Annotated in this window: 55 protein-coding genes, 1 other RNA gene and 1 pseudogene (1 of these 57 only partly in view); 23 read left to right on the forward strand and 34 right to left on the reverse strand. The window is 49.4% G+C overall.

From position 1 onward, the window contains the following. The 3 genes and pseudogenes from AC4PME_RS03925 to gcvT form a co-directional block, all read right to left on the reverse strand. Positions 1-746 (reverse strand): annotated as a pseudogene (locus AC4PME_RS03925) (glycine dehydrogenase (aminomethyl-transferring)); the annotation flags it as partial. Positions 747-836: 90 nt separating this feature from the next. Next, positions 837-1,226 carry a glycine cleavage system protein GcvH gene (gene gcvH, locus AC4PME_RS03930; protein WP_119502131.1) on the reverse strand — a complete coding sequence of 130 codons (390 nt, stop codon included), beginning with the start codon at positions 1,224-1,226 and terminating at the stop codon, positions 837-839. Positions 1,227-1,258: 32 nt separating this feature from the next. Then, positions 1,259-2,338, reverse strand: a complete 1,080-nt coding sequence (gcvT, locus tag AC4PME_RS03935) for a glycine cleavage system aminomethyltransferase GcvT (RefSeq protein WP_491044988.1) — start codon at positions 2,336-2,338, stop codon at positions 1,259-1,261. Positions 2,339-2,477: 139 nt separating this feature from the next. Here gcvT and AC4PME_RS03940 point away from each other — a divergent pair, with 139 nt between their 5' ends. The 4 genes from AC4PME_RS03940 (at position 2,478) to AC4PME_RS03955 (ending at position 5,347) form a co-directional block, all read left to right on the forward strand. After that, on the forward strand, positions 2,478-3,326 hold the full coding sequence (locus tag AC4PME_RS03940; RefSeq protein ID WP_303572928.1) for a LysR family transcriptional regulator: 849 nt from the start codon (positions 2,478-2,480) through the stop codon (positions 3,324-3,326). A 108-nt stretch (positions 3,327-3,434) separates the two neighbouring features. After that, positions 3,435-3,563 carry a hypothetical protein gene (locus tag AC4PME_RS03945; RefSeq protein ID WP_269748645.1) on the forward strand — a complete coding sequence of 43 codons (129 nt, stop codon included), beginning with the start codon at positions 3,435-3,437 and terminating at the stop codon, positions 3,561-3,563. Between the two features lie 86 nt (positions 3,564-3,649). Next, positions 3,650-4,843 (forward strand): porin, encoded by a 1,194-nt coding sequence (locus AC4PME_RS03950; RefSeq protein WP_491044989.1) that lies wholly within the window; start codon positions 3,650-3,652, stop codon positions 4,841-4,843. 207 nt (positions 4,844-5,050) lie between these two features. Beyond that, on the forward strand, positions 5,051-5,347 hold the full coding sequence (locus AC4PME_RS03955) for a hypothetical protein (protein WP_491044990.1): 297 nt from the start codon (positions 5,051-5,053) through the stop codon (positions 5,345-5,347). Here AC4PME_RS03955 and AC4PME_RS03960 read toward each other — a convergent pair. The 4 genes from AC4PME_RS03960 to AC4PME_RS03975 are packed head-to-tail and all read right to left on the reverse strand — an operon-like array spanning position 5,310 to position 9,576. Then, positions 5,310-6,482, reverse strand: coding sequence for an FAD-dependent monooxygenase (locus tag AC4PME_RS03960; RefSeq protein ID WP_491044991.1), 1,173 nt, complete (start codon positions 6,480-6,482; stop codon positions 5,310-5,312). The two genes, AC4PME_RS03955 and AC4PME_RS03960, sit on opposite strands and share 38 nt — an antisense overlap. 17 nt (positions 6,483-6,499) lie before the next feature. Further along, on the reverse strand, positions 6,500-7,696 hold the full coding sequence (gene ubiH, locus AC4PME_RS03965) for a 2-octaprenyl-6-methoxyphenyl hydroxylase (RefSeq protein ID WP_491044992.1): 1,197 nt from the start codon (positions 7,694-7,696) through the stop codon (positions 6,500-6,502). A 3-nt stretch (positions 7,697-7,699) separates the two neighbouring features. Next, positions 7,700-9,007, reverse strand: coding sequence for a Xaa-Pro aminopeptidase (pepP, locus tag AC4PME_RS03970; protein WP_491044993.1), 1,308 nt, complete (start codon positions 9,005-9,007; stop codon positions 7,700-7,702). Between the two features lie 2 nt (positions 9,008-9,009). After that, positions 9,010-9,576: a UPF0149 family protein gene (locus AC4PME_RS03975; protein WP_491044994.1), complete on the reverse strand. Its 567-nt coding sequence runs from the start codon at positions 9,574-9,576 to the stop codon at positions 9,010-9,012. Positions 9,577-9,905: 329 nt separating this feature from the next. Between AC4PME_RS03975 and ssrS the strand changes: the two genes are divergently transcribed. The 9 genes from ssrS to AC4PME_RS04020 all read left to right on the forward strand — a co-directional run bounded on the left by ssrS (position 9,906) and on the right by AC4PME_RS04020 (position 17,080). After that, positions 9,906-10,088, forward strand: a non-coding RNA gene (gene ssrS, locus AC4PME_RS03980) — 6S RNA. Positions 10,089-10,110: 22 nt separating this feature from the next. After that, on the forward strand, positions 10,111-11,007 hold the full coding sequence (locus AC4PME_RS03985) for a ribokinase (protein ID WP_491044995.1): 897 nt from the start codon (positions 10,111-10,113) through the stop codon (positions 11,005-11,007). An 18-nt stretch (positions 11,008-11,025) separates the two neighbouring features. Further along, complete coding sequence (locus tag AC4PME_RS03990) at positions 11,026-11,967, forward strand: nucleoside hydrolase (RefSeq protein ID WP_303572919.1); 942 nt, start codon at positions 11,026-11,028, stop codon at positions 11,965-11,967. Between the two features lie 76 nt (positions 11,968-12,043). Then, positions 12,044-12,259, forward strand: coding sequence for a hypothetical protein (locus AC4PME_RS03995; RefSeq protein ID WP_119502141.1), 216 nt, complete (start codon positions 12,044-12,046; stop codon positions 12,257-12,259). Beyond that, positions 12,243-12,863, forward strand: coding sequence for a 5-formyltetrahydrofolate cyclo-ligase (locus AC4PME_RS04000; protein WP_491044996.1), 621 nt, complete (start codon positions 12,243-12,245; stop codon positions 12,861-12,863). The genes AC4PME_RS03995 and AC4PME_RS04000 overlap by 17 nt, the downstream gene beginning before the upstream one ends. A gap of 59 nt (positions 12,864-12,922) precedes the next feature. After that, positions 12,923-13,582 (forward strand): ribose-5-phosphate isomerase RpiA, encoded by a 660-nt coding sequence (gene rpiA, locus AC4PME_RS04005; RefSeq protein WP_119502143.1) that lies wholly within the window; start codon positions 12,923-12,925, stop codon positions 13,580-13,582. A gap of 138 nt (positions 13,583-13,720) precedes the next feature. Further along, complete coding sequence (serA, locus tag AC4PME_RS04010) at positions 13,721-14,950, forward strand: phosphoglycerate dehydrogenase (protein WP_119502144.1); 1,230 nt, start codon at positions 13,721-13,723, stop codon at positions 14,948-14,950. A gap of 209 nt (positions 14,951-15,159) precedes the next feature. Continuing rightward, positions 15,160-16,275 (forward strand): hypothetical protein, encoded by a 1,116-nt coding sequence (locus tag AC4PME_RS04015; protein WP_491044997.1) that lies wholly within the window; start codon positions 15,160-15,162, stop codon positions 16,273-16,275. A 1-nt stretch (position 16,276) separates the two neighbouring features. Further along, positions 16,277-17,080, forward strand: coding sequence for a substrate-binding periplasmic protein (locus tag AC4PME_RS04020; RefSeq protein WP_491044998.1), 804 nt, complete (start codon positions 16,277-16,279; stop codon positions 17,078-17,080). A gap of 77 nt (positions 17,081-17,157) precedes the next feature. Here the strand turns inward: AC4PME_RS04020 and AC4PME_RS04025 are convergent, their stop codons facing one another. The 7 genes from AC4PME_RS04025 to AC4PME_RS04055 all read right to left on the reverse strand — a co-directional run bounded on the left by AC4PME_RS04025 (position 17,158) and on the right by AC4PME_RS04055 (position 25,553). After that, complete coding sequence (locus AC4PME_RS04025) at positions 17,158-17,907, reverse strand: DUF481 domain-containing protein (RefSeq protein ID WP_119503446.1); 750 nt, start codon at positions 17,905-17,907, stop codon at positions 17,158-17,160. A 172-nt stretch (positions 17,908-18,079) separates the two neighbouring features. Further along, positions 18,080-18,901: a DUF481 domain-containing protein gene (locus AC4PME_RS04030; RefSeq protein ID WP_490708614.1), complete on the reverse strand. Its 822-nt coding sequence runs from the start codon at positions 18,899-18,901 to the stop codon at positions 18,080-18,082. 59 nt (positions 18,902-18,960) lie between these two features. Next, positions 18,961-19,785, reverse strand: coding sequence for an HDOD domain-containing protein (locus AC4PME_RS04035; protein WP_119502148.1), 825 nt, complete (start codon positions 19,783-19,785; stop codon positions 18,961-18,963). Positions 19,786-19,883: 98 nt separating this feature from the next. Then, positions 19,884-20,174 carry a DUF1289 domain-containing protein gene (locus AC4PME_RS04040; RefSeq protein ID WP_119503447.1) on the reverse strand — a complete coding sequence of 97 codons (291 nt, stop codon included), beginning with the start codon at positions 20,172-20,174 and terminating at the stop codon, positions 19,884-19,886. A 106-nt stretch (positions 20,175-20,280) separates the two neighbouring features. Beyond that, the gene (locus AC4PME_RS04045) at positions 20,281-20,991 is read right to left on the reverse strand and encodes an SIMPL domain-containing protein (protein WP_119502149.1); all 711 of its coding nucleotides are present in this window, start codon (positions 20,989-20,991) and stop codon (positions 20,281-20,283) included. A 150-nt stretch (positions 20,992-21,141) separates the two neighbouring features. After that, the gene (locus AC4PME_RS04050; RefSeq protein WP_490708612.1) at positions 21,142-24,309 is read right to left on the reverse strand and encodes an efflux RND transporter permease subunit; all 3,168 of its coding nucleotides are present in this window, start codon (positions 24,307-24,309) and stop codon (positions 21,142-21,144) included. After that, positions 24,309-25,553 (reverse strand): efflux RND transporter periplasmic adaptor subunit, encoded by a 1,245-nt coding sequence (locus tag AC4PME_RS04055; protein ID WP_119502151.1) that lies wholly within the window; start codon positions 25,551-25,553, stop codon positions 24,309-24,311. The genes AC4PME_RS04050 and AC4PME_RS04055 overlap by 1 nt, the downstream gene beginning before the upstream one ends. Positions 25,554-25,683: 130 nt before the next feature. On the opposite strand from AC4PME_RS04055, the gene AC4PME_RS04060 reads away from it, so the two are divergent. Continuing rightward, positions 25,684-26,751, forward strand: coding sequence for a LysR family transcriptional regulator (locus tag AC4PME_RS04060; protein WP_119502152.1), 1,068 nt, complete (start codon positions 25,684-25,686; stop codon positions 26,749-26,751). Between the two features lie 76 nt (positions 26,752-26,827). Here the strand turns inward: AC4PME_RS04060 and lpdA are convergent, their stop codons facing one another. The 6 genes from lpdA to ampD all read right to left on the reverse strand — a co-directional run bounded on the left by lpdA (position 26,828) and on the right by ampD (position 35,884). Next, positions 26,828-28,246: a dihydrolipoyl dehydrogenase gene (gene lpdA / locus AC4PME_RS04065; RefSeq protein WP_119502153.1), complete on the reverse strand. Its 1,419-nt coding sequence runs from the start codon at positions 28,244-28,246 to the stop codon at positions 26,828-26,830. A gap of 143 nt (positions 28,247-28,389) precedes the next feature. Beyond that, positions 28,390-30,390 (reverse strand): dihydrolipoyllysine-residue acetyltransferase, encoded by a 2,001-nt coding sequence (aceF, locus tag AC4PME_RS04070; RefSeq protein WP_491044999.1) that lies wholly within the window; start codon positions 30,388-30,390, stop codon positions 28,390-28,392. A 20-nt stretch (positions 30,391-30,410) separates the two neighbouring features. Beyond that, complete coding sequence (gene aceE, locus AC4PME_RS04075; protein WP_491045000.1) at positions 30,411-33,077, reverse strand: pyruvate dehydrogenase (acetyl-transferring), homodimeric type; 2,667 nt, start codon at positions 33,075-33,077, stop codon at positions 30,411-30,413. Positions 33,078-33,237: 160 nt separating this feature from the next. Then, positions 33,238-33,996, reverse strand: coding sequence for a GntR family transcriptional regulator (locus AC4PME_RS04080; RefSeq protein WP_119502156.1), 759 nt, complete (start codon positions 33,994-33,996; stop codon positions 33,238-33,240). A 407-nt stretch (positions 33,997-34,403) separates the two neighbouring features. Beyond that, positions 34,404-35,270: a regulatory signaling modulator protein AmpE gene (gene ampE, locus AC4PME_RS04085; RefSeq protein WP_491045001.1), complete on the reverse strand. Its 867-nt coding sequence runs from the start codon at positions 35,268-35,270 to the stop codon at positions 34,404-34,406. A 62-nt stretch (positions 35,271-35,332) separates the two neighbouring features. After that, entirely contained in the window at positions 35,333-35,884 is a 552-nt protein-coding gene (gene ampD, locus AC4PME_RS04090; RefSeq protein WP_119502158.1) for a 1,6-anhydro-N-acetylmuramyl-L-alanine amidase AmpD, read from the reverse strand. Between the two features lie 145 nt (positions 35,885-36,029). Here ampD and AC4PME_RS04095 point away from each other — a divergent pair, with 145 nt between their 5' ends. The 9 genes from AC4PME_RS04095 to AC4PME_RS04135 all read left to right on the forward strand — a co-directional run bounded on the left by AC4PME_RS04095 (position 36,030) and on the right by AC4PME_RS04135 (position 42,990). After that, positions 36,030-36,506 carry a retropepsin-like aspartic protease family protein gene (locus AC4PME_RS04095; RefSeq protein ID WP_491045019.1) on the forward strand — a complete coding sequence of 159 codons (477 nt, stop codon included), beginning with the start codon at positions 36,030-36,032 and terminating at the stop codon, positions 36,504-36,506. A gap of 18 nt (positions 36,507-36,524) precedes the next feature. After that, positions 36,525-37,382, forward strand: coding sequence for a carboxylating nicotinate-nucleotide diphosphorylase (nadC, locus tag AC4PME_RS04100; RefSeq protein WP_491045002.1), 858 nt, complete (start codon positions 36,525-36,527; stop codon positions 37,380-37,382). Between the two features lie 242 nt (positions 37,383-37,624). Beyond that, positions 37,625-38,059, forward strand: coding sequence for a pilin (locus tag AC4PME_RS04105; protein ID WP_119502161.1), 435 nt, complete (start codon positions 37,625-37,627; stop codon positions 38,057-38,059). Positions 38,060-38,129: 70 nt separating this feature from the next. After that, positions 38,130-39,338, forward strand: a complete 1,209-nt coding sequence (locus AC4PME_RS04110) for a type II secretion system F family protein (protein ID WP_119502162.1) — start codon at positions 38,130-38,132, stop codon at positions 39,336-39,338. Between the two features lie 113 nt (positions 39,339-39,451). Then, positions 39,452-40,330 (forward strand): prepilin peptidase, encoded by an 879-nt coding sequence (locus AC4PME_RS04115; RefSeq protein ID WP_119502163.1) that lies wholly within the window; start codon positions 39,452-39,454, stop codon positions 40,328-40,330. After that, complete coding sequence (coaE, locus tag AC4PME_RS04120; RefSeq protein ID WP_119502164.1) at positions 40,327-40,944, forward strand: dephospho-CoA kinase; 618 nt, start codon at positions 40,327-40,329, stop codon at positions 40,942-40,944. Before AC4PME_RS04115 ends, coaE begins: the two co-directional genes overlap by 4 nt. 77 nt (positions 40,945-41,021) lie before the next feature. Continuing rightward, the gene (gene zapD / locus AC4PME_RS04125) at positions 41,022-41,774 is read left to right on the forward strand and encodes a cell division protein ZapD (RefSeq protein WP_491045003.1); all 753 of its coding nucleotides are present in this window, start codon (positions 41,022-41,024) and stop codon (positions 41,772-41,774) included. A gap of 39 nt (positions 41,775-41,813) precedes the next feature. Continuing rightward, a complete protein-coding gene (yacG, locus tag AC4PME_RS04130; RefSeq protein WP_491045020.1) occupies positions 41,814-42,044 on the forward strand; it encodes a DNA gyrase inhibitor YacG in 231 nt (76 codons plus the stop codon). Positions 42,045-42,117: 73 nt separating this feature from the next. Further along, the gene (locus AC4PME_RS04135) at positions 42,118-42,990 is read left to right on the forward strand and encodes an aspartoacylase (protein ID WP_303572895.1); all 873 of its coding nucleotides are present in this window, start codon (positions 42,118-42,120) and stop codon (positions 42,988-42,990) included. A 105-nt stretch (positions 42,991-43,095) separates the two neighbouring features. On the opposite strand, the gene AC4PME_RS04140 is transcribed toward AC4PME_RS04135, so the two are convergent. The 14 genes from AC4PME_RS04140 to secA form a co-directional block, all read right to left on the reverse strand. Next, positions 43,096-44,382, reverse strand: coding sequence for a methyl-accepting chemotaxis protein (locus AC4PME_RS04140; RefSeq protein WP_491529505.1), 1,287 nt, complete (start codon positions 44,380-44,382; stop codon positions 43,096-43,098). 8 nt (positions 44,383-44,390) lie between these two features. Further along, positions 44,391-44,753 carry a response regulator gene (locus tag AC4PME_RS04145; RefSeq protein WP_119502168.1) on the reverse strand — a complete coding sequence of 121 codons (363 nt, stop codon included), beginning with the start codon at positions 44,751-44,753 and terminating at the stop codon, positions 44,391-44,393. A 14-nt stretch (positions 44,754-44,767) separates the two neighbouring features. Further along, positions 44,768-45,511 (reverse strand): ParA family protein, encoded by a 744-nt coding sequence (locus tag AC4PME_RS04150; RefSeq protein WP_303572892.1) that lies wholly within the window; start codon positions 45,509-45,511, stop codon positions 44,768-44,770. Next, positions 45,508-45,768, reverse strand: coding sequence for a hypothetical protein (locus AC4PME_RS04155; protein WP_491045005.1), 261 nt, complete (start codon positions 45,766-45,768; stop codon positions 45,508-45,510). The genes AC4PME_RS04150 and AC4PME_RS04155 overlap by 4 nt, the downstream gene beginning before the upstream one ends. Beyond that, positions 45,759-48,461, reverse strand: coding sequence for a chemotaxis protein CheA (locus AC4PME_RS04160; RefSeq protein WP_491045006.1), 2,703 nt, complete (start codon positions 48,459-48,461; stop codon positions 45,759-45,761). The genes AC4PME_RS04155 and AC4PME_RS04160 overlap by 10 nt, the downstream gene beginning before the upstream one ends. Before the next feature lie 5 nt (positions 48,462-48,466). Continuing rightward, positions 48,467-48,832 carry a response regulator gene (locus AC4PME_RS04165; protein WP_119502172.1) on the reverse strand — a complete coding sequence of 122 codons (366 nt, stop codon included), beginning with the start codon at positions 48,830-48,832 and terminating at the stop codon, positions 48,467-48,469. Further along, complete coding sequence (locus tag AC4PME_RS04170; protein WP_491045007.1) at positions 48,829-49,701, reverse strand: CheR family methyltransferase; 873 nt, start codon at positions 49,699-49,701, stop codon at positions 48,829-48,831. Before AC4PME_RS04170 ends, AC4PME_RS04165 begins: the two co-directional genes overlap by 4 nt. Continuing rightward, a complete protein-coding gene (locus AC4PME_RS04175) occupies positions 49,698-50,327 on the reverse strand; it encodes a HEAT repeat domain-containing protein (protein WP_474842918.1) in 630 nt (209 codons plus the stop codon). The genes AC4PME_RS04170 and AC4PME_RS04175 overlap by 4 nt, the downstream gene beginning before the upstream one ends. A 9-nt stretch (positions 50,328-50,336) precedes the next feature. Next, on the reverse strand, positions 50,337-51,392 hold the full coding sequence (cheB, locus tag AC4PME_RS04180; RefSeq protein WP_491045008.1) for a chemotaxis-specific protein-glutamate methyltransferase CheB: 1,056 nt from the start codon (positions 51,390-51,392) through the stop codon (positions 50,337-50,339). 7 nt (positions 51,393-51,399) lie between these two features. Then, positions 51,400-52,929, reverse strand: coding sequence for a chemotaxis protein CheW (locus tag AC4PME_RS04185; protein ID WP_491045009.1), 1,530 nt, complete (start codon positions 52,927-52,929; stop codon positions 51,400-51,402). Positions 52,930-52,965: 36 nt separating this feature from the next. Beyond that, on the reverse strand, positions 52,966-54,507 hold the full coding sequence (locus AC4PME_RS04190) for a methyl-accepting chemotaxis protein (protein WP_491045010.1): 1,542 nt from the start codon (positions 54,505-54,507) through the stop codon (positions 52,966-52,968). A gap of 246 nt (positions 54,508-54,753) precedes the next feature. Further along, positions 54,754-54,876 carry a hypothetical protein gene (locus AC4PME_RS04195; RefSeq protein WP_491045011.1) on the reverse strand — a complete coding sequence of 41 codons (123 nt, stop codon included), beginning with the start codon at positions 54,874-54,876 and terminating at the stop codon, positions 54,754-54,756. A 409-nt stretch (positions 54,877-55,285) separates the two neighbouring features. Further along, positions 55,286-55,669: an 8-oxo-dGTP diphosphatase MutT gene (gene mutT, locus AC4PME_RS04200; RefSeq protein WP_491045012.1), complete on the reverse strand. Its 384-nt coding sequence runs from the start codon at positions 55,667-55,669 to the stop codon at positions 55,286-55,288. Beyond that, on the reverse strand, positions 55,669-57,671 hold the 3' portion of the coding sequence (secA, locus tag AC4PME_RS04205; protein ID WP_491045013.1) for a preprotein translocase subunit SecA. 712 nt of this gene lie beyond the right edge of the window; 2,003 of the gene's 2,715 nt are visible here — the last part of the coding sequence; its start codon lies off the right edge, out of view — the gene reads right to left on this strand; it ends in the stop codon at positions 55,669-55,671. Before secA ends, mutT begins: the two co-directional genes overlap by 1 nt.

The raw sequence follows: 57,671 nt of genomic DNA on the forward strand, positions 1-57,671 counted from the left end.
GCCGCTACGGCAACAATACCTTTTTTAGCTTGTACCGCTGCAATGATGTCGCTGATATCTATTACTTCACCGGTGGTAGTCGGATATTGCAACAGCGCACCGAACACATCGTGCTCTGCGGCTTCTTCTGCAGGACCGGTAACAATACCGAAACCAAACATTTCTGCGCGGGTTTCTACCACGTCTTTGGTTTGCGGGTGCACATCATCAGCGATGAAGAACAGGTTCGCTTTTTTGTTTTTCGAAACACGCTTGGCCAGAGCCATGGCTTCTGCGGCCGCTGTGCCTTCGTCCAACAATGAGGCTGAGGCCAGTTCCAGACCGGTCAAATCAATAGTAACCTGCTGGAAGTTCAGAATGGCTTCAAGACGGCCCTGGGCAATTTCAGGTTGATACGGCGTATATGCCGTGTACCAGCCCGGATTTTCCAGCACATTACGCAGAATAACGTTCGGTACGTGGGTGTCGTAATAACCCATACCGATAAAAGAGCGGTTGATTTTGTTTTTAGAAGCCACGGCTTTCAGTGCAGCCAGTGCATCAACTTCTGTCTCGCCACCACCTACTTCAATGGGTTTATCCAGTTGAATAGCTGCCGGTACAGTTTGAGCCATCAGATCATCCAGTGAGTCAGCGCCCACAGATGCCAGCATGGCTTGAATTTCTTCTTCACCCGGGCCGACGTGGCGGCGGATAAAGGCATTTTTTTGCTCTAACTGAGCCAAAGTAAGGGATGAATTCGACATAGTTTTGTTAAGCACTTGCAATGGGTTATAAAAACAAAAGGGGCTTAAATTGCCCCTTTAAGCCTTTTTGGATGTTGGCTCTGTAACGAATTAGTCTTCGTCGATGCTGTTTTCGTAGCCTTCTGCGTCCAGCAGACCTTCAGCTTCAGCAGGATCATCCGCTTTAATCTTGAATAACCAGCCGTCTCCGTACGGGTCGCTGTTTACCAGCTCAGGAGAGTCTTCCAGCGCATCGTTGATCGCAACGATTTCGCCGCTGATTGGCGCGTATACATCAGATGCAGCTTTAACAGACTCAGCGACACACACGTCGTCACCGGTACTTACCGCGTCGCCCACATCAGGCAAATCAACAAATACCATGTCACCCAGTAAGTCCTGAGCGTGCTCAGAAATACCTACAGTGAAAACACCATCGCCTTCAGGACGAACCCACTCGTGAGTTGATGCATAACGTAAATCGGTTGGGATATTGCTCATAATAAGTTCCTGATTATTCCTTGATGTTGGGATTACAATACACTTTTACCATTGCGTACAAAGCTGGGCTTAACCACATTTACTGTAACCCACTTTTTACGCATTTCCACCTCTACAGTATCACCTGTATTGGCAGGTACCCGGGCCAGTGCAACGGAATGCCCTAATGTTGGTGAGAAGGTGCCTGAAGTGATCACACCCTCTCCTGATTCTGAACGCACTTTTAAACCGTGACGTAACACGCCTTTCTCGGTCATTACCAGGCCGACAAGTTTGTCAGTACCGGCTTCTTTTTGTGCTTCTAATGCTTTGCGACCGACGAAATCACGGTCTGCCGGTTCCCATGTAATGGTCCAGCCCATGTTGGCAGCCAGCGGAGAGACGGTTTCGTCCATATCCTGACCGTACAGGTTCATACCGGCTTCTAAACGCAGCGTGTCACGTGCACCTAAGCCACACGGCTTAACACCTGCATCCAGCAGATCCTGCCAGAACTGCCCTGCCTGCGCGGCGGGAACCATAATTTCGTAGCCTGCTTCACCGGTGTAACCGGTAGTAGCAATGAATAAATCTTCCGCCTGTACGCCGAAGAACGGCTTCATGCCGGCAACCGCTTCTTTCTGAGCAGCGCTGAACAGCGTAGCGGCTTTTTCTTTCGCATTCGGGCCCTGAACGGCAATCATCGCGAAGTCCGGCTTTTCAGTGATGGTGACATCAAAACCGCTGGCTTTGTCTTTCAGCCAGTTCATGTCTTTTTCGCGGGTGGCGGAGTTCACTACAAGGCGATAGTTAGTTTCATCGAAGAAATACACGATAAGATCATCAACCACACCGCCTTCTTCGTTCAGCATGCCGCTGTAAAGCGCCTTACCTTTAACCTGTAACTTGGCTACGTCGTTAGCCAGCAGGTAGCGCAGATAATCTTTTGCCTGCGCGCCTGTGACATCAACAATGGTCATGTGAGACACATCGAACATACCGGCGTCTTTACGCACCGCGTGATGCTCTTCGATTTGTGAACCGTAATTGATTGGCATATCCCAGCCGAAGAAATCGACCATTTTTGCGCCAGCTTCAAGGTGCTTAGCGTGTAATGCGGTGGTATTCGTCATGCGACTTTGTCCGTTTCGATGTGATAAAAACAGCACAAAGTATAGGGTTACGGCAAAAGACCAATCAAATTGGAATTTCTTATCCTTACATTTGCAAATATAATATAAGAAACTCATATCATCAGCATTTCAAATCATTATGAAGCAGTTGTCGTTAGATAACTTACGTACTTTCGTGAGTGTTATTGAGCAAGGTGGATATGCTAAAGCAGGCGAATGGCTGGGCCGTTCCCAGCCTGCCATCAGCTTACAAATCAAAAAACTGGAAGAGCAGTTAGACCGGAAATTGTTTACCAAAGTGGGTCAGCGGCACCTGCCCAGTAACGATGGCAACTGGCTTTACCCCAAAGCAAAAGAATTGCTTGAGATGAACGATGCCATTTTCCGGTCGTTAACTCCGGCTCCGTTAAGTGGCCGCCTGCGTCTTGGTATTCCGAATGAATTCGCATCAACACTGTTACCGGGTTTAATTGGTGAGTTTTCCAAGCGCTACCCGGATGTTTCACTGGAAGTGACCTCATCGCTAAGCCGCGATCTGCTCCATGCTTCAAGGCGCAGTCAGTTCGATTTAATTCTGGCCCTGGTGAATCCTGATACGGAAGCCGGTGGTGAACTGGTGCTGGAAGACGATATGGTGTGGGTAGGTGATGCCGCCAGACCGCTGGTAAGCGACCATATTTCTTTAGTGCTCGCTCCGGACGGTTGTATGTACCGCAGCCGGGTGATTGATGAATTAAAGCAGCAAACACGGGTATGGAAAATTACCTATACCAATGCTGATTTAGGCGGTCTGGTTGCGGCTATTCAGCAGGGTTTGGGGATCACCGCCCTCGCCCGTTCCAGTATGCCGGAGAATTTAACTATCTTAAAAGACAGCCGCCTGCCCCGCCTGGGTAAAGTCAATATTTGCCTGTTCAATCAGGATACCCAGCATCCGGTGGTCAGCCGCACGCTGGCGGAGTTTATAAAAAGCAGGCTACAGCGTTAATCTGTTTCAGATCCGTTCATGAGTTCAGTGGTTCCGGGCTGGCAGTATGCTTAGTATGAAGTGGTTAAAACTTAACATTATTAATCAACCATAGATAAGGATGCCACTGTGAACCACGAACATACGCCGCCAGTATCAACTACAAGGTTTCCGGCAGAAAATCTGCTTGCCGGTGTACTGCTTTTTACTCTGGGCATGGGAGCGGGTGCGGCTATTGGTATGTCATGGGTCGTTTAATATGTCAGTTTTGTGACAATCACCTTTGAATATACGACTAAAGACTATACACTCCGCTGCCATTCTTACCGGCTGCAAGGTGAAATGTGTCTTTTACTTGTTCTTCTCTACGCTTTCTTTTCATTACATTCAGCGTTCTTTCTGCATTTAACAGCAATGCCACGTCTTTATTCTCAGACTACGAGGGTAACGGCCTGACTTATTCTACAGCGGATAATCAGTATTCCGTGCAAATCCGTGGCAGAGCACAGTTTCGCTTTGCCAGCCCTGGCGCCGGGCAACCCAACGACATTGGCGATTTCATTGCTAAAAGTGGCAATCAGTTCGATATTAACCGTGCCCGGCTAAAGGTTGGCGGACACGCTGTTCGTGAATGGATAAAATACTACTGGGAGTACGACGCCGCAGATTCCCGCACATTAAACGCCACCATTGCGCTGGAAAAATATGACGGACTAAAGGTGAAGTTCGGTCAGTGGAAAGTGGAATACTCACGCGAACGTAGCGTGAGCAGCGGTGGACAGCAAATGATGGACCGCTCAATCATCAACCGTGTTTTTACTCTGGATCGCCAGCAGGGTATGTCGGTTTATGGGCATATTGATGAAGGCGGCGCGGCAAACTTTAATTACTGGACAGCTCTGTTAACCGGTTCCGGTCGCGGTGAATATCACAATCACGATGGCAACCCCATGTATGCCGGACGCTTCCAGTGGAACTTTCTGGGTAAGGAAACCGGATTTAAAAACAGTGATATCAAACGCACGCCAGAACCTGCAGCCGCTGTTGCTGTAGCCGGCGCCAAATATCGCAGTATCTACACCCGCTTTTCCTCGTCGGGCCCGGGCGCACTGGATAATATCGATATTGGTGAAACCCCTGACCAATACGACGTAAAACAATATCTCGTCGACGGCGCATTCTTCTATCAGGGTTTTAACGCTCAGGGCGAATATCACGAAAAAGAGGTCACCGACAGAATTAACGGGAACCGGCAAACAACCCTGCGTGGCTATTACGTGCAGGCCGGATACTTCTTAAATGAACAGTTTGCCTGGTGGCCTGCGCCGCTTGAAGTGGCAGCCAGATATGCCACGTACGATCCGAAAACCGGTGATGATGGTGACAGATTTTACGAGCGCACACTGGCATTTAACTGGTTTATCAACGGTCATAACAATAAAGTGACCGCTGAAGTCAGTCAAATCAGCATGGAACAACAGAGTGAAGAGGTGAGAGACAGGATAACCTGGCGCTTACAATGGGATGTCAGTTTTTAACCGCTGCCGAATTCAGCATTATTGCTTACCCATCTTACCAACAAAAATTACTACTTTTGTCTAAATTACCTGACTATACTGAAGAGTATACTAACAAAAACTATGATTCTAAAAATAGTTGCCGGATGGTCGCCATCCGGTATGTGTAAAAGCTTTCATGTGGCAACTTTTCTTCCTGCCCCTTTACACAGTTAACCGGAAAATATTATGAAAAACGACATCGGGGTTGATTTACGTCAAGTAAATTCTCTTTTGCTGACAGCGTTGTCAAGCTATTGTCAACGCTGTCACTACAGAGTCAGAAGTATAGAAAATGCAAACGATTTGAAAATCGTTGCAGAGCTTTATAACGAAGATGTGCTGACGATGAAACTGCTGGCTGAAGGGGAAGTAGAGATTGAGACTCAGAGCTTCGAAAGTGGTGAATCCCGCTTTACGCGGGAATCATTGAATGCGCTGCTGCGTGCTACCAACCCATCGCCTGAGCCAGCCACTGACGCTTGATAGCGGGAATGGCGTCTGTCATTACCAGCCCGGCCCCGCGCACAAATTTCTTCAGGGGATGATTTCCGGCAAACAACGTTTTAAACCCGTCCATTGCCGCTACCACCGCCATTGCATCAGCCTTTCTGGCCCGCTCGAACGCCCGTAACTTTTCAAGAGATGCAAAATCTTTATCATCCTGAACACAGGTTTTAAGGGTTTCTGCAAGCGCAAAAGCGTCACGCATCCCTAAGTTCGCTCCCTGCCCCGCCAGCGGATGAATGGTATGTGCCGCATCACCGATAATAACCATGCCATTCTTTGCCCACTGTCTGGCATAACGCATGGTAAGCGGGAAGCTGTGTCTTTCACTTTCTACCGTTAACACGCCCAGAACACCGTCACTGGTTGCACTGAGGGCATGATTAAAGGCTTCATCACTCAACCCTGTTAAAGACGATGCCACTTCATTTGTCTGAGACCAAACTATAGAAACCAGATCCGGCTCAGATAAAGGTAACAGCGCTAACGGTCCGTCCGGGGTAAACACTTGTCTCGCGCACTGTTCGTGAGGTTCGGAGGTTCTCACTGTGGCGACGATTGCCGTATGACCGTAATCTTTGAAGGTAAGAGGAAATTGAGCTTGCCGGCGCACAAAAGAATTCGCTCCGTCGGCACCGACCAGTAACCGGCAGGCCAGTACCTGGTCGTTCTCCAGCATCAGCATGGTTTCGCGCTGCCCGCTGAGTACCTTCTGAATACGGGTTTCGATTAATTTTACGTGAGACTGCTGCGCTACCGTGTCAGCCAGCGCATTGGTCAGCAACTGGTTTTCAATGATATGTCCGAGCTGCGGCGCGGGTAAATCTTCCTTCGAAAAGTGAATTTTTCCGAAACTGTCTTTATCCCAGACGGACATCGTGTGATAGGCACTTACCCGCTCTTGCGGCATGCGCTGCCATACGCCAAGGTCTGACAGCGTTGAATAATTAGCCCCGTTAATTGCACTGACCCGTAACGCAGGTTCTGACGGCATCTCACGGTAAAATGGCTGGTCGCTGATCACGGCCACAGATATGCCGCTGTCATGCAAGGCTGCTGCAAGGCTTAATCCCACCATGCCGCCACCCGCAATAGCAATATCCACTGTATCCATGCTCTTTCTCCTGAATATTATGCGCCCGGGGCAAATCCGGTGGTTTGTCTGACAAAAAACGATTTCAGCGACGGACAGTTATCCATCGCCATCAAACCGGCATTTCTGGCTGCCAGCAAACCCCGGTTATCATTGGAAAACAACCTGACCAGGCCATCGGTCAGCGTGATGGTTGACCTCTTGTCCTGCTCACGGTTCAGCGCATATTGGCGCAACACATGAAAAGCACCGGGATCATCAGCATCAGCCAGTTGTGCCACCAGCGCACAGGCATCACGTAAGCCAAGGTTAAAACCCTGCCCGGCAATGGGATGAAGTGTTTGCGAGGCATTGCCACACACGACTGCGCGATGCGTGGTGGTATTCACCGTACGCTGCAGTGTCAGGGGATACGCAGTACGCTCACCGGCTTGCAGAATTGCGCCCTGCCGCCAGCCGAAATCATTCTGCAGCGCCTGGATAAAAGCTCTATCACCGGACTGCATCAGGGTTTCCGCCCGGTCAGGCGACACCGTCCATACAACGGAAAAGCCGCAGGCATTACGGTGTCCGGTGGCAAAGCCCGGATCGTAAGGCAAAAATGCCACCGGGCCTTCCGGGGTAAATCGCTCGTAAGCAAGATGTTCGTGAGGTTTTTGCGTGATGACATTCACCACAATGGCAGTTTGCCGGTAATCCTCTGTGGTACGCTCAAACCCGAGTTCTTCATGCAGTGGCGAACGGCCACCATCTGCCAGAACAACCAGCCGGGCGCGCAGGGTTTCACCGTTGCTGAGGGTAAGTTCCGTGGCATCCTGAGTGCGGCTCACTGAACTCACATGCAATGGACAAAACAAACTTAATCCCGGGGTCTCCGGCGGAATTTGCAGGGCTTCACCCAGGTGCTTCAATGAAATTACCTGCCCGAAATGGCTGACGTGAAAGTCATCGGCATTGAGCTGGCAAAGCCCGGCAGCTCCTTTGTCTGAAACCTGAATATGCTTGATGGGCACGGCACCGGCAGAACCTGCGTCGATATCCAGCGCGGCCAGTTCATCCGCGGTGCGTTTTGCCAGTGCAATCACTCTGGCATCGAAGCCCGGATGGGAACCGTCTGAGGTATAAGCGTTGGCTTCTACCAGCGCGACAGAAAAGCCGGTGTGTTTCAGCAATCCGCGGGCAATAACGTTACCTGTTGCTCCGCCTCCGATAATCACGACATCAAATTCAGACACCGGTTATGACTTCCTCATTAACGCTTCAATTTCACTGATTTCTTTCGGTACATCTGCAGTTATTACGTCAGCACCGGTTGCCGTGATCACCAGGTTATCTTCAATACGCACACCAATACCGCGATAGGCTTTGGGCACATCTGCGTCCGGCGCAATATAAAGTCCGGGTTCGATAGTGATCACCATACCCGGTTGCAGCGGGCGATCTTCACCGTCCTGACGGTAGTCACCCACATCATGTACGTCCAGTCCTAAATAATGCCCTATGCCGTGCATAAAGAACTGCCGGTAATGCAAACCTTCAAGGTTTTCTGCCACAGTGCCTTTCAGCAGGCCCAGTTCAACCAGACCGGCGGTGAGTACTTCAGCGACAATTAAACCGGCTTGGTTCAGCGTCATACCGGGCCCAATCCTGTCGAGTACGGCAAGCTGAGCATCCAGTACTAACTGATAGATACTGCGCTGTGGCGCACTGAATTTTCCATTTACCGGAAAGGTCCGCGTGATGTCACCAGCATAACCCGCATATTCTGCTCCGGCATCGATCAGGATCAAATCACCGTCACAAATCTGCGCGTTGTTTTCGGTGTAATGCAAAATACAGGCATTATCGCCGCTGCCCACAATGGTGCCGTAGGCAGGATGTCTGGCACCGGACATAGCAAATTCGTGATGCAGCTCTGCTTCAAGCTGATATTCGTAACAACCGGGATGAGCAAACTTCATGGCACGGATATGTCCCTGCGCAGAGATTTTTCCGGCAGCCTGCATCAGCGCAATTTCACAGGAAGATTTGAATAACCGCATTTCATGAATTAACGGTGTAACATCACAGAGTGCCGCCGGAGAAATATTTTCCTTCGGTGCTGCCGCCAGCTTATTGTGCAAAGCAAACAGGGTTTCCCGCAACGGACTTTGAAACGGAAAATACACATGGTCGTGTCCGCCAAGCCATTCTGACAGCACATCCTCCAGTTCGCTCAGCTCAAACGCTTCATCCAGAGCAAACTCTGACAAACCGGCATCAGCGCCTAAACGCCTGCCCTGCCAGATTTCGGCTGTTTTGTCCTTCGGACGAAACGCCATTGCACGGTAAGGGTCGGAAAACTGGCTGTGGTTCGACAGCAACAACATGGTATCTGGCTCGTCAAAACCGGTGAGATACCAGAAGTCGCTGTTCTGGCGGAAAGGATATTCTGTATCGCGGCTGCGTGTTATCAGCGAAGCAGCGGGGATCACTACCACGCTTTCCGGTTCACACAAGGCCAGCAAGCGGTGCTGGCGCGCAATAAATTCCTGTTTGCTTATCATGATCAATGTACGGAAGGTTTATCTTTTTGATCGTCGAGCAGCGACTCGCCCAGTTCGTTGAAGCAAAGCAGTGCAGAAATTTTGACGTACTCCACCACTTCAAACAGCGCCCGCTCAGATTCTTCATCTTCGGTCATAGGCTCTTCCATGCGGGAGATATCGGCGAAATCCTGCAACGCTTCTTTGACGTCTTCAGAACATTGCATCAGGTTTTGCTGATACAACCCAAAACCAAGCATAAAGCCCTGCACCCAGTTAATCAGACCCAGACCACGGTCATTGATCGGTGCTTTGTCATCCGGCAACATCAGATTGAGGGAAAATTCTGCTTCAATCAGTTGCTGACATAATTCATTGAATACATCGGTAAGCACCACGGTCAGTTCCGGGGCAAACGCAGCGCCCTCATTCATGGTGTCTTTCAGTACATCCAGCCACTTCCGTTCTGATACCGCCATACCGCCACATAACATACCGCACAATGTGCCCTGAATTTCAGCACCGTCTGCGATGACATCGTATTGTGACAACACATTAGTGACACGGTCGTAATCGAGTTGTTTATCCACGTATTCTTTCCATCAGTTAATTGCGGTCATGCTACCAAAAAGGCTGCTTAAAACCCAGTTTAAACCAATTTCATGGACAGTGTTTGAGCAGTCAGTCTTTCTCCCCTTTTCACGTTCCTCATAATGCTTTAGGATCAACACTGTTATCGATAAAACCTGCTCAATAAAGCAACAAGCTTAACCAAATGGTCAGGCATGCAATACGTTGCTACAGCAGGCTTAGAGCCAATAAAACAGCCTTTTTTGAAAAGTTCTCAAAACTTTAAGTGTGATCTGCTTCACGAACCGTGTCGTTTGATATACTCTGTTGCGCTGTTTTTTAATTACACTGTCTTCTGGAATGTTTGCCAGTTCATTCATGTCCCTGGCCGATGCTTTAAACCAAGGAAGATGACCGCGTAGCTATTGTGCAAGCCCGGCGCGTACCGGGAAGCCTACGGCTATGAAGATTCTTCCGCCCTGAACATTTCGGTTCACGGGCGAACGATGAACAGCGGCATTTCGGAAGGCGCCCTCTTTCGACGGAAAGTAGAAATGGCAGTCATTAATTTTGGTTCGATAAATATCGATCACGTCTATCACGTAGATCATTTCGTAAAGCCGGGTGAAACACTGGCATCAACAAAATACACTCAGTTGCTTGGTGGCAAAGGCGCAAACCAGTCTATTGCACTGGCACAGGCCGGTGCTGATGTTAAGCACGTGGGCGCAATTCATCAGTCTGATGCGGCATTCAAACAAACATTAATTCGCCATGGCGTTGATTGTCAGTATGTTGCCTGTACCGAAACGGCCTCCGGCCATGCCATTATTCAGGTAACCCCTGACGGTGAGAACGCCATAGTGTTGTTCGGCGGTGCTAATCAGACAATCAATGAAGCGACAGTCAGAAAAGCCCTCAGTGACACCAGTTCAGCTGACTGGGTACTTACCCAGAATGAGACCAGCAGCATTGCTGATATGTTGAAGCAGGCAAAAGAGAAGCAACTGAAAGTTGCCTTTAACCCTGCGCCGATGAGCGAATCAGTTAAGTCTTTACCGCTGGAATGTGTTGACCTGCTCATCGTAAATGAAACCGAAGCTGCGGCGATTACCGGGCAGGACAATGTTGAAGATATCGTCACCTGGTTTAAAGCTAACTGGCAACATGGCGAAGTGATTCTTACACTGGGTAAAGACGGCGTGATAATGCTGCGTAAAAGTGGCGATGTGATCAAAGTAGACGCATTTACGGTGGATGCTGTTGATACCACCGCCGCCGGTGACTGTTTTATCGGTTATTTTTTATCGGCCTACAGCAATCACACAGACGCCAGACAAGCACTTATCCGTGGCTGTGCCGCCTCTGCCATCGCCGTTACCCGTGAAGGTGCCGCACAATCTATACCGCAGCAGAAGGAAGTAGACCGCTTCCTCGCGAAACATGTCTGATAGTTCAAAAGGACAACTATGACACACAAAATTATTCTTGATACTGATCCGGGCATCGATGATGCAATGGCGATCTTTTTTGCTTTTCAACATCCTGAAATTGAAGTGCTGGGCCTGACTACCGTTTTCGGTAATGTTCCGGTAACCATGTCTGCCAGAAATGCGCTGACCCTGTGTGAATACGCCGGTCAGGACATTCCTGTCACGCAAGGTGTGGGCATGCCATGGGTTGGCCCTGAGTCAGGTTATGCCCATTTCGTGCATGGTGATGACGGCTTCGGTAATACGTTTCCGGAAGCCTCTGAGCGGGAGCTCGATCCCCGCAGTTCAGCACAGTACATCGTAGATATGGCCCGCAAACATCCCGGTGAAATCACCCTGGTTGCGATTGGCCCGCTGGGTAACCTGGCGCTGGCATTGCGCCTTGAGCCGGAATTACCCAAGCTGATTAAAGGTGTCGCGATTATGGGCGGCGCGGCATTTGTACCCGGTAACGTAACGCCGGTGGCTGAAGCCAATATCTGGAACGACGCCCACGCCGCAGCCATTGTATTCGCTGCCGACTGGCCTGTTACCATGTTTGGCCTTGATGTTACGCTGAAAGCGCCTTTCGCACCGTCTTTCCTGGATACTCTGGAAACGGGTAATGAAAAACTGGGTGGCTTCGTTAAGCGTGCATCACAGTTTTATATCGACTTTTACTCGCAAAACCGTGAAGAACGTGTGTGTTTCTTCCACGACGCGTATCCGCTGGCCTGGCTGGTCAACCCTGAACTGTTTACCATTACCCGTGGCCACGCCCGTGTAGGTACCGGTGAACTGGACAGAGGACAAACAGTCGTCGCTCCGGCAGGTTCAACACCAAGCCCGCTATGGACTGAAGCGCAAATGATTGATGTCGCAACCGATGTTAATCACGAAAAACTGGAACAATTGTTCATCGACACCTACGCTTTATAAAGTCCGGAGGAGTATTTCCCTGCTAAAAGCGCCTCCGGGCGCTTTTTTTATGACTTAAGGACAGCCCGGGGAAATCATGATTCAACCGCCATTACCGGAAAATGAAGAAATCACTCAGTTCAGACAACAGGACCCCTGTTTAGCTATAGTGGCTTTAACAGAAGACTTATTCACTGAAGACAAACAATTGCGGCAAACCGGCATTGATGCCGCCCTCACACTGCCTGTGAATAATGATACACTTTGCGACACCTTAAGTTTCTTCTTATTACCCGATGGAAAAAATCAGTAGCGCAGGATTAACACGTCAGGAATTACGTAAAGTACTGCGGTTACGCCGCAACAACCTGTCTGAAGAGACGCAGGCTCAGGCTGCCGTAAGCCTGAGCCGTGAGCTGACGGCACTGCCGGAATGGCAACAAGCCACGCATGTAGCGGCATACCTGGCAAACGACGGAGAAGTCAGCCTTTCGGACACCATTACCACCGCGGCAGCCCAGAATAAAATCGTCAGCCTGCCGGTACTGCATCCGTTTAACCGTCAGCATCTGCTATTTTTGCACTATCATGACAACACCATACTGGTGAATAACCGCTTCAATATTGCTGAGCCTCAGTTACGCTGCCCTGATGTGATACCTTTTTCCCGTCATGATTTAATTCTGATGCCGCTCACCGGTTTCGACGAAAAAGGAAACCGGCTGGGCATGGGTGGCGGATTTTACGATCGTACGCTGGCGCCCTATCGCAACGCAGCTTCCCGCCCCCTGCTTGCCGGTATCGCACATGATTGCCAGCAGGTTGACGCGCTGCCGGTTGAACCCTGGGATTTCCCCCTGGATCTCATCATCACGCCTTCCGGCGTAATACGGCCGGATAAGACTAATTGCCCTTAATTTCGTCTCCCATTCCTGCAGTTTTCAGTTAAACTTCTGCAAAACTTTGGAGAACCCCTATGGATCAGAACGCGAAGAAGAAAGCTGTAGCTGAAGCAGCCATAAAATATGTAGAGCCGGACACCATTGTTGGTGTGGGCACAGGCTCAACGGTCAATTTTTTTATTGATGCGCTGGCAGACATTAAACACAAGATTATTGGCGCAGTATCCAGCTCAGACGCATCAACAGAAAAACTTAAAGCCCACGGCATTGAAGTGTTTTCGCTGAATGAAGTAGACAGCCTTTCTGTTTATGTTGACGGCGCTGATGAAGTGACAGAACACAAACACATGATCAAAGGCGGCGGCGCAGCCCTGACGCGTGAAAAAATCGTCGCAGCGGTAGCGAAAACTTTCGTGTGCATTGTAGACGACACCAAACAGGTACCGGTACTGGGCAAATTTCCGCTCCCTGTTGAAGTCATTCCCATGGCGCGCTCTTACGTAGCCAGAGAGCTGGTAAAACTGGGTGGCGATCCGGTTTACCGTGAAGGCGTGGTGACTGACAACGGCAACGTGATACTGGATGTTCACAACCTGAACATCATTAATCCCCGTGAAATGGAAGATGCTATTAACAGTCTGGCCGGCGTAGTCACTAACGGTATTTTTGCCAACCGTGGCGCAGATATTGTACTGGTAGCAACCGGTTCGGGCGTAATTACGGTCAGCGACTAAACTTAATCACCCTGTCAGCAAGCCGGATATAAGGCTTGCTGAATGAAATAGCGCTTTTAACCAACAACGATATCTGTTATTTTGCCCATATAGACGTCCAGATGTCTTTTTGCAACCAACTATTCGAGATGTGAGGCAATGAGTAAAGTATCCCTACCCAAGGACAAGATCCGTATATTGCTACTGGAAGGCGTTCACCAAAGTGCCGTTGAAACCTTAAACAGTAACGGTTACACCAATGTTGAGTATCTGAAGACCTCCCTGTCAGAAGAAGATCTCATCGAAAAAGTGAAGGATGTTCACTTTATCGGAATCCGTTCACGTACTCAGATCACTGAGGCCGTGGTTCAGGCCGCTGAAAAGCTGGTTGCTGTAGGTTGCTTCTGTATCGGTACCAATCAGGTAGATTTGAAAGCCACTCAGTTTAAAGGCATTCCTGTATTCAACGCGCCATTTTCTAACACCCGTTCTGTTGCAGAACTGGTGCTGGGCCAGTTAATTCTTCTTCTTCGCGGCGTACCGTCCAAGAATGCCAAAGCCCATCGTGGTGAGTGGGAAAAGAGTGCTGTAGGCTCATACGAAGCCCGTGGTAAAACGCTGGGTATCATTGGCTACGGCCACATTGGAACACAGCTGAGCATTCTTGCTGAGCACCTGGGCATGCGCGTTCAGTTCTACGATATTGAAGACAAGCTGGTACTGGGTAACTCTGTGCAGGTGAAATCGCTGGATACCCTTCTGGCGACATCTGACGTCGTTTCTCTGCATGTTCCTGAAACCCTGTCTACTAAAGACATGATTGGTAAAGCAGAACTGTCGAAAATGAAAAAAGGCGCCATTCTTATCAATGCGTCCCGTGGTACTGTTGTTGATATCGATGCACTGGTTGAAGCTATGGAAAGCGAACACCTTGCCGGTGCCGCTATCGATGTATTCCCGGTTGAGCCGAAATCGAATACTGAAGAATTCGAATCACCGCTGCGTCAGTTTGATAATGTGATCCTTACCCCCCACGTGGGCGGCAGCACACAGGAAGCGCAGGAAAATATCGGTATTGAAGTAGCCGGTAAACTGGCGAAATACTCAGACAACGGTTCAACGCTGTCTGCAGTGAACTTCCCTGAAGTATCCTTACCGGATCACCCCGGCCGTTCACGCTTACTGCACATCCACGAAAACCGTCCGGGTGTACTGAACCAGATTAACCAGACATTCGCAGAAAAAGGTATCAACATTGAAGCTCAGTATCTGCAAACCGTTGCAGATATCGGTTACGTAGTTGTTGATGTGGAAGCAAACAAAGCCGATGAAGGTCTGGCCCAGCTTCAAAACATCAAAGGCACAATTAAAACCCGCCTTCTGCACTGATCCCTTCGAAAGGATTATGTTCAAAATCAAATCCGGTGTCTCTGTACACCGGATTTTTTTATCTCTTCTGGTCACGCCTTCCGCAGTTAAATCCTGCTCTGTTTGATCTCAGCTTTGTGCTGCCGTGTATCTTTTCTGTGACACATAAATTTAACACCTGCTACGTTGGGCCATGACGGCGCACGTATTTAACCTCAGGGCTTTTAAGCATGATGAGAAGAAACGCACTGTGCATGACGTTAGGGATAACCGCTTTGTGTGGTCCCGTCACTGCAGAAGAAGATAACTTTAACCTTGGCGGTCATGTGAGAGTCAATTACGGTCACCGTGACTGGCAGGCGCCGGCAATACGGGACGGACTGGAATTTGAGTCAATCAAACTCACCGTCGACGGAAAATTCGATGACTTTTCCTACAAAGCTGATTACCGTTGGTATGAAAATACTGATTTCGATACGGTCCGCTATGCAGATCTGACCTGGCATTACGACGAATACCTGGATGTCACCGGCGGTATCACTAAAGTCCCCTTCGGATTGTTACCTTTCGCTTCAAACAGCTTCTGGTTCTCCGCCAATTACTATATTGGTTTTGAAGATGATTATGATGCAGGGGTTGTTGCCCGTTATGAACGGGGTCCGTTTACGGTTCACGCCGGCTATTTTCTGAATGATGAATACAATAATGCCGCCCGCTTTGGCCGCTACTCCTTTGACGTCGCTGATGACGGCGAATACCGTAATCAGGAAGATGGCCAGTACAACTTGCGGGTAAATTACGAAGCCAGACTACTTCCCCGCTCCACCACCGACATCGGCGTATCATTTCAGCAGGGTGACATATTTAATTTTGATACACAGGATAGCGGAGACATGACCGCTTATGCTGTACACCTGCGCCATAACCAGAAACCCTGGAAAGTAGAGCTGCAGTATCTGGATTACCGCTACGATCTGGCTGCCCCGGAAGGACAACTTCAGGACCGGCTGGCCCTGTCTTCGTTTGAAGCGCCATTCCTGATGGCCAGTGAAGGTCAGTCGTATATGGCTAACCTGGCTTACAGCTTCCCTTTCACTGTCGCTTCTTTAGAGGATATTACCTGCTACAGTGAATATTCCCGCGTGGAAGGAGGCTCTGAAGCCGGCAGCGACAGTACCCAGTGGGTAAACGGATGCAGCTTCGGCTGGTCTAAATTATTCGTATATGTCGACAGTATTCAGGGCAAAAACATGTGGTTTTCCGGCGGGTCCGGCATGGGGTTAAACTTCAACGATGATCCGCAATCCACACACCGCCTGAACATCAGCCTGGGAGTATATTTCTGATATGTTATTATTACGACTCATTAAAACAGCGCTGCTGACCGCCGCGTTGTTACCCGCCGCAGCCATGGCTCACACCTGGATGACAGTGAAAATTGCCACCACAGAATACGCACCGTATACCTCTGAAGAGATGGAACACAACGGCTACATGAATCACATCATCAGCGAAGTGTTTCTGGAAACCGGTGTACGGGCTGAGTTTATTTACGTTCCCTGGGAAGACGCACTGGAAGGGGCAAAGAATGGCGAATATGACGCCATTTCTTACGGCAACTATGTTCGGGATCGGGAAAAGACCTTCTGGCACAGCGAGCCTGTCACCTCAGAAAACCTGGTTTTCTACGTCAACAATGAATCCGGTCCCGACATGTGGTCAGGTCTGAATGATTTGACTGACTACACCATGGGGGTTACGAAAGACTATCTGTATAACAATGAGCTGTCCCGATACATTAAAGAAGGCAAAAACATCAGCACGGCAGACACTGACGATGAAAACTTCAACCAGTTGATCGACGGCGACACAGATATTTTCCCTATCGATGAATTAACCGGCTGGTATCTTCTGCAACGTGATTTCAGCGAAGCAGAACGGGATGAAATTCACCAGATAAGCCCGCTGGTTTCTACTGTCACCACTCACCTGCTGGTACCTAAAAACAAAGAAAAGCGACTGGTGCTGGAGCTGTTTAACAGAGGTCTGAATAACCTGAAAGAAAAAGGTGAGCTGGACCGTTTCAAACGCTTGCTCAGAGAAGGGTATTATCAGACACCGGAGAAACCGGTGAACTTTGACAGAAGATAGCCTGAAGGAAGCAAGTGACTCCCATAAAAAAGCCCTGTAAATCAGGGCTTTTTATGTTCATTCACAACTGATAAGGCTTAGAAGAAGCTGTATACCAGTGTTACCGCTGTGGCAGTATCAAGTTTTTCAACGCCTTCATTAACGCGGGAGTTATGATCCAGTTTAACTGACAGCTTCATCGACAGGTTACCGCTGATAGTGGCCGTCAGTGCAGACTCTGCACGTGACTTGGTGTTTTCATCACCCACTTCCGTACTCACTGTCTGAGAAAATTTCGCTGTATCAGAAATCAGCCATTCGAATGCACCGGAAGCACGAACGATGAAACTGTTTTGCTCAACATCTTCCTGTGTTTCTGCCCAGGAATAACCAGGACCGATCGAATACTCTAAAGACGTTGTATCGTTCTGCCAAACCTTCTGGTTCCAACCGGCAGCGACAGTAGACTGGTAGTTATAGCTGCTGAAACGGTCATCTTCGTACGAGGCGAAGCCGAATAAGCGGTAATCAGGATTTTCCAGCTTGTAGTTACCCTGACCTGAAGCAAAGAATTTCTGTGCAGAAGTACGTTCTACGTCTTCGCCAGTGTCGTCGTCAGTTACCGTTTCTTTCTTGTACAGACCTTCAACTGTGTAGTCGTTACTCCACTTTTCCAGTTCCTGATGGCCTTCTAAAGACGCGTTAATAGACGTGGTTTCCGTGTTACCGGAGGTAAAGATGAAACCTAATCCACCTTCCAGAGTAAACGGTTTAGCATCATCTTGTGCCAGTGCAGAAGTTGTACCCATTGCGCTGAGCACAGCGACAGCTAAAAGTTGCTTTTTCATTTGCATTCCTAAAATATGTGTTTCCATGATACCGGTATTGAACAGACTCCGTTCAGGCCGGCAAAGCGTATATCATCCATGATAGTGATTGTTCCCCATCCAAAAGCCCGGTAGCCATCCTGATGGCCCGGCCAGATGCGCGCTGTCTTCAGCGTCGTCGCTTTATTATTCTTCAGAAAAAACGGTAAACCACAGAGACTGTGGTTTCCGTATTTACACTTTTCACATCTTCAAGAGGTTCGGTTTCATAAGCCAGATTGAAAGCAAGTTTCATGGCCAGTGAGTCGAACAGATTTGCTGATAAGGCTGTGACCGACCGGGTTTTGATATTATCAGCCCCGATCTCAGCACTCATAAACTGACGAAGTTGCGCGCCGGTATTCCACTGATACTGATATTCACCTGATGCTCTGGCAATCAGGCCATTATTCACGTTAGATTCAGTACCCTCTTCCACAGCCACGAAGGCATAACCGGGGCCGACGCTGTAACGAAATGAACTTTCATCTTCATTCCATAACCGTTGAGACCAACCTGCAGCCAGCGAAGCACGGTATTCATAACCGTTAAACCGGTCGTTCTCGTAATCAGCGTACATGAAAGTACGTTGCCCGGGCGTCATAAGTTTATAATCAAATTGCGCATAACCAAAAAAACGCTGAGCGGTAACTTCACTGGTCGTTTCACCGTCATCGTTTTCTGTTTTGCTTTGCTTGTACAGCATTTCTGCGAAGTAGTTATTATTCCATTTCGCAGTTTCATGTTCAGAATGTAAGGCCGCTTTCAGGGAATTAGCGTTGGTATTCCCTGACGCAGACAACAGACCAACTTCTCCGTCCAGGGTAAAGCGGGGCTGCCCGCCATCACCCACTTCGTCGAAGTCGGAATGATATAAAGTTTGTATAAGATTCCGGTCGGCGGCCATGGCGCCGGTGATGCTGCCGGAAAATAAGGCAACAACGACCAGTAATCTCGCAGTAAACGGATTTAACATGGGTTTTAATATTTTTATTTAGCGCACTGTTATGAACCGTCCGTGGCGACCTTGTTTTTCTACAGGATTAGCGCAGATACCTTTTCAGCCTCAGCATTTGTCCAGGCTATCGCGTTATCCATCGTTTCTCCTTCAACCAACAACGTATTGGCCATTTCCGGCGTGAAAAGTTCAATATCGCCGTACTCCGGTTTCATGATTTCCCGAATTGTAACCCGCATTGAACACGCCAACAAACCTATATCCGCCTCTTCAGCGTGTTTCCTGGTATTGTGAACATATTTTACCGGGAAAAACAGAGGAAGGGGCAAGCGCCATTGCTCCATAATTTCCCCGGAACAGGCTGCAAAGGTAAACCCGAAGTGCTTCTCCTGCTTTTCCCATGGTAAGTCACCGGACTTATCTTCAAGATATGCCAGATAAAGTTCAGGGTCTTCTTTGGCCACCACCAGTTCACTGAAATGGCAAAGAATGCCCATCACGAAGAACCGTTCACTGCCGCGGATATTTGACTGTTTGGCCAGCGTCTTGGCCAGTAGCCCGTTGTAGACTGACTTATACCAGTGCTTGTCCAGCCGGATATGAGCACTGTTGAAGTGCTTGAACGCTGTATTCGCTGTTTCTGCTACCACAAGGTTGTACAGCGCCTCGCCTCCGATAACACTGACCGCTTTGGCGATGGAATCAATCTGGGAAGGAAAGCGGAATAAAGCGCTGTTAGCCAGACGGAGAATTTTTACCGTCAGCGACGGATCAACGGCAATGAGCTTCGCCACATCATCCATGTCGCTGCGGTGATCATCCAGTACATCCCGGATTTTCAGACAAATATTCGGGAACGTAAAAGACTGTGTGGCGTAACTGACGTACTTTTCCATCGACATGAGTAAACCTTGTTTATTTCTTGATTTTGAGTATAGCAACTTATTGTAAATACGGGAGAAAACGCGATACTGACAACAGCCTGATTGCTGTGGCCATGTTACTGCTTCCCGTTGTCGGAAAATAAAGATTGTTGCTGAGGTTCTTCAACCGTTGCCTGCCCGCCATCGTCGGGCTGTTGTTGCCGCAATGCCATGGCTTTACGTTTCTGGCAGGCTTTAATCACGGTACGTCTGGCGGCATCGTTTATCTGCAGCCAGTGAAAACGCTCGTCACGGGTACGGTAACACCCCAGACAGTAGCCTTTCGGGCCGGCCTGACAAACACCAATACAGGGACTGGGTACAGCAAAAATTTCCATCTGATCAGGATGGTTTACTTTTACTGCCATGAAGCCCCCGTTTGCCAGCTGTGCAACCCCATACGGCCGCACCATTATTCCAGGCAGTTAGTGTAGACGCTATGCCGTGTGCACCGCAATCTGAACATCGTATCAGTTAGTCGGTTAAGGTATATTCTATGGTTGAAACAACCCTGACTTTTTTGATGTGCGGTTGATGCGCGTCCCGTGGCGTTATGGTGAACTGCCCCTGATTAGCCCGCTTAATTTTACCTATCCGGCTTTGAGAGTCCCGGGCGAACTTCTCAGCCACTTCCCTGGCATTCACTGTTGCCTCTTCAATCATGTCAGGCTTCACCTCATTCAACCGGCTGAATACAAATTGAGGCTGAGCATCCCACTGCTGATTAGAAAACACGATACCTTGTTTAACGAGATCAGAAATATCGGGCATGGCTTTTCTTACCACTTCTACATCGGTTGAGTACACGGTTACGGTCTGGCTGGCACTGTACCTGAATTCCACCCTGTTATCGCCGCCGTACTGTTGCGCAAGCTTATCGGTGATCACCGGCTGATTAAAGCTGATATCGTCAGCGCTAATGCCGCTGGCTGTAAGGAAAGCGGTAATTTTTTCTGAATGACTTTCCAGTGTGTCATAGAGTGCTGAGAGATCATTGCCGGCTTCAGTAAACTGTATCGGCCAGATCACCTGGTCTGCCGGATATTCCCGTTCTGACAGCCCCTTCACGGTAACCACTCTGTCCCAGGTTTTAAAATCCACCAGCGCCGATGCCAGCTGGCCTCCCAGCACGGCAAACGCGATAACCAGTCCTGTACCAATAATAGCGGCGGCTGCTTTACTCATAGTTTTCCTTTTTCTTGTCTGGCGTTGAAATATCAATACGCTGAGGATACGTAATGAAAAAGGCATTACTACGATCAAATTGTGATGAATTGTGTCTTTGACATAAAAAAGCCGCCCGGGGAGGGCGGCAAAAGGAGTCCCACGTCGGGTCTAAGCTGTGTGGGACTGCGCCTGAGACGTTAAGGCGGATGCCGGTTTGCGGTTCCGGCGTAGCAGGTAATAAAACACGGGGGTCAGCACCAATCCGAAGAAGGTAACACCAATCATGCCTGAGAATACCGCGACGCCCATAGCCTGACGCATTTCTGCACCGGCTCCGGTTGAAATTACCATTGGCAGCACACCCATAATAAAGGCAATGGATGTCATCAGAATGGGACGCAAACGCAGACGACATGCCTCTTTCACCGCCTCCAGCGCAGTGCGCCCTTCCTCTTCCAGTTCTTTAGCAAATTCAACAATCAGAATGGCATTCTTCGTGGCCAGACCAAACAACACAATGAGCCCGATTTGGGTGAAGATGTTATTGTCTCCGCCGTAAATGCCCACACCGATTAACGCGCTGAGCAAAGTCATAGGCACGATAAGGATTATGGCCAGTGGTAATGACAAACTTTCATATTGTGCAGCCAGTACCAGAAACACCAGCAACACCACCAGCGGGAACACATACATAGATGCATCACCGGCCAGAATTTGCTGATAGGTTAATTCTGTCCACTCGTAGGTCATGCCAATTGGCAGGGTTTCATCGAGTATTTTCTCGATAGCAACCTTCGCCTCATCACTGCTGAAACCGGGCATAGGAGCACCGTTGATTTCAGCGGTAACGTAGCCGTTGTAGTGCATGACCCGGTCCGGTCCCGCGGTATGATTGATGTCTAAAAACGCGCCCAACGGAATCATTTCGCCCTGCGCATTGCGCACTTTGAACTGACGGATCTGTTCTGCATCCTGACGGAACTGAGAGTCAGCCTGCACATTTACCTGATATGTGCGTCCGAACAGGTTGAAATCATTCACATACACCGATCCTAAATAGGCTTGTAAGGTGTCAAACAACGTATCAATGTTCACGCCCATACCTATGGCTTTGGTGCGGTCCACGTCCACATCCAGTTGCGGCACGCTCACGCGGTAACTGCTGAATGTGTCGGTGAGTACCGGGTTTGCCCAGGCTTTCTGCACCACCTGCTGCGTGACTTCATTTAAGGTTTCAAAACCCAGATTCCCGCGATCCTGCAATTGCAGACGGAAACCGCCGATTGTGCCTAATCCCAGCACAGGCGGAGGCGGAAACACGGCGACATACGCTTCTTTAATTGCTGCAAACTTCTGGTTTAACTGCCCGGCAATTGCACCGGCAGTGAGCCCCTTCCCTTCCCGGTCAGCGAAAGGCTTTAACGGGAAGAACACTACACCGGAACTGGGGCTGTTGGTAAACCCGTTAATATTCAACCCCGGGAATGCCACGACATCAGACACGCCATCCTGCTGCAACGCAATCGCGGACATCTGACGAACTACGTCTTCCGTTCTGTCCAGTGAAGAGGCATCAGGCAACTGGGCAAACGCAACCAGATACATTTTGTCCTGCGCCGGCACATAACCGGTAGGCGTACTGCTGAACTGCTGCCATGTGAGTGCCAGTAATCCTGCATACAGCAACATGATGATGCCGGATTTACGAATGAGGGAACCCACACCGGCGGTGTACGCTTTCGCGCCACGATCAAAGAACCGGTTAAACGGATTAAACAACCACCCGCCCAGCGCCTTATCCATGCCTCTGGTCAGCCAGTCTTTGGGTGCATCATGAGACTTTAACAACAAGGCTGATAATGCCGGACTCAGCGTCAGCGAGTTGATGGCTGAAATCACCGTTGAAATGGTAATTGTCAGGGCGAACTGACGGTAAAACTGGCCGGTGAGTCCGGACATAAATGCCGTAGGAATGAACACCGCCGCCAGTACCATGGTGGTGGCAATAATAGGCCCTGTCACTTCTTTCATGGCGATGGTTGTGGCTTCAACCGGCGAATGCCCGGCAGCGATATTACGCTCCACGTTTTCAACCACAACGATGGCATCATCCACCACGATACCGATAGCTAATACCAGTCCGAACAGGGACAACGCATTTAATGAAAAGCCCATGAGCTGCATGAATGCGAACGTGCCGACCAGAGACACAGGCACAGCAACCAGCGGGATAATGGATGCGCGCCAGGTTTGCAGGAACAGCACAACAACTAATACAACCAGTAATACCGCTTCGAACAGGGTATTCACTACGGCTTTAATGGAACCGCGCACAAAGACTGTGGGGTCGTACACAATGTCGTAGTCCAGTCCTTCCGGAAAGGCTTTCGACAATTCAGCCATGGTAGCGCGCACATCATCACTGATTTGAATCGCATTGGAACCGGGCGCCTGGAAAATTGGCAATGCCGCGGCCGGACGATTGTTCAGTAACGAACGTAAGGTATAGTAATCCGCCCCCAGTTCAATACGGGCGACATCTTTTAACCGTGAAATCTCACCGGCGTCGCCGGTTTTAATGATGATGTCACCAAATTCACGTTCATCCAGTAAACGACCGCGAACGTTGATAAGTAACTGAAACTCGCTGCCACCGGCAGGCTGGGCACCAAGACTACCTGCTGCTGCCTGCTGATTTTGTGCCTGAATAGCGGAAATCACATCACCGGCATTCATGCCAAGGGCGGCCACTCTATTCGGATCCAGCCAGACTCTCATGGAGTATTCGCCGGCACCGAATAAGCGCACCTCGCCCACACCATTAATACGGTTCAGTTCATCTCTGACATTTTGCTCGGCATAGTTCGACAGATACAGCATGTCATAACGGCTGTCCGGCGATGTTAAATGCACAACCATGGTCAGGTTCGGCGAAGACTTCTCAGTCACCACACCCAGTCTCTGCACTTCCTGCGGCAGACGTGGCAAGGCACGGTTAACCCGGTTCTGCACCAGCGTTGTTGCAGCGTCGGGATCGGTACCGATTGCAAAAGTAATGGTCAGTGTCATTCTGCCATCAGAGTTAGCCTGAGAAGACATATACAACATATCCTCTACCCCGTTGATTTCCTGTTCTAACGGACTGGCTACGGTTTCGGCAATGATTTTAGGGTTGGCACCCGGATAATTAGCAGTGACCACCACGGTAGGCGGCACCACTTCGGGATATTCCGTTATGGGCAATTGCCACACGGCAATGGCACCGCCGATAAAGATCAGCAGTGACAACACCCCGGCAAATATAGGCCTGTGTATAAAAAACGTAGACAGATTCATTAACGACTTCCTTCAGGCGCATTCGCAGGTGATGCATTTGCGGCCAGGTCACTGTTCTGATTTATATTTTGCTGCCATACCTGCAACTGCTCGAAGGCTTCGCTGCTGTGCATAGATACTTCCGTAGGAGCAATAGTGGCACCCGGGCGGACGCGCTGCAGACCATTCACTACAATTTTGTCTGAAGGGAATAACCCGTCATCGATAAAACGAAGCGCACCCACTTTGTCGCCAAGCTTCACAGCGCGGTAAGCCAGAACATTGTTTTCATCGACAACCAGAACAAACTTGTTGTTGAGATCAGTACCGATAGCCGTTTCATCAATTAAAATACGATCGCGGGATTCACCGCTGGCAAGACGCAGGTGAGCAAATAATCCCGGCACCAGACGGCCGTCAGTATTATCAAACACCGCCCGCACTTTGATTGTGCCGGTATTCGGGTTGACCTGGTTATCAACAAAGTCCAGTTGACCCCAGTGCTCAAATTTCTCAGAGTTACTCAGTTGCATAGCCACAGTCAGTTGATCAAGTGGCTGAGACACTTCAGAAGGCGCAGAGGTATATGCAAGGTAAGTACTTTCATCAACATCAAAGTAGGCGTAAAGGCGGTCGACTGAAACAATGCTGGTCAGTACGCTTTGACCGGCGGTGACATAGTTACCGGCAGTAATATTTGCGCGGGAAACACGACCTGAAATAGGCGCTTCAACACGGGCAAAGCCCCGGTTTAACTGCGCTAAATCTAACGCAGCACGGGTTGAAGACACGCTGGCTTCAGCTTGTTCAACTGCCGCCTGACGGGCATCAGCAATTTCTTTCGAAATTGCATTGGTGCGGCGCAATGACGCAGCCCGCTCTGAATCCTGCTTAGCTAAACGTAAGCGGCTTTGCGCATCTTCAAGCTGGGCAGATAAGCGGTCGACTTCAGCTTTGAACGCGCGGTTATCAATAAGAAACAGGGTTTGACCCTGCTCAACCCATTCACCTTCTTCAAAGGCAACAAAGTCAATGTAGCCTGACACCCGCGGGCGCAGAGAAACTGTTTGCGGCGATTCAAGGCGACCGGTAAAAGTATCCCATTGAGCGATTTCCTGATGAATAACAGGCGCAATATCAACAGGAATGGCAGGCGCTGCTGTGCTGGCAGCAGCCTGATTAGCCGGGTTGGTATCTTCTCCGCCGCAGGCGGTTAACAGAATGGTGACCCATAATGCTAAAGAGAATTTTATTAATGCAGACATGGTTGGCGATCTCGTTGAGTGTGGATGCTGCGCATTATGCACACCGCCAATCAATAAAAATAATTATCTTTTTATATACAACACATCATTCCATGTAATATATTTATCGCAGGTTCACCGGAGTGCTGCTATGCGAACACAAGACTTAAATTTACTGATGATTTTCGATGCCATCATGACTGAAGGTGCTATCACCCGCGCCGCTGACAGACTGGCAATGACACAGCCCGCTGTCTCCAATGCCCTGTCCCGTATGCGTTCTGCCTGGGGTGATGAGTTATTTGTTAAAGACGGCAGAGGTATACAACCGACTTCTTTTGCCCGCAACTTATGGACACAGATACAGGGGCCGCTGAGCCAGCTTGAAACCGCCGTGAACCCTACCGTGTTTGATCCGGCCACATCGCAACGGACGTTTCGTATTGCTGCCACTGATACATTGGTAAAAATGATATGGGGCCCGCTTCGCCAAATCATCGAGCGGGAAGCGCCGGGTATTAATATCTTCGCGATTCCGAACCCGAACAGTGACAGTGAGAAAATATTAACTGACGCAGAAGCTGAGCTCTCCGTGTGTAAGTACACAGCGCCGAATTCAGTTATCCGTTCAGAGTTTCTGTTTGAGCCTAAGTATGTGGTTGTTATGCGCCCCGGTCACCCGCTGGCAAAAGAACGGTTAACGCTGGAAGAATTTGTGAATGCACAACACTTGTTAGTGTCTATTACCGGCGATACCACCGGTCCCACAGACCAGGTACTGAATAATTTAGGGTTGAGCCGCAGGATCGCCATGACGGTGAACGATTTTCACAATGTGCCGCCGTTACTGGAGCAGTCCGATCTTATCTGTGTGGCGCCGTCGTTAGTGGTAGAGCACGATATTTTTGCCGGCCGCCTGGCCGTATTTGAAACACCGGTGGAGATTATGCCAACGCCTGTGTCCTTGTTATGGCATAAACGTCAGGACGTGGACCAGGGTCTGCAATGGTTGCGTCGTCATGTTGTCCGTATTATCCACGAACGCTGTGCACAACATGAAGCCAGATTGTCCCAGTGTTGCCGGAAAGGTTATTGTCCGGAGACAGTAAAATCGATGAAAGCCCGTCAGTCAGACAAGCAGTGTGAAGGCGGATTAACAGTGACACCTAAACCGGTAAAATCCGTGGGCTCACCTTCCAAAGCCACCATGAGCAAATAGTTCGGGACTTAAAACGTCAGTCGTAAAAACAAAAAACGAGGCAGTTGCCTCGTTTTTTATTCAGCTGTTAAACAACTTACTTTTTCTTCGCCTTAGGGTTAGGCAGGTCAGTGATGCTACCTTCGAAGATTTCACACGCCAGACCGATTGACTCGTTCAGCGTCGGGTGAGCGTGGATAGTCAGACCTACGTCTTCTGCATCAGCACCCATTTCGATAGCCAGACCGATTTCGCCCAGCATTTCACCGGCGTTGGTACCAACCATTGCACCACCGATAACACGTGCAGTGTCTTTATCGAAGATCATCTTGGTCATACCGTTAGTTGCGTCAGACGCGATTGCACGACCAGAAGCTGCCCACGGGAAAGTTGCAGTTTCGTAGTTGATGCCCTGCTCTTTCGCTTCTTTCTCAGTCAGACCAACCCAGGCAACTTCTGGCTCAGTGTAAGCAACTGAAGGAATGCAGCGTGGGTCGAAGTAATGCTTCTTACCGGCAATAACTTCAGCAGCAACGTGACCTTCATGAACCGCTTTGTGCGCCAGCATAGGCTGACCAACCAGGTCACCGATTGCGTAGATATGGTCAACGTTAGTTTTCATTTGCTTGTCTACGTTGATGAAACCACGCTCATCAACAGTAACGCCAGCCGCATCAGCACCGATCAGTTTACCGTTAGGACGACGGCCAACCGCTACCAGTACTTTGTCGTAGCGAACTGCTTCTGAAGGTGCATTCTTACCTTCAAACGTTACATACAAGCCGTCATCTTTTGCTTCAACCGCGGTCACTTTGGTTTCCAGCATGATGTTGAACTTGTCTTTATAGTCTTTCATGAAGACTTTCATGATGTCTTTGTCAGCAGCAGGGATTAACTGGTCAAGGAATTCAACCACGTCAATTTTCGCACCCAGTGCTTCATAAACAGTACCCATTTCCAGACCGATGATACCACCGCCCAGTACCAGCATTTTTTCCGGAACATCTTTCATTTCCAGTGCGCCGGTTGAGTCGATTACGCGATCGTCTTCAGGGATGAAAGGCAGAGATACCGGCTCTGAACCGGCAGCGATAATCGCTTTCTCAAAAGAGATGGTTGTTTTGCCATCTTTACCTTCTACTTCCAGGGTATTTGCACCGGTAAATTTACCGTAACCCTGAACGTGTTTAACTTTACGCATTTTAGACATACCAGCCAGACCTTTTGTCAGCTGGCCAACAACACCGTCTTTGTACTCACGGATTTTGTCTAAATCGATTTTTGGCTCACCAAAGGTTACGCCGTGCGCAGACAAATGCTTGGCTTCTTTGATCACTTTAGCGACGTGCAGCAGGGCTTTTGAAGGGATACAGCCTACGTTCAAACATACCCCACCCAGTGTTTCACGGGCGTCTACGATGACGGTTTCGATACCTAAATCGGCTGCGCGGAAAGCGGCTGAGTAACCGCCGGGGCCTGCACCCAATACGACTAATTGCGTTTTAATTTCGCTCATTGTGACCTCAAATCTGTCCAAATATTTGATAAATATGCGTTACGGATTGTAACTAGGGCTTGCGAGCCCTGTAAAGCCAACTTGGCTTTATGATCATAAAAATCACAAAGGGGAGGTAATCAACCCTCCCCTTCACTCATTTTCTAAAGCAACATCTGGCGCATGTCTTCCAGAACTGCTTTTAAGTGTACAGCAAAGCGTGCTGCCACCGCGCCGTCAATAACACGATGGTCGTATGACAATGACAGCGGCACCATCAGACGAGGCTCAAACTCTTTACCATTCCACTTCGGTTTAATATCACTCTTCGATACGCCAAGGATGGCTACGTCAGGTGCATTAACGATTGGCGTGAATGCTGTACCACCAATGCCACCAAGGCTTGAAATGGTGAAGCAGCTACCCTGCATGTCAGCAGCTTTCAGCTTACCGTCACGAGCTTTCACACTGATTTCCATTAACTCTTTGGAAATCTCCATGATGCCTTTCTTGTCAACATCACGGACAACCGGCACAACCAGGCCTCCCGGCGTGTCTACTGCTATACCGATATGGTAGTATTTTTTCTGAATTAAAGACTCACCGTCCGCAGAAAGTGAAGTATTAAATACAGGATACGCTTTCAGTGCGTCGGCTACCGCTTTCATCATGAACACAAGCGGCGTAATTTTCACACCCAGCTTGCGCTTGTCAGCGATAACGTTCTGCTGCTTACGGAAATCTTCCAGATCAGTAATATCCGCTTCTTCAAACTGCGTAACGTGTGGGATGGTTACCCAGTTACGGTGCAGGTTCGGACCGGAGATTTTCTGAATACGGGTTAACGGCTTCTCTTCAATTTCACCGAACTTGGAGAAATCAACTTTAGGCTGCGCGATAACCTGTAAGCCACCACCTGTGTTGCCAGACGCTACGGCACCGGCTGTCGCTTTCGGACGGGCCAGTTCATGCTTCACGTAAGACTGGATGTCTTCTTTCAGAATACGGCCTTTACGACCTGTTGCGTCAACCTGAGTCAGATCAACACCAAATTCACGGGCCAGACGACGTACAGACGGAGACGCATGCACTTTACCGGTCTTAGGCTTGTTGCCTGCAGACGGATGGTGCGGAACCGGCGGCGCTTTCTGCTGAGGCGCTTGCGCGGCAGGAGCCGGCGCTGCTGCAGCAGGCTTGCTTTCTGCTTTAGGTGCAGCAGGTTTCGCCGCGCCCTTCACTTTCAGCATAATAACCGGTGTACCCTGAGACGCTTTGTCACCCTGCTTGATAAGCAGTTTGGTAACGGTACCGGCTTTAGGTGCAGGCACATCCATGGTCGCTTTGTCAGTTTCAAGGGTAATCAGGCCATCTTCCGCTTCCACGGTATCGCCTTCAGCAACCAGAATTTCGATAACGTCTACGTCAGTATCGCCACCGATATCAGGTACCTGAACTTCAATTTCTTCTTCCGCAGCTTCTTCTGCAGGCGCTTCTTCAGCGGCCGGCGCAGATTCTGCTGCTGGTGCCGGCGCTTCCGCCGGAGCTGATTCCTGTGCAGGCGCAGCAGCTTCGCCACCACCGACTTCCAGAGTCAGAACCAGAGAACCTTCAGACACCTTGTCACCTTCTTTTACTTTCAGGCTAACCACTTTACCCGCCTGCGGCGAAGGAACGTCCATGGTTGCTTTGTCAGTTTCTAAGGTGATCAGGCCGTCTTCCGCTTCCACGGTATCGCCTTCAGCTACCAGAATTTCGATTACGTCTACGTCAGCAGCGTCACCGATATCCGGTACAGTAACTTCGATTACCGAAGTACCGCCCGACGCTGCAGGTGCAGCGGCAGGTTGAGGAGCTTCTTCTTTTAGCGCTTCCGCTTTTGGTGCTTCAGCAGGCTTTTCTTCAGCTGCAGGTCTACTGTCAGCAGCACCCGCCGCTTCCAGTTTCGCCAGCAAATCACCTTCAGAGATTTTATCGCCAACTTTAACACTCAGCTCAGATACCTTACCGGCAAACGGTGCTGGGATATCCATGCTGGCTTTGTCACTTTCTACTGTAACCAGTGCATCTTCCGCTTCTACGGAATCACCCACTGCTACGCAAATTTCGATTACTTCTACCGAATCTTCACCCAGATCCGGTACGAGAACGTCTTTAATATCTGCCATGTTCGTTAGTCTCCCTTAGCTTATGCGTAAAGTGGGTTAACTTTCTCGGCATCAATACCCAGATCCGTCATTGCTTTTGACAGTGTCTTGGCATCAACAGAACCCGCCTTGTACAGTTCGTACAGCGCAGCGTAAGTCACGTATGCAGCGTCAACTTCGAAGTGACGACGCAGATTCGCACGGCTGTCAGAACGACCGAAACCATCAGTACCCAGTACACGGTATGCGCCCGGTACAAAATCACGTACCTGCTCGCCGTAGTTCTTGATGTAGTCAGTTGCAGTGATAGTCGGGCCATCGTTACCTTCGCTGAGTACTTCAGTGATGTAAGGTACTTTCGCTGTCGCTTCAGGGTGCAGCATGTTGTGACGGTCACAATCCTGACCATCGCGGGCCAGTTCGTTGAACGACGTTACGCTGTAAACTTCTGCTTCTACGCCGTAGTCAGACGCCAGTTTCGCAGCAGCTTCACGCACTTGTTCAAGGATGGTACCGGAGCTCAGCAGTTTCACTTTCTTATCGCTGCTACCTACTGTATCCAGCTTGTAGATACCTTTAACGATACCTTCTTCAACGCCCTTAGGCATTTCAGGCTGCTTGTAGTTTTCGTTCATGACGGTCAGGTAGTAGAACACGTCTTCCTGATCTTCCAGCATGCGACGTAAACCGTCTTGTACGATAACAGCCACTTCATAACCGTAAGTCGGGTCGTAGCTCACACAGTTCGGGATCAATGCCGCCTGAGTATGAGAATGACCGTCCTGATGCTGCAGACCTTCGCCGTTCAGCGTTGTACGACCAGCAGTACCACCAACAAGGAAACCACGGGTACGTGAATCACCGGCTGCCCATGCCAGGTCGCCAACACGTTGGAAACCAAACATTGAGTAGTAGATGTAGAACGGAACCATTGGCAGGTCGTTGGTGCTGTAAGACGTACCTGCTGCTAACCACGATGCCATTGCACCCAGTTCGTTGATACCTTCCTGCAGTACCTGACCTTTCTTGTCTTCACGGTAGTAAGCAACCTGATCAGAATCCTGTGGCTCGTATTTCTGACCTTGTGAAGAGTAGATACCTACCTGACGGAACAGACCTTCCATACCGAAAGTACGGGCTTCATCAGGGATGATAGGTACGATACGCTTACCGATTTGCTTGTCTTTAAGCAGCGCAGTCAGGACACGTACAAACGCCATAGTGGTAGAGATTTCACGGTCGCCGGAACCTTTAGTGATAGCGTCGAACGCTTTCAGAGCAGGCGCTGGCAGATCTTCAGTTGCTTTAGCACGACGAACCGGCATGTAGCCATGCAGGGCTTCACGACGGGCGCGCAGATATTTCATCTCTTCGCTGTCTTCGTCAAACTTGTAGTAAGGCAGATCAGCCAATGCTTCGTCAGATACAGGGATGTTGAAACGATCGCGATACTGCTTAACCGCTTCTTTGTCCATTTTCTTAACCTGGTGGGCAATGTTCTTACCTTCACCGGATGCGCCCATGCCATAACCTTTAACGGTTTTAGCAAGGATTACCTGTGGACGACCTTTAGTCTTCGTTGCGCGATCGTATGCCGCATAAACTTTAACCGGATCGTGACCACCACGGTTCAGACGCCAGATGTCTTCATCTGACATGTTAGAAACCATTTCTTTCAGTTCAGGGTACTTACCGAAGAACTTCTCACGGGTGTACGCGCCGCCTTTGGCTTTACAGTTCTGGTATTCACCGTCGATCGTTTCGTTCATCAGGTCAAGCAGCTTGCCTGAAGTATCGCGGGCTAACAGTGGATCCCAGTAGCGACCCCAGATAACTTTGATTACTTCCCAGCCTGCGCCGCGGAATGTACCTTCCAGTTCCTGAATGATTTTGCCGTTACCACGTACAGGGCCGTCAAGACGCTGCAGGTTACAGTTGATAACGAATGTCAGGTTGTCCAGGCCTTCGCGGGCAGCCAGACCGATAGCACCCAAGCTTTCCGGCTCATCACACTCACCGTCACCCATGTAGCACCATACGCGCTGTTCTGAGCAGTCTTTGATACCACGGTCAGTCAGGTACTTAAGGAAACGGGCAAGATAAATCGCCTGCATTGGACCTAAGCCCATAGATACAGTCGGGAACTGCCAGAAATCAGGCATTAATTTAGGGTGCGGGTAAGAAGACAGACCTTTGCCGTCTACTTCCTGACGGAAACCATCCAGTTGTTCTTCGGTCAGACGACCTTCAATGTATGCACGGCTGTAGATACCGGGTGCCACGTGGCCCTGATAGAATACGAAGTCGCCGCCATCTTTTTCATTTGGTGCACGGTAGAAGTGGTTGAAGCCCACATCGTACAGCATTGCAGAAGATGCAAAGCTTGAAATGTGACCACCCAGCTCTAAGTCTTTCTTAGAACCGCGCAGAACCATCATCAGGGCATTCCAACGCAACGCGTTACGGATTTTGCCTTCAATAGTCTGGTCACCCGGCATGGTGGGTTCTTGTCCGGGAGGAATGGTGTTGATATATGCCGTCGTTGCATCGTACGGCAAGTGGGCACCATTTCTGCGTGCTTTTTCAATCAGTGATTCTAATAAAAAGTGGGCTCTTTCAACGCCATCTTCTTCTAAAACTGACTCTAACGACTCCAGCCATTCTTGTGTTTCTTGCGGATCCACATCTTGGTGCATCATTTCAGTCATGGTGCCATCCTATTGTTGCTGATATTGAAAACCATCCTTGCCGGCAAAACCGGAGGATGGAAAGACTAAAACCAGGTTGTACGTTACGTAGGCCTTACCGGCTTACTGTTTTTCTTTTCTTACCTGTTACAAACCGGCAAGGTATTGCTAAGGCAGAGCCTTAAATCTCCAGGCGTCTTAACGCGCGTTGCACTCGGCTGTCACGCTGGTTAATCGCCAGAAGCGTTTTCTCAATTAACGCAAGGTGGGCGTTACACGCCTGTCTTGCTGCTTCCGGGTCGCGGGATGCGATAGCAGCCAGAATTTCCTTACGCTGACGTCTGACTTCGGCGTTAATGTCTATTTCATCATTCTGATGTAAGGCAAACATTTCGAAGTTACGTTCAATATTCTCGACCAGCATGGTCTGCATGGTGCTCATTACGTGTAACAACACCATGTTATGGGAGGCGCGCGCCATCACCATATAAAATTCACCGACCGCTTCTGCCAGGGCACGTTTACTTTCCCCGGGAGCGGGTACAGGCAAGTTGTCCAGCGCGGCCTGCAGTGCCTGATAATCTTCAGGCTGGCCCCGCAGCGCTGCGTAATAGGCAGCCATACCTTCCAGCGCATGACGAAATTCAAGTAAATCGAACTGCGTTTCCGGACGACGACTGATAAGCGCCATTAACGGGTCGGTCATTGCCGCATTGAGGTTACGGCTGACAAAGGTGCCGCCTCCCTGCTTGCGCTCAACCAGACCACGGGCCTGCAGGTTGCCAATTGCTTCACGGAGCGAAGGACGGGAAACATCAAACTGGGTTGCCAGTTCGCGTTCAGGAGGTAGCTGTTGTCCGGCCAGCAGTGTGCCATCAAGAATCATTGATTCGAGCTGTTCAGTGATGACATCTGATAATTTTTTCCGACCGTGGCGCATACCTGTGCGGTTCCTCGCTTATGAAAAGGGGCGGCCATAATGTAAACAAAGTTACTTGCCACCCACTCATTGGTCATACCATTTTACCTATCTAGTTTAGGGCAGATCGAAATGGAGGTAAATAGTCACCCATCGAAAGTAACTTACATTTAACCTTTTAGGCGAGCTAGATATTGAAATTGTTGAAATTTTTTTACAACATCATCTGGTCTGATGAGCGAAATATGTTGATTTTCTGTTCAAACCCGGTTGATTTAACGTGCTTTCAGGGTTCATGGATGATGAGCAGAAATGAAGAGGTAAAGTATTGGCGGGGCAACCTTTGTATTAGCAAATTGCCCCGGCGTTGTCCTGTTGTTGCAGGTCTCGTCATTATTTTACTGTGTACTAAGACCCCGCGGGCTGTTTCAGGCAACCCAACCGGTAATGGTGAGCACAGATGTGATCACCAGTATGAAAATAATATTCCTTTTTGCCAGTTTTACACCTGCCTGAACGTGTGCACACGCAGTCATTCTGCTGCAGGTAGCGCTGTCTCCGGCTTCAATAATTTCAGCCTGACGGGCTACAGACCAGAGTACAGCCGGCGTGTCTTCAGCCACATTTGTCAGTTTCTCAAGCCAGACGGATGTGGCGCGGGAGAAATGCCCCACCACCAAAAATCCCAATGTCACCGCACGGGCTGGTAACCATTCCAGTGCGAAGAGCAACTGCCCTGTGGTCAGCGCAGCTTCCATGTGTTTGCCACCGTAATAATGGTGAGCTTCACGGACAAACATATAGAACAAGGCGCCGGGTGCGCCGAAGAATATGAAGAACAACATTACCGCGCCGTAATAGCGGAAGTTTGCCAGCAAAAGTAACTGCTGCATCCGTGTGCCGTCGTCCGGCTCCGGTGCATTGTCTTCTTTACCCAGCAACCCGAGATGTAGTTCTTTTTCATACAAATCACAGGCTTCTCTGTCTTCCCGCTGAGCAGCCTGAAGCCAGGACTTATAAATCCGGCGAAAATTCGTACAACCCAAAGCAAGGAACAGCACCGCCGTCTGAACGATAAATGTCAGAAAGCCACCGAAAATGTAAGTTTCTGTCAGCCCTAACAGCAGCGCCGGTATAAGAAGGTACAGCCAGATTTTGCGGGATGCCTGTGTATCGTCGCCGCTTATGCCCATTTTTCGCAAACAGTAGTTAACAAAAACCGGTGACTGCCAGTAGCGGTTCCGCAAGAACATTCTGTCAAACGCCAGTGCCAGTAAAAGACTTATCAGAATCACGTCATTATTCCTTTATTCCCGGGTCCGGTGACCCGTTATCACTTAAACAATATTAACTAACGTTACTGCTGCTTTGTCGCTTCAAACGACAAACCTGTACGCAACCGGCACCAGTCAAAATACTCTCCGGGGTCGGTTTTACGGCCGGGTGCAATATCACTGTGTCCGGTAATTCTGCCAATAGTGATGGCCGGGTGGGTGTCGATAATAAACTGTGTCACCCGTTGTAATGCCTGATATTGCTCTGCAGTGAAAGGTTCGTTATCGCAACCTTCCATTTCAATACCGATGGCGTAGTCGTTACATTTATTACGCCCCTGAAAAACAGAAAGCCCGGCATGCCAGGCTCTTGCCGACAGCGGCACAAACTGTTCAACCTGCCCGTCACGGTAAATCACACAATGAGCAGATACTTTTACGTTTTTAAGATCGCTATAGGAAGGATGTGCATTGATATCAATAGTACCGGTGAACAACCGGCGGATATCACCTGTACCGTACTGTCCGGCAGGTAATGAAATATTATGGATGACAAGCAATGAAATGCAGGCATCTTCCGGCCGCTCATCATAGAACGGTGACGGTGTGTACTGACTGTCGGGGATAAAATCCATGATCGCACAGAAAATCTCAGGTCATGCCTAAGTTTGACATCTGCTATTGCCATACTCAAGATTAACCCTACATATAACTTTCAAAGTTAGACACTTATATATAGCCGGGGGAACGGTGAGCAGTGAACATAATGCCGGAAAGTGGATGTACATACTGGCCTGGATTTGCGGGCTGGGCTTGCTGACATTTGTTTTTGGCGACTTGCTTGACCGGCAGGAAAACCCGAATCGTGAACCGGAATCTGTGCGCATTGATAATCAGACGGAAGTACGGCTGAAACAAAACCGCGCCGGTCATTACGTCACGGCGGGCACGATAAACGGCGTACCGGTTGAGTTTATGATCGATACCGGCGCAACGGATGTTGCCATTCCCGCACATCTGCAGGAAAAACTCGGCTTAATCCCTACGGGCAGTGCACTGGCACAAACCGCCAACGGTGTGGTTCGCGTTGCAAGAACTGAGTTAAACAGTGTGTCTATTGGCGATATTACTGTTTATAACGTACGTGCGAATCTCAACCCCGGTATGAATGGTGAACAAATTTTACTCGGAATGAGCGTTTTAAAGCAGCTTGAGTTTACTCAGCGCGGAGAATGGTTAATATTGCGTACACTTTAATATAAGCAGAGCGTAAGCATGACTATTCCTTCTCAAGCCGCGATCCGCCAGCAAGTCTCAGAAGCACTGGCTGAAGATCTGGGCGGCAGCGCCGACGCCGGTGCAGATATCACCGCAAACCTGATTGATGCATCCACGCAGGCCACAGCTACCATTATTACCCGTGAGGATTGTATTGTTTGTGGTATGGCCTGGGTTGAAGCAGCATTCAACTTGATCGATCCACAAATAGATATCACGATCCATACACAAGACGGGAATGCAGCCAAAGCTAATGACGTGCTGGTTTCATTGTCCGGTCCTGCCAGAGGCATTCTCACCGCTGAGCGCACTGCGCTGAATTTTCTGCAAACCCTTTCCGGCACGGCAACCGTTGCACATCACTATGCATCGCTGCTTGACGGCTATCCGACGAAGATACTGGACACCCGTAAAACGCTGCCCGGACTACGCCTTGCCCAGAAGTATGCCGTCGCCTGTGGCGGTGGTCAGAATCACCGGATCGGATTATTCGATGCCTTTCTGATCAAAGAGAATCATATTTTTGCCTGCGGATCGATTACGAAGGCTGTACAGATCGCAAAGCAAAATCATCCGGACAAACCGGTGGAAGTGGAAGTGGAAAGCCTTGATGAGCTTGAGCAAGCGCTTGGTGCCGGTGCAGATATCATCATGCTGGATAACTTTACAAACGATCAGATCCAAAGCGCAGTCGACATCACAAAAGGCCGGAGTAAACTCGAAGTGTCTGGCAATATTACGGAAGAAAGATTGCAATCTTTAGGAAAATTAGGGGTTGACTTCATATCTTCAGGGGCATTAACGAAACACGTTCAGGCTATCGATCTGTCGCTTCGTGTCGCTATGAAAGGATAAAATTCACTTAAAAATCAAAAGAGTGGATACATTCCTGTTATCCCCTAAAGGTATTCACTCTCATCCCCTCACTGCTGTAGAACCTATTCATATGTATATTTCTGAATACTTGTCAGTTGGCTTGCTCCGCCTATACTGAGCATCAAGTACCGGGGACGTTGAAAAGGACGACTCGGGTATAAATCGTAACTTTGAATGAAAGATTTAATTTAGCGCATTATACGCAAACCCGGAGATATACCATGAAAAATGTTAACGCTCAAAACCAAAAAGGTTTCACTCTTATCGAACTGATGATCGTTGTTGCTATCATCGGTATCCTGGCAGCAGTTGCTTTGCCAGCGTATCAAAACTACACGAAGAAAGCACGATACTCTGAAGTTATTATGGCTACACAGGCGGTGAAAACTGCTGTTGAAGTTTGTGCTCAGACTGAAGCTGATTTGACTTCTTGTAGCGCTGGTGAAAACGGCGTACCAACTAACCTTAGCGGCGGTGTTTCCGATTACGTAACATCTGTAACATGGACTGATGCAAATGCTACCACAGGAGCAATCGTAGTGGTACCTGCTGCGAGTGGTGGTTTGGCTGCTACAGATACTTACACTCTGACAGCAACCTATGCTTCAGGTGTAGTAACTTGGGCAGAGACTTGTGCCAACACTGACCTTTGCTAATAACCTCATGAATTGTAAAGCCTGACTGCTGTTGGGCTTTTTCTTTTCATAGATTCAAGGACAGTTTTCCATGAGTAAGGTAGCCGTAACATTTGTCTGGCAAGGGGTTGATAAACACGGAAGCTCGAGAAAAGGAGAAATATCTGCCCTAACGTTGTCTGAAGCTAAAAACCTATTGCGAAAGCAGGGCATATCTGCAAGAAAAGTTAAAAAGCAGGCTAAACCACTCTTTGGTGGCGGACAAAAAATTACTGCGCAGGATATATGTATAATATCGCGGCAAATAGCTACCATGCTGGGTGCCGGCGTCACCCTTATTCAATCACTGGATATGATCGCATCCGGCCATGACAAAGCCTCCATGCGCAAGTTACTTGGCGAAATTTCAACAGAAGTTAAAGCCGGTAATCCCCTGTCATCCGCATTACGGAAACATCCTCTTTATTTTGATGATTTGTACTGTGATCTGGTGAAAACCGGTGAACAATCAGGTGCCCTGGAAACCATCTACGATCGGATCGCTACTTATAAAGAGAAAGCGGAAGCACTTAAGGCTAAAATCAAAAAGGCGATGTTTTACCCCATCGCTGTTCTTGTTGTTGCGTTTATCGTAACAACAATCCTTTTGGTATTCGTGGTACCCCAGTTCGAAGAAATTTTCAGTAGTTTCGGGGCTGAGTTGCCGGCGTTTACCCAGTTTGTTCTGGCAATATCGCGGTTTGTTCAGGATTACGGCATTTTTATCGGGATGGGCATTGCCGGTGCAGTCTTCTTATTTATCCGGGCCTTGAGAAAGTCTAAACGTATGCAGGATAAAATGGATGCACTGACACTGAAAATTCCGGTAGTGGGCGAAATCCTGAAAAAAGCGGCGGTTGCCCGTTTCACCCGCACCCTGTCAACGACCTTTTCTGCCGGTGTTCCGTTAATTGGCGCTCTTGATTCTGCTGCCGGTGCATCGGGCAATGCCGTGTACCGGGAAGCTATATTGTTCATTAAGAAAGAAGTCGCGGGCGGCTTACAAATGAACACCGCCATGCGGGCTACTAACGTATTTCCCGACATGGTGTCGCAAATGGTGGCCATTGGTGAAGAATCCGGTTCCGTAGACGAAATGCTGGCAAAAATTGCTACGATTTATGAAGCGGAAGTAGATAATATGGTCGATGGTCTCACCAGCTTGCTGGAGCCACTGATTATGGCTGTACTCGGGGTGATTATCGGCGGCCTGATTATAGCCATGTACCTGCCTATCTTCCAGATGGGTAACGTGGTGTAACAAATTTGAGCAGCCGCCTGTGGTTACGCACCCAAAACTAATTATTCATTGAGACAGGACTGCTTTTCGGGCAGTCTTGTTGTATCAGAACACGATAAAAATAAAGCGCTTGTATGGACGCCATCATTTCATTAATGCAGCAGAGTCTGCCGGTGTTTCTCACCACCATCTTCATTTTCAGTTTGCTGGTTGGCAGTTTTTTAAACGTTGTCATCTACCGTCTACCCATCATGATGGAGCGAAGCTGGAAAGCGGAATACCAAAGTTACTTTCACGAAAATGAACAGCCCGCAGAGCAGGAACCTTTCAATCTGGTAAAACCGGACAGCACCTGCCCTCACTGTCATCACAAAATCCGGGCATGGGAAAACATCCCTGTGATCAGCTATCTGATGCTGGGCGGTAAATGTGCAGGGTGTAAGGCTGGTATTTCAATCCGTTATCCGCTGGTAGAACTGTTTACCGCACTGGTGTGTACATTTACAGCCTGGCATTTCGGTGCCACAGCGCAGGGTATCTGGGCGGTATTGGTAGTCTTTATTCTTATTGCGCTGCTCTTTATCGACCTTGATAAAATGCTGCTGCCGGATCAATTAACATTGCCATTGCTATGGCTGGGACTGATCTTAAGTACTCAATCTGTCTTTACAGGTCCGGTGGACGCCATTATTGGTGCTGCTGCGGGCTACTTGAGTTTGTGGTCGGTCTACTGGTTGTTTAAATTGCTCACCGGCAAGGAAGGAATGGGGTACGGCGATTTTAAATTGCTCGCCGCATTAGGCGCCTTTACCGGATGGCAGGGCCTGCCCATTATTATTCTGCTTTCCTCCGTGGTAGGAGCCGTGGCAGGTATCACACTGATGATTGTGCAGCGCTCCGGTAAATCTCTTGCGATCCCCTTTGGTCCGTATCTCGCCGTCGCCGGTTATCTCACATTATTGTATAAGGCAGAGATCATAGATGGTTATCTTGCCTGGGTGACGGGTGCATGAGCCATCCTTACGTTGCAGGATTAACCGGTGGGATCGGCAGCGGCAAGTCTGCTGTCAGTGATTTATTTGCGCAGCTCGGCATAACCATTGTCGATGCTGACGTAGTTGCCCGTCAGGTGGTTGAACCCGGTACGCCGGCGCTTGCGAAAATCGCCGGTCATTTTGGCCGTGACATTTTACAGGAAGACGGCACACTGGACCGCGCCGCGTTGCGTAAACAGGTCTTCGCTGATGAGACGGCAAAACAGTGGCTTAACGCCCTGCTCCACCCGGCGATCAGGGAAGAAATGCGAAAGCAGCTGGAAGCAGCCACCAGCCCCTACGTGATTTTTTCGGTGCCTCTGCTCATAGAAAACGGACTTGATGCAATGGCAGATACTGTGATTGTGGTTGACTGTGAGGAAGACACTCAACTTACGCGGGCACTTAAGCGGGATGGCAGTGACGAGACAACTATCCGTGGGATCATGGCATCTCAGGCCAGCCGTCATGACCGGCTGGCTAAGGCCAGTCATATAATAGATAACAACGGTGCCCTTGAACTTTTACCCGCTCAGGTTGAACAATTACATCAAATATTACTGAAAGCAGCAGAAAAATCCCCCGGTAGCTGAACGGCTGTTTTTTCCTTAGGGCTTGATATTTTGGCACTTTTGCGCTGTAGTGCTAACAGTTTATCAGAGAGGCCCACATGACCAGCACCACATACGAATTTCCGCTTAAAGAAAAAGTGAGGAATTACCTGCGCATCGAGCACCTGCTTGCGCAGTTGAAGACCGGTGCCTCAGTGCAGAATAAAGCCCTGCATGTGTACTTCTTCGAGCAATTATTCACCCTCATGGATCTGCTGGACCGGATTGATCTGCGTACTGATCTGATTAAAGATCTTGATGTGCATGAACGCAATCTGGTGCACTGGTCCCAGTATCCGAATATTGATACAGATGCGCTTGAACAGTCCTTAAAAGTGATTGTACGCCTGAAAGGCAAACTAAAAGCGGAACGCAAATTCGGCACAGCGCTGAAAGAAGATAAATTTCTCAACGGGATCCGGCAGCGTTTTTCCATACCCGGCGGCACCTGTAGCTTTGACTTGCCCAATTTGCACTACTGGCTTAACCGTTCCAAAGAAGACATTCAGGAATCGATGAAAGAATGGCTCTTATCCCTGGCATTGCTGGAAGAAACAGTATCGGTACTGTTGTCGTTCCTGCGGGAAAGAGGTCCGTTTAAACCCATGGAAGCCACAAACGGCTTTTATCAGGGCGTAGCCGATGACAAGTGCGGATTGATCCGCGTTCGCTGTGATGCTAATCAGGGGTATTACCCCACTCTCAGCGGCAATAAATACCGCTTCGCCATTCGCTTTATGCTGTTTGAAAATGAAGCCGGACAGTCTTCCTCTGTGGGGAATACAGTGTCTTTTGCTATGGCAGCCTGCTAGACTGCCGCCATACTTTTTACCTGAAAGAGAGTGAATTCAGTGAAGGTTAACTGTCCTGTATGCAGCACATCTGTCGAGTGGTCTGCAGAAAATAAACATCGTCCTTTTTGTTCCAAGAAATGCCAGCTTATCGATCTGGGTGAATGGGCTGGTGAAGAGCGTGCGATTCCCGGGCCAAAGCAGCATTCTGATACACTGCCCGGAATGCCTGATATCGAAGACATTGAAGCAATGCTCAGTCAGCAGCAGGACGATTTTTTTAAACACTAAACCCTTCCCCGTTGAGCGTTTTGTGTGAATGTATCCGGGCATTCAGCCCGAATTCAGATAAGGCTTTTCTCTTATGTTAAATTCAATTGCACTTATTGGCGGTACTCACGGCAACGAGACCAGTGGTATTCAACTTATCCGCAACTGGCAGAAGTCCGGTTTGCCTGAGCGCTTCTCGTCTCTGAATGTCACCTGTGATTTTGCCAACCCGGCGGCTATGGACGCCAATGTCCGTTTTCTGGATGAAGATTTAAACCGGCAGTTTACTGCTGAACGTCTTGCGGCAGACAATCCGGCCAGAGAGGCTGTTCTGGCAAAATCACTGAATGAACGCTTTGGCCCGAAGGGTAATGCTGCAACGGATTTTTTCATCGACATCCACAACACCACCAGCCACATGGGGGCTACCCTGATTGTGCTGGAAGCCGACGAATTTAATACTAAACTTGCCCGGTTTGTTAAAGACGTTATGCCGGAAGCCAATATTCTGGTGGAAGATGAAAAAGACTACGCATCTCATGGCTATTTATGCACCGTGGGCAAAAAAGGCGTGATGATTGAAGTCGGCGCTCAGCCACAGGGCGTATTACGGGAAGATGTTTACCAGTTAACGCAAACGATGGCGGAAGCGATTCTGGATTTTTGTGTCGCCTGGAATACAGATAGCAGCTCAATGGATTCGCTGCCTGCCTGCGAGGCTTTCAGATTGGGTTATGAGGTAAAATTCCCGCTGGATGAGAACGGCGTACGTAAAGCCATGATCCACCACAGCATTCAGGATCAGGATTTTACACCACTGCTTCCCGGTGCGCCGGTATTCCGGGGGTTTGACGGTTCAGATTATGTCTGGGAAGGTGACAAAGAAACCTACCCCCACTTTATAAATGAAGCAGCATATTTCAAATTAGACGTGGCCTTCGCCACTGCCGACCGGATTGAGTTCTGATCCTGAAGGTTTTTTGCTGCCGGCAAGTACCGGTTAGTATGAGACGATAAAAAACAGGCCGCTCTTATTGCAGAGCGGCCTGTTTCATTTCTGAAACTGTGCAGATCAGAATCGCTCGATTTTCGGTTCCCGGGTTTCTTCCGGCGCTACCCGCTTTTCACCGGTAGAGGTGGTCAGGTCGAAGTGAATACGGCGCTGATCTTCCATGACATATTTCTCAAACATTTCCGCCGTACTTAAATTGAATGAGTCGTCGAAAGCCTTGCGTCCGTCAATGTAGTCAGAGAACTGGCCGAACAGGCTTACCAGGGCTTCATGTTCCAGTTTTACGTTCTCGGCGCGCTGGCGGATAATATCCTGAAACTGGATCTTACCGATTGCCCCGCTGACTTTACCGGCGATGTCTTTTGCTACGCCGCCGAAGCAATTGAGCATCCGCGGGCTGAATTCCTCTAGCCGGCGATAATGGGCCGTCATGCTGGCCAGAGAGCCTGAGAACGACGTCAGCAACTCACAGGTTTCATCACTCTGATTCGTGGAGAGCAATTTTTCACCATGGATTTTTGCTGTTTCCATGGCGGAACGGATCCCGGATTCAATTTTCTCTGCGGCCTCTGACGACTGGGAAGATAAGGTTCTTACCTGCTCTGCCACCACAGCGAATCCTCGCCCGTATTCTCCGGCCCGCGCAGCTTCAATCGCTGCATTCAGTGCCAGCAAGTTAGTTTGAAACGCGATGTTTTTTACCAGCTCAGTAAGCTCTTTGAGCTTATCAATTTCCTGCAGGACTTCCTGAATCGCCGCAGTATGGGCTTTGTCGTGTTCCTGCTGGGTATTTATTAGCTGGGTAATTTCTTCCAGACGGTGATTTGCCTGGTCAATTTCCGCTGCACTTTCTTCCTTGAATTCAGCAGTATTACGCTGGGAAAGCTCAATACTGTCGATACCGTTTTGAATGACTTCTTCAATCTGATATAAGGCACTCATCAAGTCGACGGAAGCTTCTTCGGTAATGTTAGAAATACCGTCAATCTGTCCGTTCAGAATACTTGCATACTCATCTACCTGCTGGTGAGTGGTATGCAACTGTTCTGAAGTTTTGTCCAGATAAGCATTTGCTTCCGCCAGTGCTGTTTCAAGTTCATCAATATAACGTGTTTCAGCCACGGTTTGACGTACAACCCAGACAGCGCTGGTTACGAGACTACAAATAATTGCTCCCCACCATGACAACTGCGTTCCGGCAAACTGGTTTATAAGCAGCACGCTTACCAGCGCGATAACTGTTCCGGTAATACACAGAGCCGCCGCCTGTACAGACGGACTGGCGTACCACTGAGCCTGCTTCACGCGTGCAACAGCAGTCAGAAATATTTCTCGTAAATTCACCATAAAGCCTCCTACGGCACCAATTGTTTTACTACTGCGATCAATTGATCAGGTTCGACAGGTTTTACCAGCCATCCTGTGGCACCAGCACGCTTTGCTTCTTCCCGCTTGGTTTGTTGTGATTCAGTGGTCAGCATCAAAATAGGTGTGAATCTGAATTTCGTATTTTTCTTTATTTCTTTAATCAGCTCTATGCCGTTCATTCCCGGCATGTTCAAATCGGTGATGATGAGTTTTGGTGACGCGCTTTGCAGTGTTGTCAGCGCAGCTTCAGCATTTTCCGATTTAATGATGTCGTAGCCTGCACGTTTTAACAGCATTTCCATACTCATCAGCATGGTCGCCGAATCGTCAACTAAATGGATGGTCTTCATTGATCACCTCGTTTCTATGAGAAAAGACTGTCGCATAAAGAGCGATAGTCTTTCGCTCCTGCGGAAAGTGGCGCATATTCGCTGACTGGCTGATGTACTGCGAATGCTTCCGCCAGTTTCACGTTGCGACGAATAGCAGGCAAAATTCTGCCCGCTCCGAATTTCTCCTGCCAGAGACCCAGTGTCTGACGATGTATGCGTAATTTGCCATCCACCATCACAGGCAGAATATCAATGCCACTGGCACGGAAGTGCTTATTTCTGATGGCTTTCATACACGCATTGAGCAACTTGTTTACGCCATCAGAGGCCAGTGGCGTCGGCTCGGCCGGAATAACAATGCGGTGCGCGCCGGCAAGTGCTGATAACAACCGGGGCCCCAGTGTAGGCGGCGTATCAACCAGAATTATGTCGTAGTGCCCGGCGTCGCCTGCGTTATCAAACAACTGACTGAACCGGTCCAGGGTATATGCAGATTCATCAAATGCACTGTCGGTATGTGCCAGCGCCAGATGGATCCTGTCGCTGTATGCCAGCACGCCTTTGAACTCTTCGAATTCACTCATCCACGCCGGTTGAGAAAGTGCAGAAAGCAAATCCGGTTGTGCAGTGAAACCCAGTTCGATGTGACCCTGATTATCAAGGTCAATCACCAGCACTTTCGCCCCTTTCTCACTCAGTGCGTAAGCCAGATTCACTACTGTCGTTGTTTTGGCTGTACCACCTTTGCGGTTAGCAACCACAAGCACCTTTGTCATGCCTGAGACTCCGCGTTATATAAACCGGCATCAATGGCACGTTTAAGCCAGCCCCACGCTCCCGCTTCAGGCCATACAGAAATGCCGGTCTGATGTTTAATTAATACCTGATACAGGGCGGTATGGGCGTGGGTGAGCTTTTTCAGATTAACCTGCCTTTTCGGATTCTCTGCCAGCCAGAGATCCAGTTCTTCCGCTAAATCGATTTCACAGTTGCCGTCGAGTGCTGCAACTTTTTGCTTGAAAATTATCGGCATGACAGTAACTCCGGAATGTTGATAATGAGCAGAACCCTTCCGTCACCCAGTAAGGCTGTGCCGCTGAAGTGGGCGTAGCCCGCCATCACACCTTCAAGAGGCTTCTGGATAACATCAATACCCTCATGGAATTTATCGATAACCAAACCGATATCCCCATTGCCTGTGTTTACTACAAGAATAGACTGTTCTTCTGTATTTTGCGTTTCCGGTGCAAAACCCAGATAGTCCCGCAGGCAATGAAGCGGTACCAGCTTGTCGCGGATAACCAGCACCTGATGATTCTTGATTTGCTGGATTTCCTCAGGGCGCACTTTTACGGTTTCCACCACGCTGTCCATACTGACGCCGAACATCTGGTCGCTGACTTCAAACATCATCACACGGTTAACGGACATAGTTTGCGGCAACACAAGACGGAAACGTGTGCCGCTACCCACTTCAGACTGCATTTCGATATGGCCGCCAGCCTGAGTAACCATGGTTTTCACAGCATCCATTCCCACACCGCGACCGGATAAATCAGACACCTGTTCAGAAGTGGAAAAGCCGGGTGCAAATATCAGTTGCAGTGCTTCGTCATCGTTTATTGACTCCAACTGCGCTTCGGTGATTACCCCTTTCTGGTATGCCAGCATTTTGATCTTCGCCGGATCAATGCCCTTACCGTCATCGCGGATTTCTATCACCACGTTGTCATCCTGCGGTGTGGCAATGAGCTCAATTTTTCCTGATTCATTTTTACCTGCACTGAGGCGGTCAGCCGGAGACTCAATACCGTGATCGATGCTGTTTCTCAGTAAGTGAATTAAAGGCTCAGACAAAGACTCAATCAGATTTTTATCAAATTCCGTATCTTCCCCCTGCATTTCAAGCTCAATCTTCTTATCAAGCTTGCGGGCGAGATCCCGAACAAGACGGGGATAACGCTGAAATACGTGAGATACCGGAACCATACGAATTTGCAGAACAGCACTTTGAAGCTCTTCAGTAAGACGGTTCACAATCGTGAAGTGTGACTTAATCTGTTTGCTGAGTTTTCTGCTGCCGCCTTCTTCTTCTGCCTGCCGGGCAAGATAAGGCAGAGAATTTTTCGCTACTGTCAGCTCGCCCACCAGGTCCATCAGGTAATCAATTTTCTCCTGATTAACTTTTAACGTACGTGGTACCTGACGCTCTGCCGCTTTTGCCGGAGCTGTACTCTGCGCCGCCTCTTCCGCAGCAGGCTCAGGAGCGACAGAAACATTTTGTTCAGTTTCCTGAGCAGCAGTTGTCTCAGGCACTGCAGCGTCAGCCTCTTCTTCGCCTGTGTCGGCCTGAGGTACTTCAACCTGTCCACTGGCAATGAGGGCCAGCAAGTCTTCAACAGACCGTTCTATCACATCGACACCCAGTACACGACTGACAACCAGATTCACTGACGCCAGCGACGCAGGATTGCCTTCCCCTGCCGCCAGACGTTCCAGTAAAGCTTGTTGCTGCTCAAGCATGGCAAGGGCTCTACCGGATAATCCGTTGTCATTTCCGCAACCGGAGACATCTGTCGCTGAGCTTGATGTCTCAGCGTTATCTTCAACAGTGACAGACTCAGAGCCTGAAGCGTCACCGGATTCAGCCTGCGCCTGATCTTCGAAAGGAGCAGCATCTCCGGCTGAAGTGGCAATATCACAAAAGCGTGACAGAGCCTCACCTGCAGCGAGTTTTTCAAGCCCTGCACTGATTTGCCATTGTACAGAGTCCGGATTCAGCGAAGCACACAGGAAGCTGCATATACGGGCCACCTGCTCGTTGTCTGCCAGCGCTGCCGCTTCGGCGATACCATCAGCATCATCACTTTGTAAAAAGCTGGTCAGCAGCGGCTCACTTAATGAGTAAAAGCTGGCCGCGGAAATAGCATCATGTTCATACTGGCCTTCGTAATACGCAAAGTGCTCAGCCAGAGAAGCAGAACTGGCCACACAGAGGATCGTAATGTCCAGGTGGCAGAGGAAAACGTCTTCAGGACCTTCTACATGATTTTTACGGGACAGATTGTGAAAGATAAGCCCGGGGGTTGCCAGACTGACGTTAAACGGATCTTCACCACGAAAGAAACAGTCTGCATCCGGTGTATAGCGGATAACATGAACCATTTCATCGCTTTCCAGTGCACTGAAAAATGCGCTGATACGGTGCTTCTCGTCCAGCTCATTCAGCCATGCAGCCGCTTTGTCAGGTAGAGGAGCAACAGTAGCCGGAGAATCAGATGCTCCGCTATCAACCGTATGACTCTCCCCTTGTTCAGTGTCTGAGCTGGCCCCGCCGGATGCCGGTTCCATAAAGCTACGTAATCTGGCGGCAAGCCCGGTGGACGCTTCTTCCCACTGAGATAATTGATGGGTTCCCGACTCAAGCTCATCAAAAAATGTGCTGATTTGATCGAATGCTTCTAACAGCACATCACCGAGTTCATCAGTAAAAGACACTTCGCCGGCACGCATGCAATCCAGTAAATCTTCAGAGGCATGAGCAAGGCGGGTCAGCGGCTTGATATCGAACAGATCCGACGAACCTTTGATAGTGTGAATATCACGGAAAATCGTATCGACCGCTTTAGCGTCATAGCCACTGTTTTGCAGGGTCAGCAGCTCCTGACTGGCAGATTCCAGATTTTCCCTGGATTCACCGATGAATGTATCTAACAGCTCACTCATAATGATTATTCTCCCAGCATCAGTGACACCATGTCATTTAACGTGGTGCCGTCCACGGGTTTGGTCATATAGAAGTTTGCACCACAGTCGAATGCCCGGGTCGCGTCTGCAGCCTGAGATTCCGTGCTTATCATAATAATAGGCACCTGATTCAATCCTGCATCCCGGCGAATTTCCTGACACAAACGGTAGCCATCCATTTTCGGCATATTGACATCAACCATGAACAGGTCGATTTGTTTACCCATTGCCTTTTCGAGCGCTTCTACGCCATTTTCTGCTTCTTCCACATGGCGTTGCGCGCTGGCAACGATCATCCGGTGGTAGGTACGGACAGTATTGGCATCATCCACGATCATGATAGTTTTCATCTGCTGACTCCCTCGAACCCGGGCTTCTGGTAAACAATAACGTCACCGAACTTTTTAATTTTGAATAATGAGCAAATGCGGCTCATAGACTCGCTGTGGCCTAAGAATATGTATCCTCCGGGCTTGAGTGCGTCATATAACACCTGTGCAGCCTTACGACGGGAATCGTCATCGAAATAAATTAGCAGGTTGCGACAATAAATCAGGTCGAATGAACGGAAACGTCCGGGCACTTCAGCACCAAGAATATTTGCCAGACATAAAGTCACAGACTCTTTAATGTCGGGACTCAAATGGAACTCATTGCCCTTCTGAGTGAAATAACGCTGCCGGACAGTCAGCGGAATGTTTTGTACAGATCGCTTGGAATAAATGCCTCGTTTAGCATGTTCAAGGACACTGGTATCGATATCAGACGACACAATCTCCACATCCCGGTGATCCAGTCCTTTCCAGTACTCAAGCAGGTAAATTGCTATGGAATACGGCTCTTCACCTGTGCTTGAGGGTACTGACCAGATCCTTAAATCCTCACCCGCCGGGCGCATGCTGTCTAAATCATCCATTAAATGACGGCACATGGTCTCAAACTGATATTCTTCGCGGAAGAAGTAGGTCTCGTTCACCGTCATGGCATTAACAAGGTTTTGAAGCTCTTCTCCGGATGCCTGAAAACGCATGAAGGTAAAGTAACTCTTAAACAGATTATGGCCGGTTTGCTTCATGCGCTCCTTCAACCGTTTATCAACGAAGTATCGTTTAGAATCTTCGAAGTAAATGCCGGTTTTCCGGTAAAACATTGAGCGGAACCGGTCGAAGTCAGCGTCAGAGATTTCCCCTGCCGGCGACGTTGTCCGGATGCTGGTCATACACCCTCTCCTGCAACAGAATCCCGAACACACTGAATCGCGAACTGGATATAAGCTTCACCGGGAAAACGGGCAGATACTTTTTCGAGTACCTCCAGCGTTCCGCTATCGCCAATTTCTGACAGTTTATCTACCGCGGTACCCACCACATTGATGTTGTTATCGTTCAACACGACATTGTGCAACCACGTTGCAGCATCCGGATGACGAATAGCGCCGATAACGTCCACGGCAAAAATCCGTACATCACTGTCTTCATCACATAAAAGTTCGTTCACATGCGCTGCGAACAGTACCGGCTGGCTTTGCAGCAACTCAATTGCCCCATTGCGTACCTGCGCATCTTCCGACTTCAGCTTTTCAAGCAGCGCACCGGCCATATCTTCGTCACACATGCCTTCGACAGCGCTGAATAACGCCTCCAGTACGGTGGGCTCGTGCTCAATGTCGATTTGCTCAAGCAAAGCAGTCCGGGCTGCCAGATTGTTGGTCAGATCTCTTGCCGCCCAGCGTCTGACATCGGCACAACTCGCCTGTAAATCGTCAATAAGGGACGCCAGGTCTCTGCTATTTTGTCTGCGGTCAGCCTGGCTGGCAGACTCTCCGCGGCTCTTTCTCAGTCCCATGGCGTACTCCTATTGCTTGCACAAATGATTAATACGTTGAGCGATGGCGTGACTGTCAAGCACATGACTGGCGCACCCCGCCTGAATAAGTTCTTTCGGCATCCCAAATACGGTTGCAGTTGCTTCACTCTCCGCAATGGTTACAGCGCCTCTGCTGTAGGCCTTAGACATGGCAGCCACGCCATCGCACCCCATGCCGGTGAGCTGTACGCACAGCATATTTTTGGCATCGAAACACCCCAGCGCCGACTCGACCATGCGATCCACACTGGGATGCCAGAGAAAATTCGGACTGGCCGGGATGGGTCTGACAAATACCGTGTTCTGGTTTTTCACGAACGACAGGTCTGCATCCCCTTTTGCGATATATACTTTGCCGGTCTCCACCGGCATACGGCTGCTGACTTCCACCACTTCAAGAGGGCATAAATCATTCAGCCGTTTCGCCAGTGCGGCGGTAAACGCTTTTGGCATATGCTGCGCCACGACTACCGGGCAGGGAAAGCTGGCCGGTAACTGAGACAAAATCTGCTCAAGTTTGCGCGGGCCACCGGTGGATACACCAATCATCACCACCTGAACCTTGCCATTTTTTACCGGCGCTGCCGTTGCTTTTACCGCAGCCGTTTGCTGTTGCGTGTGCACGGGCTTTGACGGAGCTGCCGTTCGCCTGACGCTTGCGGTAAGGGCTTCAATTTTGGAAATCAGCTCATCTTCAATATCGCTGATATCCGCACTGACCGTGCCGCCGGGCTTCAAGACAAAGTCAGCCGCTCCCAGTGCCAGCGCTTCCAGTGTCACCAGCGCACCTTTCTGCGTCAGCGATGACAGCATCAGCACAGGGCACTGGTGAAACTTCCTTAGCAGGCTAAGGCAAGTCAGACCGTCCATCACCGGCATGTTGATATCTAAAGTAATCACATCAGGTTTAAAAGCCGCTGATTTCGTCAGTGCTTCCTCGCCATCGCGGGCTGAGTCAACCTGATAGCCCCGTGCAGTGAAAACCTGTGTGAACAGTTTCCGCATCAAGGCAGAGTCATCTACCACTAATACTTTGACTGCCATCTTCCCGTTAACCCCCGTTTACTTTTGCAATATCGTTGTCGTTCAGCAGTACCGACGGCTCGATGAGCTGAATGATGCGTTGCTCTTTATTGAGTTTAATGAGCTTGTTTAACAGCTCGGTTTGCTCATCAGACAGTGAAGGCGCATCTTCGATAGAATCGGTAATGACAGTTTTAACTTCTGCCACGCCATCCACAATAAAGCCGGTTTTTTGCTTATTGCGGGTAAGCACCACAATACGCTGGCGGTCGGTGGCTTCCGCTTTGGGTAATCCCAATCGCGTGCGTAAATCAATCACAGGCAGTACCGTGCCCCGCAGATTGACAATGCCTTGCAGGTAGTCCGGTGTATTAGGCACGCTTTCCAACTTGTCGGGAATGCGTGTTATTTCCTGGGTATCTTCGATGCTGACCCCGTACTCCTGACCGGCAATGGAGAAGATCACGTATTGGGCATAGTCTTCTTCGGTCAGCACCCCTTCGTCCTGATTAGCCATATCAGAAACCTCATCTTGTAAATCAACCTGGCTCAGCGCCTGGCTTAGCGAGCGTTGGAAAACGCTGTGCAAGTTAACGATAGAAATGAGTCGTTTGGTGCCTTCCACACGGTACACGGCTTCCAGCGCACCATCGGTATATCCGTCGTTACACATCGACGGAACAGGCTCCAGCGCCGACGGCGATATACTCACCACATTACTGACTTTTGCTACCACAAAGCCCACAGCAGACTGGCTGCTGTCGCTGCAGTTAACAATGATGATGCGGGTAGCATCGTTCATTTCGCAGGGCTGCATGCCAAGGTTCATAGCCAGATCGACGATGGGAATAATTCGTCCCCGCAGATTTACCAGCCCCAGTACCGAAGGATTACTGTCGGGTAAGGCAGATATGTCGTCGGGAACGCGCACAATCTCACCCACATCATGGAGATAAAAAGCAAATTCTTGTCCGGCTATGGAAAAACAAACCAGTTGTTGCAAATCATCTTCGGCTTCGCTGTTAATGTCTTGCGAACCGGTGCGGTTTTGCTGCAGTTGCAGGCCGGAACCATCTTTTTTATGGCTGACGGTTAACTGTGACTGCACCAGGTTTTCAACATTAAGGATCTGCTCCAGCGGTTCGTTCTTTTGCTTAATCAACCCTTGCAGGTAGTCATAAGAAATTGACGAGTCGCCTTGTTTGTCATTAACCACGGTGTCTTTCGGTACACTGTAAACACGGTTTACTTTGTCGACCAGAAAGCCCGTCATACCAAGTGTTGACTCCACAACGACAACACGGGATGTTTCAGTTTGTTCCGCTGAACACGACAACAAAATAGCCCGTAAATCGTAAACCGGCAGTACGTTACCCCGCAGGTTTGCCAGTCCCATCATCTGGTGGGGCCCCAGCGGAACCCCAACCATCACGGGAACACGAATAATTTCGCCAACAGACTGCATCGGAAATGCAAATTTCTCTTTTCCAATCTGAAAAGAAACAAACTGCAGCTCAGTGTCTGTTGCGGTAATTTCCTGAGTTTCCATTTCTTGCATGGTCTCACCTCACCTTTAACTCTGAATCAACCGGCCTTAGCTGTTTTGCATTTCATCAGCGACAGAGGAGATTTCCTCGATAGAGCGGGCCAGGATTTCAACGCCTTTGGTCTGCTGCTCTGCGGCAGACAATGCCTGCTGACAGTTACTGCTGGCCTGTTCATTCGCTGCGGCAATTTGCTCCAGGCCTTTTTGAGCCTGCGCTACAGCAGCAGCAATTTCTTCACCGGCTTGCTGCATTTCTTTGTTGTAAGAAAGTACTTCAGCCATATCTTTGGCAATACCGGCGATGTCCTCAGTGGTTTGCTTCGCTTTTTGCACCTCACGGTAAGCGCTCTCTGCCACGTTGGTCAGGTCAGTTTTCACGTTTTGTGTCTGATCCTGAATGGCTTTGATGAGATCTTTAATTTGTTCAACATTCTCAGCGGCCTCATCGGCAAGGCTTTGAATATCGGCAGATACCACAGCAAAACCTTTACCGTATTCACCCGCCCGGGCCGCTTCCACAGCACCGTTAACGGCAAGCATGCTGGTTTTCACCGACACGGTGGTGATGGTGTCGATAACTTTGTCGATAGTGCGGGTCATTGATTCCATATCAGTAATGGCTGATACGTTCAGTTTGCTGGTTTCCAGTGCGGTATTGATGCCTTCCACCATTTCTTCGATAAGTGCACGGTTCTCTTTCAGCAGTTCTGTTATCGCCTCGCCACGGGTAAGCGCGTTTTCAGACTGAGCAGAGGCTTCCGCTACACCATCCCGGAGGGTATCGATATTACTCACCGCCTGGTCAACTGCCGACGCTGCCTGTTGCGCACCGTTGTTAATCTGATTCAGTGCCGTGGATATTTCTGTGGTTGACCGGCTGATTTCCTCCATGCTTGCAGATAACTCTTCTGCCGAGGACGCCACTTCTTCCGCGCTTTTATTGATGTCGGTGCTGTTTTTCAGCTCTTCAGTGATAATTTCCAGAGACTGGGCAGCCTGCTCAGCTTGTGACAACGCGCTGCTTTGTTCAGATACGTTACTGGACACTTCCTGAGCAGCAGATGACTGCTCGTCGGCAGCACAGGAAATGGCTTCAGACCCTGCCTGGATTTCTTTAGCGGCATTGTCCATTTCACGGATTTTGGTTTGCAGCGTTTCAGAGCCGGTAGCAATTATCTGCATATCTTCCTTAATTTTGGCCAGCTGACTGGTTACCGCTTCGCCTTTTGTCACTTCTTCGAGCGCCGCTTCCGATGATTGTTTCACTGCATCAGAAACTTGATTTGACTGCTGCTGAATTTGCTCGATTTGCATGGCGATATCGGCAGCGCTCTTATCCGATACTTCAGCCAAAGCCCGTACGGTATCGGCCACTACCGCAAAGCCTTTACCGTGCTTACCGGCGCGTCCGGCTTCGATTGCAGCATTTAATGCAAGTAAGTTGGTCTGGTCGGCAATGCGGGTAACTTGTTTAACGGCTTCACCAATATTGGATGCTTGCTGCTCCAGCTCGCTCATCATGACTACAGAGCGTGACTGGTGTTCAGAAGCTGTTTTTACGCTGTCCATCATATTGCCGAGGTTGCCCATAACACGGTCAACGAAGGTTTGAAGCAGATTGGTTTTATCCAGGGTCTGTCCGGATAGCGTAAGCTGTGATACCAGTGAAGAAGAAATCTGGGTAATTGCCGCCAGACTCTCCTGACTTGCACTGCTGGACTCTTCTGCACCAGCGGCAATTTCGTTGATAGCAGTGCCTAACTGGTCGGTCGCGCTGGCAGACTGACTGATGCCACTGGCCAGTTCAGCCGTCGCCGTCGCTACCCGTTCGGCAGCTTATTGTTGTCTGGCGAGGGTGCGGGCTTTTCTTCGCTGCTCTTCTGCCTCTCTGCGTAGTTTCGCGTCAACTCTTACGGCCGGTGTGGCCGGGCTGGCCTCAGTGCTTTTTTTCAGTGCCATGGAAAACCTCGGAATTTACTATGAATGAACGATTGCTTAACAGCGCGTTTAGTAAAGGTTTAGAGCAGGCAGAAAAAATTTAGGTATAAAACAGGATACCTTGGTATGGGAGGGAATCTGGTTGTGGGGGGATCTCCCCATAAGTGCATCTTTGTCGCCTTATACACAAATGTCACAACAAGTACATTTAGGTATAAGATCTCAATGACTTAGCGGGCACCTGAGAAGACCGTACGCAGCGGAATATCTGTCAATCTAGCCTTTTGGCGTAGTCAGATTATAATACCGAAGTTTTTTTGTATTTATTTCAAACATTAAATGGCTGTAATGAAATAACAGGTTATAAATGCGAGAAACCCCGGCTTTTCATGGCCGGGGTTTCTGATTTGAAAGCAAACGCTGACTAAGTTCAGCCCTGAAGCTTTTCTATGATCGCTACATTCGCCGCGGGAAAATCTTCGGGCTTCAGTGCAGAAAGCTTAAGCCACTTGCCCTGTTGTCCTTCCAGACCGGCAGGTTCACCGGCAAAGTCTGTTACCGTGTGAACATCAAGCAGTACCCGCTTATCTCCATAATCGTGACCGATAACAGTCAGTGGCTGACTGGTTTGTATATCAATACCAATCTCTTCCTTAAGCTCACGGGCCAGTGCCTGAGTCACCGTTTCGCCGGCATCCACTTTACCACCGGGAAATTCCCATTTACCGCCCTGATGTTTGTCGTCGGGCCGCTTACAGATATAAACAAGCCCGTCACGAAGTACTACACCTACGGCTACATGCACTTCTTTCATTAAGACAGTTTACCGTGGCACTGTTTATATTTTTTACCTGAACCGCAAGGACACGGGTCGTTACGGCCTACTTTAGGCCCCTGACGCATTTCAGAGCGGATGCCTGTCTGGCCATCGGCCTCCGGCGCCTGTTCCGGTGCCTCTTCATGGTTAAAGTTCTTAGGCACATCGTCAGCCTGACGACGCTGCTCTTCCACCTTTTCCACGTCAGATTCAGCTTTTACCTGCACACGGCTCAAGATGGTGATGACTTCCACTTTCAAAGCTTCAAGCATACCCGAAAACAGTTCAAAGGATTCACGCTTATATTCCTGCTTAGGATTCTTCTGGGCGTAACCACGCAGGTGAATACCCTGACGAAGGTGGTCCATAGCGGCCAGATGCTCTTTCCAGTGACTGTCGAGGTTCTGCAGCATGATCGCTTTTTCAAACTGACGCAGTACATCCGGGCCTACAGCATTTTCTTTTTCCTGATAAGCGCCTTCGATTTCTGTCAGAACACGCTCACGGAGTTTTTCTTCGTACAACTTGTCATCGCTATCAAGCCATTTCTGCACAGGCAGGTCGACTTTAAAGTCTGCTTTAAGTCGCTCCTCCAGGCCCGGCACATCCCACATTTCTTCCAGTGACTGGGGAGGAATGTACTCATCAACTACGCCATTCACCACGTCTACACGAATTGCTTTAATTGTTTCGCTGATATCGCCTTCGTCCAGCAGTTCATTACGCTGCTCGTAAATGACCTTACGCTGATCGTTAGCCACGTCATCGTATTCCAGCAACTGCTTACGGATATCGAAGTTACGGCCTTCCACCTTACGCTGGGCGTTTTCAATTGCGCGGGTTACCCACGGGTGCTCAATGGCTTCGCCATGCTCCATGCCCAGACGCTTCATCATGCCAGCCATTTTCTCAGACGCGAAGATACGCATCAGTGCATCATCCAGCGACAGGTAGAAACGGCTGGAACCGGGATCGCCCTGTCGGCCGGCACGACCACGTAACTGGTTGTCAATACGGCGTGATTCGTGACGCTCGGTACCAATGATATGCAAACCACCGGCATCGAGTACTTGCTGATGCAGCGCTTCCCACTCATCTTTCAGTTTCTTAAGTTGCGCTTCAGTGGGGTTTTCCAGTTTCTCAGCTTCGGCTTTCCAGTTACCGCCAAGCACAATATCGGTACCACGACCGGCCATATTAGTCGCTATGGTGACAGCGCCGGGACGGCCGGCCTGAGCGATAATATCCGCTTCCTGTTCGTGGAACTTGGCGTTCAGCACTTTGTGCGGCACTTTTTCTTTCTTCAGAAAGCGGGACAGCAGTTCAGAGTTTTCGATAGACACCGTACCGACCAGTACCGGCTGACCTTTTTTCACTGCAACACGGATGTCTGCCACAATGGCGTCGTATTTTTCCTGTGCAGTCAGATAAATCAGGTCGGCCATATCTTTACGGGCCATTGGACGGTTGGTCGGAATAACCACGGTTTCCAGTCCGTAAATAGACTGGAATTCAAATGCTTCGGTATCGGCAGTACCGGTCATACCGGCAAGTTTGTCGTATAAACGGAAATAGTTCTGGAAGGTAATCGATGCCAGAGTCTGGTTCTCGTTCTGGATCTTCACGCCTTCTTTGGCTTCTACCGCCTGGTGCAGGCCCTCAGACCAGCGACGGCCTTCCATTGTGCGGCCCGTGTGCTCATCAACAATGACGATTTGATCGTCTTTTACGATGTAATCCACATCTTTCTGGAATAACTTGTGGGCACGCAATGCGGCATTGATATGGTGAAGCAGGGAAATATTACCGGCAGCAAACAGAGATTCACCTTCCGGCAGAATACCGTTACGTTGCAGTATTTCTTCAACGTGGATTTGACCCCGTTCAGTCAGGTGAATCTGACGGGCTTTTTCATCAACGGTGTAATCGCCGTCGCCTTCCTGCCCTTCTTCGTCTTCTTTTTCCTGCTGTACCAGTTCAGGGATCACTGTATTAATTG

Source organism: Alteromonas sp. (assembly GCF_984505615.1).

Bases quoted from the DNA above. Each gene is read 5' to 3' on its own strand.
- AC4PME_RS04135 (WP_303572895.1), top strand. From the start codon at position 42,118: ATGTTAAATTCAATTGCACTTATTGGCGGTACTCACGGCAACGAGACC.
- AC4PME_RS03985 (WP_491044995.1), top strand. From the start codon at position 10,111: ATGGCAGTCATTAATTTTGGTTCGATAAATATCGATCACGTCTATCAC.
- AC4PME_RS04165 (WP_119502172.1), bottom strand. From the start codon at position 48,832: ATGAAAACTATCATGATCGTGGATGATGCCAATACTGTCCGTACCTAC.
- AC4PME_RS04110 (WP_119502162.1), top strand. From the start codon at position 38,130: ATGAGTAAGGTAGCCGTAACATTTGTCTGGCAAGGGGTTGATAAACAC.
- AC4PME_RS04080 (WP_119502156.1), bottom strand. From the start codon at position 33,996: ATGCGCCACGGTCGGAAAAAATTATCAGATGTCATCACTGAACAGCTC.
- AC4PME_RS04145 (WP_119502168.1), bottom strand. From the start codon at position 44,753: ATGAAGACCATCCATTTAGTTGACGATTCGGCGACCATGCTGATGAGT.
- nadC (WP_491045002.1), top strand. From the start codon at position 36,525: ATGACTATTCCTTCTCAAGCCGCGATCCGCCAGCAAGTCTCAGAAGCA.
- AC4PME_RS04035 (WP_119502148.1), bottom strand. From the start codon at position 19,785: ATGTCGATGGAAAAGTACGTCAGTTACGCCACACAGTCTTTTACGTTC.
- gcvT (WP_491044988.1), bottom strand. From the start codon at position 2,338: ATGACGAATACCACCGCATTACACGCTAAGCACCTTGAAGCTGGCGCA.
- AC4PME_RS04030 (WP_490708614.1), bottom strand. From the start codon at position 18,901: ATGTTAAATCCGTTTACTGCGAGATTACTGGTCGTTGTTGCCTTATTT.
- pepP (WP_491044993.1), bottom strand. From the start codon at position 9,007: ATGATAAGCAAACAGGAATTTATTGCGCGCCAGCACCGCTTGCTGGCC.
- AC4PME_RS04105 (WP_119502161.1), top strand. From the start codon at position 37,625: ATGAAAAATGTTAACGCTCAAAACCAAAAAGGTTTCACTCTTATCGAA.
- AC4PME_RS03940 (WP_303572928.1), top strand. From the start codon at position 2,478: ATGAAGCAGTTGTCGTTAGATAACTTACGTACTTTCGTGAGTGTTATT.
- serA (WP_119502144.1), top strand. From the start codon at position 13,721: ATGAGTAAAGTATCCCTACCCAAGGACAAGATCCGTATATTGCTACTG.
- AC4PME_RS04155 (WP_491045005.1), bottom strand. From the start codon at position 45,768: ATGCCGATAATTTTCAAGCAAAAAGTTGCAGCACTCGACGGCAACTGT.
- AC4PME_RS03995 (WP_119502141.1), top strand. From the start codon at position 12,044: ATGATTCAACCGCCATTACCGGAAAATGAAGAAATCACTCAGTTCAGA.
- gcvH (WP_119502131.1), bottom strand. From the start codon at position 1,226: ATGAGCAATATCCCAACCGATTTACGTTATGCATCAACTCACGAGTGG.
- AC4PME_RS04015 (WP_491044997.1), top strand. From the start codon at position 15,160: ATGATGAGAAGAAACGCACTGTGCATGACGTTAGGGATAACCGCTTTG.
- AC4PME_RS04020 (WP_491044998.1), top strand. From the start codon at position 16,277: ATGTTATTATTACGACTCATTAAAACAGCGCTGCTGACCGCCGCGTTG.
- lpdA (WP_119502153.1), bottom strand. From the start codon at position 28,246: ATGAGCGAAATTAAAACGCAATTAGTCGTATTGGGTGCAGGCCCCGGC.
- AC4PME_RS04045 (WP_119502149.1), bottom strand. From the start codon at position 20,991: ATGAGTAAAGCAGCCGCCGCTATTATTGGTACAGGACTGGTTATCGCG.
- aceF (WP_491044999.1), bottom strand. From the start codon at position 30,390: ATGGCAGATATTAAAGACGTTCTCGTACCGGATCTGGGTGAAGATTCG.
- coaE (WP_119502164.1), top strand. From the start codon at position 40,327: ATGAGCCATCCTTACGTTGCAGGATTAACCGGTGGGATCGGCAGCGGC.
- AC4PME_RS04055 (WP_119502151.1), bottom strand. From the start codon at position 25,553: ATGTCTGCATTAATAAAATTCTCTTTAGCATTATGGGTCACCATTCTG.
- AC4PME_RS04095 (WP_491045019.1), top strand. From the start codon at position 36,030: ATGTACATACTGGCCTGGATTTGCGGGCTGGGCTTGCTGACATTTGTT.
- AC4PME_RS04025 (WP_119503446.1), bottom strand. From the start codon at position 17,907: ATGAAAAAGCAACTTTTAGCTGTCGCTGTGCTCAGCGCAATGGGTACA.
- aceE (WP_491045000.1), bottom strand. From the start codon at position 33,077: ATGACTGAAATGATGCACCAAGATGTGGATCCGCAAGAAACACAAGAA.
- cheB (WP_491045008.1), bottom strand. From the start codon at position 51,392: ATGGCAGTCAAAGTATTAGTGGTAGATGACTCTGCCTTGATGCGGAAA.
- AC4PME_RS04190 (WP_491045010.1), bottom strand. From the start codon at position 54,507: ATGGGCAACCTCGGCAATATGATGGACAGCGTAAAAACAGCTTCTGAA.
- zapD (WP_491045003.1), top strand. From the start codon at position 41,022: ATGACCAGCACCACATACGAATTTCCGCTTAAAGAAAAAGTGAGGAAT.
- rpiA (WP_119502143.1), top strand. From the start codon at position 12,923: ATGGATCAGAACGCGAAGAAGAAAGCTGTAGCTGAAGCAGCCATAAAA.
- AC4PME_RS04040 (WP_119503447.1), bottom strand. From the start codon at position 20,174: ATGGCAGTAAAAGTAAACCATCCTGATCAGATGGAAATTTTTGCTGTA.
- AC4PME_RS04185 (WP_491045009.1), bottom strand. From the start codon at position 52,929: ATGCAAGAAATGGAAACTCAGGAAATTACCGCAACAGACACTGAGCTG.
- AC4PME_RS04140 (WP_491529505.1), bottom strand. From the start codon at position 44,382: ATGGTGAATTTACGAGAAATATTTCTGACTGCTGTTGCACGCGTGAAG.
- AC4PME_RS04150 (WP_303572892.1), bottom strand. From the start codon at position 45,511: ATGACAAAGGTGCTTGTGGTTGCTAACCGCAAAGGTGGTACAGCCAAA.
- AC4PME_RS03960 (WP_491044991.1), bottom strand. From the start codon at position 6,482: ATGGATACAGTGGATATTGCTATTGCGGGTGGCGGCATGGTGGGATTA.
- AC4PME_RS03990 (WP_303572919.1), top strand. From the start codon at position 11,026: ATGACACACAAAATTATTCTTGATACTGATCCGGGCATCGATGATGCA.
- ampD (WP_119502158.1), bottom strand. From the start codon at position 35,884: ATGGATTTTATCCCCGACAGTCAGTACACACCGTCACCGTTCTATGAT.
- AC4PME_RS04000 (WP_491044996.1), top strand. From the start codon at position 12,243: ATGGAAAAAATCAGTAGCGCAGGATTAACACGTCAGGAATTACGTAAA.
- AC4PME_RS04050 (WP_490708612.1), bottom strand. From the start codon at position 24,309: ATGAATCTGTCTACGTTTTTTATACACAGGCCTATATTTGCCGGGGTG.
- AC4PME_RS04170 (WP_491045007.1), bottom strand. From the start codon at position 49,701: ATGACCAGCATCCGGACAACGTCGCCGGCAGGGGAAATCTCTGACGCT.
- AC4PME_RS04195 (WP_491045011.1), bottom strand. From the start codon at position 54,876: ATGGCACTGAAAAAAAGCACTGAGGCCAGCCCGGCCACACCGGCCGTA.
- AC4PME_RS03955 (WP_491044990.1), top strand. From the start codon at position 5,051: ATGAAAAACGACATCGGGGTTGATTTACGTCAAGTAAATTCTCTTTTG.
- AC4PME_RS04175 (WP_474842918.1), bottom strand. From the start codon at position 50,327: ATGGGACTGAGAAAGAGCCGCGGAGAGTCTGCCAGCCAGGCTGACCGC.
- AC4PME_RS04115 (WP_119502163.1), top strand. From the start codon at position 39,452: ATGGACGCCATCATTTCATTAATGCAGCAGAGTCTGCCGGTGTTTCTC.
- mutT (WP_491045012.1), bottom strand. From the start codon at position 55,669: ATGAAAGAAGTGCATGTAGCCGTAGGTGTAGTACTTCGTGACGGGCTT.
- AC4PME_RS04160 (WP_491045006.1), bottom strand. From the start codon at position 48,461: ATGAGTGAGCTGTTAGATACATTCATCGGTGAATCCAGGGAAAATCTG.
- AC4PME_RS04060 (WP_119502152.1), top strand. From the start codon at position 25,684: ATGCGAACACAAGACTTAAATTTACTGATGATTTTCGATGCCATCATG.